30 protein-coding genes and 1 tRNA gene (1 of these 31 cut by a window edge) are annotated in these 45,843 nt (G+C 73.5%); 23 read left to right on the top strand and 8 right to left on the bottom strand.

Annotation, left to right across the window (positions count from 1 at the left end; genetic code table 11):
• Window positions 1-405 precede the first annotated feature (405 nt).
• The 5 genes from VF202_04430 to VF202_04410 form a co-directional block, all read right to left on the bottom strand.
• On the bottom strand, window positions 406-1,086 hold the full coding sequence (locus VF202_04430; protein ID HEX7039340.1) for a hypothetical protein: 681 nt from the start codon (window positions 1,084-1,086) through the stop codon (window positions 406-408).
• Between the two features lie 87 nt (window positions 1,087-1,173).
• Window positions 1,174-1,464, bottom strand: coding sequence for a hypothetical protein (locus VF202_04425; GenBank protein HEX7039339.1), 291 nt, complete (start codon window positions 1,462-1,464; stop codon window positions 1,174-1,176).
• Window positions 1,461-1,802, bottom strand: coding sequence for a hypothetical protein (locus tag VF202_04420; protein ID HEX7039338.1), 342 nt, complete (start codon window positions 1,800-1,802; stop codon window positions 1,461-1,463). The genes VF202_04425 and VF202_04420 overlap by 4 nt, the downstream gene beginning before the upstream one ends.
• Window positions 1,803-1,832: 30 nt before the next feature.
• Window positions 1,833-3,455 carry a DUF3631 domain-containing protein gene (locus tag VF202_04415; protein HEX7039337.1) on the bottom strand — a complete coding sequence of 541 codons (1,623 nt, stop codon included), beginning with the start codon at window positions 3,453-3,455 and terminating at the stop codon, window positions 1,833-1,835.
• On the bottom strand, window positions 3,452-3,730 hold the full coding sequence (locus VF202_04410) for a hypothetical protein (protein HEX7039336.1): 279 nt from the start codon (window positions 3,728-3,730) through the stop codon (window positions 3,452-3,454). Before VF202_04410 ends, VF202_04415 begins: the two co-directional genes overlap by 4 nt.
• A gap of 1,889 nt (window positions 3,731-5,619) precedes the next feature.
• Here VF202_04410 and VF202_04405 point away from each other — a divergent pair.
• From VF202_04405 to VF202_04390, 4 genes are all read left to right on the top strand, one after another.
• Window positions 5,620-6,318 carry a DUF4328 domain-containing protein gene (locus tag VF202_04405; GenBank protein HEX7039335.1) on the top strand — a complete coding sequence of 233 codons (699 nt, stop codon included), beginning with the start codon at window positions 5,620-5,622 and terminating at the stop codon, window positions 6,316-6,318.
• Window positions 6,319-6,525: 207 nt separating this feature from the next.
• Window positions 6,526-7,347, top strand: coding sequence for an ankyrin repeat domain-containing protein (locus tag VF202_04400; GenBank protein HEX7039334.1), 822 nt, complete (start codon window positions 6,526-6,528; stop codon window positions 7,345-7,347).
• 187 nt (window positions 7,348-7,534) lie between these two features.
• Window positions 7,535-8,113 (top strand): Hsp20/alpha crystallin family protein, encoded by a 579-nt coding sequence (locus VF202_04395; protein HEX7039333.1) that lies wholly within the window; start codon window positions 7,535-7,537, stop codon window positions 8,111-8,113.
• Window positions 8,114-8,219: 106 nt separating this feature from the next.
• Window positions 8,220-10,754: a GAF domain-containing protein gene (locus tag VF202_04390; protein ID HEX7039332.1), complete on the top strand. Its 2,535-nt coding sequence runs from the start codon at window positions 8,220-8,222 to the stop codon at window positions 10,752-10,754.
• A 58-nt stretch (window positions 10,755-10,812) separates the two neighbouring features.
• On the opposite strand, the gene VF202_04385 is transcribed toward VF202_04390, so the two are convergent.
• Window positions 10,813-11,904 (bottom strand): YbfB/YjiJ family MFS transporter, encoded by a 1,092-nt coding sequence (locus tag VF202_04385; GenBank protein HEX7039331.1) that lies wholly within the window; start codon window positions 11,902-11,904, stop codon window positions 10,813-10,815.
• A 65-nt stretch (window positions 11,905-11,969) separates the two neighbouring features.
• Here VF202_04385 and VF202_04380 point away from each other — a divergent pair, with 65 nt between their 5' ends.
• The 3 genes from VF202_04380 (at window position 11,970) to VF202_04370 (ending at window position 20,054) form a co-directional block, all read left to right on the top strand.
• A complete protein-coding gene (locus tag VF202_04380) occupies window positions 11,970-15,812 on the top strand; it encodes a tetratricopeptide repeat protein (GenBank protein ID HEX7039330.1) in 3,843 nt (1,280 codons plus the stop codon).
• Window positions 15,813-15,937: 125 nt separating this feature from the next.
• On the top strand, window positions 15,938-17,824 hold the full coding sequence (locus tag VF202_04375; GenBank protein HEX7039329.1) for a S8 family serine peptidase: 1,887 nt from the start codon (window positions 15,938-15,940) through the stop codon (window positions 17,822-17,824).
• Window positions 17,825-17,831: 7 nt separating this feature from the next.
• Window positions 17,832-20,054: a SulP family inorganic anion transporter gene (locus VF202_04370; GenBank protein ID HEX7039328.1), complete on the top strand. Its 2,223-nt coding sequence runs from the start codon at window positions 17,832-17,834 to the stop codon at window positions 20,052-20,054.
• Between the two features lie 155 nt (window positions 20,055-20,209).
• Here VF202_04370 and VF202_04365 read toward each other — a convergent pair whose 3' ends face one another.
• Entirely contained in the window at window positions 20,210-22,027 is a 1,818-nt protein-coding gene (locus VF202_04365) for an ABC transporter ATP-binding protein (protein ID HEX7039327.1), read from the bottom strand.
• A complete protein-coding gene (locus VF202_04360) occupies window positions 22,027-23,928 on the bottom strand; it encodes an ABC transporter ATP-binding protein (GenBank protein HEX7039326.1) in 1,902 nt (633 codons plus the stop codon). The genes VF202_04365 and VF202_04360 overlap by 1 nt, the downstream gene beginning before the upstream one ends.
• 67 nt (window positions 23,929-23,995) lie before the next feature.
• Here VF202_04360 and VF202_04355 point away from each other — a divergent pair, with 67 nt between their 5' ends.
• The 16 genes from VF202_04355 to VF202_04280 all read left to right on the top strand — a co-directional run.
• Window positions 23,996-25,213 (top strand): ROK family transcriptional regulator, encoded by a 1,218-nt coding sequence (locus tag VF202_04355; GenBank protein ID HEX7039325.1) that lies wholly within the window; start codon window positions 23,996-23,998, stop codon window positions 25,211-25,213.
• A 21-nt stretch (window positions 25,214-25,234) separates the two neighbouring features.
• A complete protein-coding gene (locus tag VF202_04350; GenBank protein HEX7039324.1) occupies window positions 25,235-26,572 on the top strand; it encodes an extracellular solute-binding protein in 1,338 nt (445 codons plus the stop codon).
• 69 nt (window positions 26,573-26,641) lie between these two features.
• Entirely contained in the window at window positions 26,642-27,580 is a 939-nt protein-coding gene (locus VF202_04345; protein ID HEX7039323.1) for a sugar ABC transporter permease, read from the top strand.
• The gene (locus tag VF202_04340; protein HEX7039322.1) at window positions 27,580-28,683 is read left to right on the top strand and encodes a carbohydrate ABC transporter permease; all 1,104 of its coding nucleotides are present in this window, start codon (window positions 27,580-27,582) and stop codon (window positions 28,681-28,683) included. The genes VF202_04345 and VF202_04340 overlap by 1 nt, the downstream gene beginning before the upstream one ends.
• Complete coding sequence (locus VF202_04335; GenBank protein HEX7039321.1) at window positions 28,680-30,032, top strand: glycoside hydrolase family 2 TIM barrel-domain containing protein; 1,353 nt, start codon at window positions 28,680-28,682, stop codon at window positions 30,030-30,032. The genes VF202_04340 and VF202_04335 overlap by 4 nt, the downstream gene beginning before the upstream one ends.
• 37 nt (window positions 30,033-30,069) lie before the next feature.
• A complete protein-coding gene (locus VF202_04330) occupies window positions 30,070-31,431 on the top strand; it encodes a GH1 family beta-glucosidase (GenBank protein HEX7039320.1) in 1,362 nt (453 codons plus the stop codon).
• 110 nt (window positions 31,432-31,541) lie between these two features.
• On the top strand, window positions 31,542-32,738 hold the full coding sequence (locus VF202_04325) for a trypsin-like peptidase domain-containing protein (protein ID HEX7039319.1): 1,197 nt from the start codon (window positions 31,542-31,544) through the stop codon (window positions 32,736-32,738).
• A gap of 68 nt (window positions 32,739-32,806) precedes the next feature.
• Window positions 32,807-32,883 (top strand) — tRNA-Arg (locus VF202_04320).
• 146 nt (window positions 32,884-33,029) lie between these two features.
• Entirely contained in the window at window positions 33,030-36,113 is a 3,084-nt protein-coding gene (locus tag VF202_04315; protein HEX7039318.1) for a tetratricopeptide repeat protein, read from the top strand.
• 416 nt (window positions 36,114-36,529) lie between these two features.
• Window positions 36,530-38,719, top strand: coding sequence for a hypothetical protein (locus VF202_04310; GenBank protein ID HEX7039317.1), 2,190 nt, complete (start codon window positions 36,530-36,532; stop codon window positions 38,717-38,719).
• Between the two features lie 111 nt (window positions 38,720-38,830).
• Window positions 38,831-40,003, top strand: a complete 1,173-nt coding sequence (locus tag VF202_04305) for an ABC transporter substrate-binding protein (GenBank protein HEX7039316.1) — start codon at window positions 38,831-38,833, stop codon at window positions 40,001-40,003.
• A 131-nt stretch (window positions 40,004-40,134) separates the two neighbouring features.
• Window positions 40,135-41,250, top strand: coding sequence for a peptide chain release factor 1 (prfA, locus tag VF202_04300; GenBank protein ID HEX7039315.1), 1,116 nt, complete (start codon window positions 40,135-40,137; stop codon window positions 41,248-41,250).
• A complete protein-coding gene (locus tag VF202_04295) occupies window positions 41,237-41,710 on the top strand; it encodes an NUDIX hydrolase (protein HEX7039314.1) in 474 nt (157 codons plus the stop codon). Before prfA ends, VF202_04295 begins: the two co-directional genes overlap by 14 nt.
• Before the next feature lie 154 nt (window positions 41,711-41,864).
• Window positions 41,865-44,135 (top strand): NADP-dependent isocitrate dehydrogenase, encoded by a 2,271-nt coding sequence (locus VF202_04290; protein HEX7039313.1) that lies wholly within the window; start codon window positions 41,865-41,867, stop codon window positions 44,133-44,135.
• Window positions 44,136-44,165: 30 nt separating this feature from the next.
• Window positions 44,166-45,401, top strand: coding sequence for a gephyrin-like molybdotransferase Glp (gene glp / locus VF202_04285; protein HEX7039312.1), 1,236 nt, complete (start codon window positions 44,166-44,168; stop codon window positions 45,399-45,401).
• On the top strand, window positions 45,392-45,843 hold the 5' portion of the coding sequence (locus VF202_04280; protein ID HEX7039311.1) for a DNA-3-methyladenine glycosylase. It continues 217 nt past the right edge of the window; only the first 452 of its 669 coding nucleotides appear in the window; it begins with the start codon at window positions 45,392-45,394; its stop codon lies off the right edge, out of view. The genes glp and VF202_04280 overlap by 10 nt, the downstream gene beginning before the upstream one ends.

Genomic DNA, 45,843 nt, shown 5'->3' with positions numbered 1-45,843 from the left:
GCCCCACCCGACGTAGCCGCTTGGCATGAACTTCCACCCGGGCGGCCATGCCGCATCGCTCATGCCGCCCTCCGCTCGCCTGAGGCTCGGTCAAGCGCACGCGCGAGAGCGTCGTCCAGAGCGGCAATCGCACCGCCGTTGCGTCTCCGTTGCTCCGTCCTCTGGGCTTCCGCGGCGGCCGTGCCGTTGGGAACGACGTACCGCCACGCCCGCGGGTTCGGCGGGCTCTCGCGCAGCTCCCGCATGGAGAGCGACCGGCCAGGATGCGCGTTGCAGGTGAAACCCTGCGGGGTTCGGCCGTCGCCTTCCCACACCTCGAGGGCGCGGCCCTCCGCCCGGGCGATGCCGCGGACCCTAGCGATGCGAGCTCCGACGGTGGTCGGGGAGTACCAATCCTGCCGCACGCTAGAGGCCCCTGTCGGCAAGCGCGAAGTGGCGGGCGTGACTGGCGATCTGCGCGGCCTGCTTCAGGTGCTTGAGGGCCTTAGCCGTTCGCGCCTGGGCCGCCTGGTCGGGCGGTAAGACGCGCTCGAGGAGCTCGACCCTGTACTGGTCCCAAAGCATGCCGGTCGCTGCGCTGCCGCCTCGGCTCTGCAGGTACAGCTTCGGCCAGTTCGTGAACATGAGCAGGTGCGTGACGGCGGGATCGGTGTTCGACTCGACCATCTGCCGCATGACGTCCGCGGCGCGGTCGCCGGCTGAGTCGAGCAGCATGCGAGCGTCACTGCGGGCGTTCGCTAGGCGGGCTTCCGAGATGGCCGGGTCGGGGTCGAGAGCGGGCGGCGTGATCTGCGCTCGCGCCTCGACTTCCGCGACGCGGCGCTCGACGGCGGCGGCCCTAGCCTCGAGGCTCTGCCTGAGCTGGTCGCGGAGGGGCGCTAGACGCTCTTCCTTGCCTACGTCGCTCAGGCGCTTGTCCGACTTGATCTCGGAGATGCTGGAGTCGAACGACTCGAGGTCGTGGAAGAGCTGGTCGGCTTCCTTGCGTATGGCCTCGGCGGTTCGTTGCTCTTCCGGTGCGTCGGCCGTGAACGCCTCTAGGGCTTGGCCCACGCCAGCTAGGAGGAGCTTGTCGCTAGTCGTCATGCGAGCATCGTCCGCCGCGGGAGTACGGCCGCGCCACGCGAAAGCGCGGCTACCACAGCAACTGCAGTAACCGCGCTTCCGTAGGGCTCAGTTCTCGTCGGCGTCCATACCGAGCTCCAGCTCGACGACTCCTCGCCAGTTGAGGCGCTCGGGCGGTATGCCTTCCGCGACGGCGAACGTGATCGCGTCGTTCGGGTCAACCCAGCGATGGCCGGCGAAGCCGCGCTGTTGGCTTGGAAGGATGCCGCTGTCGAGCCAGTAGCGGATGACGCTCGGCTTCTCGTCCAGTAGGAGGCTCAGGTGCCGAAGACGGAGGCGGCGGGGAATCTGCTCCGCGACGTCGGCGGGTAGGGGGTGGGCGGTTCCTTGCTCGCTCACGCGGCCACCTCGGACCCTAGGACGGCGACCGCGGGCGCGGCGGCGCATAGGACGGCCGCACCGGACTCGGACGTTGTAAGGACCACGGGAGAGGTCACGCCGGGCGGCAGGAGGTCGGTGGTGATCTTCACGGCCGCCTCGATCGCTCGGGAGTGCACGGCCGGCCAGAGGCGGCGCGGGACGGCCAGGCGGCAGACGAGCGGACCCGTATGGCCGGCTTTGCGCTGTCGGTGCCTCTCGGCGTACTCGGCGCGTTTCTCGAGCTTGCGGCGGGTCTTGAGGTCGTCTTCCTCGGCTTGGAGGAAGAGTTCGAGGAGGGGGTCGTGACCGTCAAGCATCACGACCCCTCACAGGCTGCTTCGGCGTGGTCATGCTGGCACCTCGAGAGCGGCTCCGGCCGCCTGCGAGTAAGCAGAGACTGATGCTGTGAGCTTCCCGGCTGACGTCAGGTCCTCAAGCGCCAGGGTCGTCGCGACCGCAATCGCGTGAGGTTCGGTGCTTGCCGCTTCGGACCATGCGGCTGGCACTTTCACCCGCTCGGCTGCGAGGGTTTGAAGGTTGGCTAGAGCGAGCTCGTGAGCGGTGGCGGGGTCAAGGTCCGTCAGGTCGAGGGCGACAAGGCGAGCGCGTCCGGTCAGTTGTGGCGCCGTTTCTCGCTCCGCTCCCCGCAAGTCAGGAACCTGTGGAACCTCCGGAATCAAGCCGGTGGGGGCGGCCGATTCCAGGTTCTGGTCGCTCTCGCGCTCCGGAACCTGGGGAACCCTGTTCAAACTGGCGAGTTCCGAAGGTTCCGGCGCATGGCTCGATGTGGAACCCGCATGTGGAACCCCGCTGTTGCGTTGCCCGTGGGCACTTATGGCCTTGACCGCCACGGGTTCCGCAGGTTCCGCTTGTGCGGGAGAGGGTGGGAGAGGCGCGTACCTCTCCCATGCGTCCCACAGGTCTTCCCGCCGGTAGCCTTGAAGGCTTCTTCCGCCTACCTTCACCTTCGTAGACGTCACGCCGTATGGGCGGAGCATCCTGGCGAGAGTGCGCGGCTGAATGGTCTTGCCGTAGAGATCGCCCCACGGTGCTTCCTCGAGGGCTACGAGGCCGTTGATCACGTCCGTTGTGGTCATAGCGGTTGTCTCGCCGAAGACTGTCCGCAGGTCGACGAGGAGGCGCACGCCAAGACTGACGTCCCGCTCCGCGGCGACCTTGAGCATCTCAACGCATGCGTCTCTGGCCGACTGAGGCCAGTGCCCTCCCGCGGCGTCGGCTATAGCGATCAGCGGCTCCCAGATCTCGGCTGGCCGGTCGACCACCCCCTCGGGTAGCTCCGGCCATGCCATGCCGACCTCGTCGGCAACGATGGCAGCCCAGGCCGCGAGGTCGGAGGCGATGGGCGCAGCCTGTGGTTCGTTCAGGCGGGAGCGGAAGGGCTCTACCTTCTCACTAGGCAAGCGCTTCCGCATTCGGACGATGTGGGAGCGCGTCATGATCGTGTCGGGAAGCTCGCCCAGCCCGGCGAGGGCGGCTGGCGCGTACACGTCGAAGTTCTGAATCTCATGCTTAGGGCCCACGCACCTTGGGATCGTCGCTCCGCGTCGATAGCCGACGTTCAGGAGTGCGCGGAGGTCTTCGTTGGCGTCCGAGTCCTTGCTGCGCTTCGTGAACACAGCGTCGACCTCATCGAAGAGAAGCGTGCGAGGCTCAGCCGCGAGACTTCGGAAGATGGCGGCCGCCGACGCGCCGAAGACGAACATTGCCTTCGCCACTAGGAGAGCCAGAACCTCCAGAACCCTGCTCTTACCGCTACCGGGCTCGGGGCTGAGAAGTGCGAGGCGCGGAGCGGAGTGAACGCGGGTAGCCATGTGAGTCATGGCTACCCAGAGGGTCACGCTGATCAGCGCAGCTTGGCTCGGGAACGCGACGAAACGGGCGATGAAGTCGCGCACGGCGTCGAGCACCGCAGCTCCGTCGAGCTCGAGGTGGTCCTGTTCGCCGGTCATCGCCGCGCCTCGAGTCGGCGCGGGCGCGCTGCCCCGGCGCGTAGCCCGCGCGTGATGACCGTGAGGGCTTCGCGGTCGGTGAATGGGTGACTGCGACCAGGGTGCGAGGCCGCTTGCATCGCGGCGTCAAGGAGAGCGAACTTGGCGAGGCCCTCGTCCAGCGCTCCCGCGCCGACAAGCTGCCCGATGCTGAAGGAAGCGGCTGTAAGGGCGCTGTTCAAGCCCGTCACGGTGCCGGCGACCTTCTCGCATTCGCCCTTGAGCGCGGCCTTCACGTAAGCGGATGTGTCGCCTGGCGAGAGGGGGAGGGGTCTAGGCTGCTTCGGTGGTTGCGCGGCCTCCTCAAGAGCCGGCCAAGCCGCATAGACCTCTTTCAGTGTGTAGGGGCGGTGCTGCGAGGCGTGAATCAGCTTAACGCGGCGCGGCCCGCGCTTCAGGTGCAAGTAGCCGGGGAGCCGCAGCACTCGGTTGAGACCCCGCGCCCCCGGGTCGCCCCCAAGCGTGGAACAGAGAGCCTCAAGGAGCCGGTTGTGGGTTCCGGCGTCCTGAGGCAGCCCGCCTACTCGCCAGATCACCTGCCGGTGGTCAGGCCCAGACGTTTCGACCACAGCGTGAGGCTCTAACGCGAATCCCGCAGGCGTCTCTACGCCGTCGAAGTCTTGCCACAAGTGGAAAACGCGAGCGACATTCTCGATCGTGCGCCGCGGCTGGCTGAAGTCCGAGAGGGCGTAGAAGACTCCATGCCCATGTTCGTTGAGGAGGGAGAGCGCTCTTCCTGCCGTCAGCCGAGAGCTCTGGAACTGTTGAGGGTATCCCCTGGCGCCCGGAGCTTCGGGAAAGGTCTGGTAGAGGTCTGCCGGTCGGTTTGGACGGACGGCTTGGAGGAGTTCTAAGGCTTCCGGCTCGAGGCAGCCGCGGGGCCCGCCTCTTGATCCTGCGTCAAGTCGGCGGCCAGCAGCCCCGTCTGGGGCGCGGCTGCTGGCGTTAGTGGGGTCAGAGAGGGGACGCGTCACGCGGTGCCCCCTGGAGGTGCGTGTACCACTCGCTCCGGGTGATTGCCTGGTCGCAGACTTCGCACCAGGTACCTCGGACAACGTTGGACTCGTCCCTGATTTCGTGATGCAGGTCGGCGTCGAGGCAGGGCCAAGGGCAGACTTTCGGCTTCGCTACACTGTCCGTGTCTGTCCGCGCCCGCCGCCCATCGGCGGGCTTATTCATGCCGCTTCTGGCTCCGCGTAGTCGCCGCCAGCTTCTAGCCAGCGCTCGAGCTTCTCAAGATCGAACAAGATTCGCTGACCGACGCGGACTACGCCTGGAAGGCGCTTATCCCTTGCCCGGTCATAGATGGTGCTTCTCGGCAGCCCGAGTAGCTTGGAGACGTCCGAAACGCTTGCAAACCGCCGCTGGCTGTGTAGAGTCATGGGTGACTCTCCTTTCGAGTCGGACCGGCCGCGGCTCTCTCTTGGCGGGGATGTGCCGTCGTCGGTCCTTTGATTGTTGAAGCTGCTTCTGCACGATGCGGATAGCACCGTCCGTCGCGCTCCGTTAAGTAAGGTAGCACCCCGTACGGGGCAAGAATGGCCTGGCTTGGGTCGAGGTCACTGCCACTAATCAAGTTCTCATGCGCAATGCTGCCTGTAGCGCCCCAAGGCGTTCTGTGGCGTCCCAACGCGTCCTGTGGCGTATTTCGGTCTCGGGCCACATTAAGGAATGATGAAGAGCACGGAGGGTCACTGCTCGTGATTAGTGGGTCAGTCGTTGTGTCGTGCTGCCCGTAAGGGGCTCCAAGACAGGCTAGAAGGCGTACTTGCGGACCGCCTGAAATGCGGTCCAGCCATAACGAAGTCGACTTAGCGCACTCGGCCAGATGGCCGGTCGCTGCCTGGGGGTCAAGGGGCCGTGGGTTCAAATCCGGCCACCCCGACCAGAGGAAGCCCGTCTGCGACGGGCTTCTCTTCTTGCCTACCGACGCCTCGCTCTGCCCCGGGCGGCTCGCCTACGGCTCCGCCGCCTGGTCGGGAGAGGCGACGGTGGCGGGCCCCGACCCGCTGCCGTGGACGACCCGCCGCGTGTGGGAAACCCGTAAGACCTCCCCCGGTATCATCCGCTAGCTCGTGAAGACCAGGCGTCCCATCCGGGACGCGCGCCTCGGGGGGTAGTGGAGATGTCCGCCACCGTACGCACTCGCCCGCGCGGCTTCGGCCTCGTCGCGAACCTAGCCATCCTGCTGCTGATCCTCTTCACCTTCATCACCGTGGTGAACGTGGTCGCCGGCTTCGGCGAGCTGTCCCTGCTGCTGCGCGTCAGGGCCGGTGCGCCGGTCTCGTCCGCCGAGGCCAGCGGCGTCGACGGCACGCGCTCCGCCCTCGCCGGCATCCAGACGCTCGCGTTCCTCCTCTGCGTGCCGGCGGTGGCCGCCTGGGCCTACCTGGCCAAGGTCGGCGCGAGGGCGATCGGCGCGACCGACATGGCGTTCTCGCCGTTCGCGGCCGTGGCCTGGTTCTTCGTGCCCGTCGCCTACCTGTGGCTGCCGTTCCGGGCGATGTCGGAGACCTGGCGCGCCAGCCAGGACCCCGCCGACTGGCGCGCCCAGCCCGTGCCGACCCTCCTGAAGGCCTGGTGGGCGTGCTGGCTGGGCTACCTGGCCACCGGTCGCGCCGTCGGGCTGCTCCTCCGGGACCCGGTCAGGGTCGACGACTACGTCTGGGGCAACCTGCTCGCCCAGGCCAACGACGTCCTCGCCGCCGCGGCGGCGGTGCTGCTCGTGCTCGTGATCACCGGCCTCACGAACCGCCAGGACGCCTGGCACGACGCGCTGCAGGGCAGCGACGTCGCGCCGGTACGCACGGCGGCCGCCGCCTGAGCGAGGCACGCGGCGGGCGCGAGCGGAAGGGGCGAGCCCCGGGGTGCGCGAGCGCGAAACTTCACACGATGTGGTCCGAGAACGTCCCGTCCGGGCCGGACCTTACGTCGGCGACGGGAAGAACGCCCCGTTCCCACCGGCACGTTCTTCGTGAAGATGTGATGAGACCATACTGAGCGCCGACGCCCACGAGGTTAGCCTGCCGCCGTGCGCAAGGCCCTCGCGACCCTCATCCTCGCGCTGCTCGCCTCCGCCGGGGCGATGTCGGGCGAGGAGTTCCTGCGCCTGGTCAAGACCGGCGACGTGACCGCGGTCCACGACGCCCTCCAGAGCGACCAGCGCCTCGTCTGGTACGCCGACGAGTACGGGCAGACCGCCCTCATGTACGCGATCGAGCACGCGCCGCACCTGGTGCCCACCCTCCTCCTGGCGGGCGCCGACCCGAACCACGTGACCGCGGCCAACTGGACGCCTCTCGCCTACGCGATCCGCGCCGACCGCCCCGACCTCGTCTCCGCCCTGCTGTGGGCCGGCGCCGACCCCTGGCGCTACCGCCCCGCCACCGAGGTCATCTGGCGGCAGATGGCCGAGCACCCTGACGACGAGGTCACTGGCCTGCTGCAGCACCATCTCGTCAGGCCCCGCGAGCCCCAGCCCGGGGCCCTGGGCTGGACCTACGTGAGCGACGTCGCGGAGCGGCGCTGCCGCGCCGAGACCCACGTCGTGCAGGACGTCGACCTGCTCACGCCCCTGCACCCGGACATGGTCTTCACCTACGTGACCGGCGAGCTGCCGCCCGGCGTCGCCCAGGCCGAGGGCGTGCGGCGCGTGGCCGGCTCGCTCGGCGCCAGCGAGGTCGCCGTCGTCGAGACCCCCGAGGCGGTCGCCGCCACCTGGCCGACCGGCCAGGCGATCTACACGGCGGCGGCGTTCCGCGGCAGCACCGTCTACTGCCTCTACGTGCACCAGGCGCCCCGGGTCCTGCACGCGGTCCTCGACGAGCCGCTGGAGCGCGCGCAGACGGAGTGAGGCCGGCCGCAGCGCCCGGCTCGCCGGCGCCGGGGCCCCGGACGAGCGAGGCGCGCGAAGGACCCGGCCGGCCGCGCGCCGTTCGGCGGCGGCGCGCACCCTCGACCCTCCTCCGGGTTCGTCCCGGCAGACACAGGCTCCTCTAAGAGCCCGGCGCTATACCGGTGTCGACGGAGGGAGGCGCCGGATGGCAAGAGGCGACGTTAGCGACAGGGGCAAGGCTGGCAGCGGTTCCAGCGAGGGGCGCTCCGCCAGGGGCGGCTCGAGGGGCGAGCTGGCGCGTCGGCACGCTCCGATGCCGGGCATGCGGGGCGCCTACGCCAGGGACCCCTTCACGCTCATGCGCTCGATGGTCGAGGACATGAACAGGATGATGGGCGACCTCTGGCCCGGGCCGGGGCTCCTGGCGGGCCGCCGCGGCTGGGCGGGCCTCGCCGGGACGTGGCTGCCGGAGGTCGAGGTGCGGCGCACGGCCGACGGCCTGCAGGTCACCGCGGACCTCCCGGGCCTGCGGCGGGAGGACATCGACATCGAGCTGCTCGACGGCGCGCTGCGCATCTCCGGGGAACGCGGCATGGAGCACGAGGAGGAGCAGGAGGGCGTGCTCCGCAGCGAGCGGCGCTACGGGCGCTTCGAGCGCGTGATCCCGCTCCCCGAGGGCGTCGACGAGGAGGCGGTGACGGCCCGCTTCGCCGACGGCGTGCTGGAGGTGACGGTCCCGCTGCCCAAGGAGGCGATGAAGGCCCGCAAGATCGAGGTGCGCTGAGAGGCGGCCCGGGAGGGCGCCGGCTAGGTAGACCCATCCGGTATACCGCCGGGCGACTGACGCACAGCGCACCGCTGTGGCCGCCCGCCGTCCCGTACCCTGTGGCGTGGAGACCCGAGGGCTGGGGGCCGTCGCTCCCGTGCCGTGGCGACGGGCGTGGGAGTGGGAGGTCGACCTGGGCCGCGTGAAGGCTCCCGGCGACCTCGCGCACCGCGACGTCTTCGGCCCCGCGGAGGACCACGGGGCCTGGTCCCGCGAGCCCGCCCGCGACCACGTACTGGAGGACGACCGCGCCGCCTTCGACGCCGCCGTGGACGCCGCCCTGTCCGGCGAGCCGCTGGTCCTCGACGTGCGCGTGCTGTGGCACGACCGCGCGACCCGCTGGCTCTCGGTCCGCGGACGCTTGGCCCGCGACGGCGCCGGCCGGCCGGCCCGCGGGTGGGGCGTCACCGTCGACGTCACCGAGGAGCAGCGCGACCGCCAGCTCCTCGCGGTGCAGGCCGAGATGCTCGAGCTCGCCTCCCGCGAGCGCCCCTTGGACGACTGCCTGGCCGTGCTGTGCGCCGCCGTGACCAGGCTGAGCCCCGGTACCACGGCCAGCGTGCGCCTGGAGGGCGCGGGCGAGGCCGAGCACGGGCCGCGCCGGAACTGCCACGGCGAGCCGATCGTCGCGTCGGACGGCTCGCTTCTCGGGGAGGTCCACTTCTGCTTCCCCGAGGAGCGCGAGGCGGCCCCCTGGGAGAGGCGGCTCGTCGCGACGGCCGCCAGGCTGGCGGCGGTGGTCGTCGAGAGGGACGCGGCCCGGCGGATGGCCGAGCAGGAGCGGCCCGGCCACGAGTTCCTGCTCGAGCTCAGCGACGCCTTCCGCGTGCTCGAGGACGAGGAGGAGGTCGGCCGGCTCGCCACGCGCCTCCTGTGCGAGCGGCTCGGCGCCGGCATGGCGTTCGTCGGCGAGTTCGACGAGGCCAGCGACGCGTACACCCTCGGTCCCGGCCACGCCGTGCAGGGCGCGATGGTCCCCGCGGGTACCTTCAGGCCCTCGGCGTTCGCCGAGCTAATGAACCCCCTAGAGGACGGCCCCCACGTCGTCGACGACGTCGCCGCGCGCGAGGCGCTGCCCGAGGCCCGCCGACGCGGGCTGCTCGCCGTCGGCATCGCCTCGTTCATCACGGTCCCTCTCCATCGGGGACCCCGCAACCCCATCTGGTGCCTGAGCGTGGCCGCGCCGCAGCCACGCCGGTGGCAGGACGGCGAGGTCATGCTGGTGACCGAGGTCGCCGAGCGCACCTGGTCCGCGATGCAGCGCGCGCGTGCGACGGCGGCGCTGCGGGAGTCGCGGCAGGAGCTGATGGGCGAGCTGGCCGACGCCAGGCGCCTGCAGGAGGCGTCGCTGCGGCTGATCGAGGAGGACGACATCCAGTCGCTCTACGGCCAGCTCCTCGACGCCGCCGTCTCCGTCATGGGGGCGCGCTTCGGCAGCATCCAGATGCTCGACTCCGAGCGTCAGCAGCTCAAGCTCCTCGCCTCGCGCGGCTTCACGCCCGAGGCCCGCGTGCACTTCAGCGTCGTCGCCGCCAACGCCGGCACCTCCTGCGCCGCCGCGTTGGCCTCGGGGAGGCGCGTGGTGGTCCCCGACATGGAGACCTCGTCGCTCATGGCTGGCACCCGCGACCTCGAGGTCTCGCTCGCCTGCGGCATGCGGAGCGGGCAGTCGACCCCGCTGCTCTCGCGCGACGGCTACGTCGTCGGCATGATCTCGACGTACTGGGACAGGCCGCACGAGCCGTCCGAGCGCAAGCTCCGGCTGCTCGACGTGCTGGCGCGTCAGGCGGCCGACCTCATCGAGCGCCGCGCCGCGCAGGAGGAGCTCGCCAGGGTGAACCTGAGCCTCGAGAGGGCGAACCGCAAGCTCGAGCGGATGAACCAGGAGCTGGAGCGGCAGGTGAGCCAGCGCACCGAGGAGCTGAGGCGCAGCCAGCTTCGCTTCCAGCAGGCGTTCGAGGTCAGCCCGGTCGCCGCCTTCATCACGGCCGAGGGCGAGGGCCGGGTCCTCGACGTGAACAGGGCCTTCACGCGCCTCACCGGCTACGGGCCGGAGCTCGCCGTCGGCAAGACGACGCGGGAGCTCGGCCTCTGGGCCTCGCGTCCCGACCGCGAGCTCATGGAGGCCACCGTGGCCGCCGGCGCCCGCTTCGAGGGCGTCGAGGTCAGGCTGCGCTGCCAGGACGGCGCGCTGCGCGACGTGCTGGCCTCCGGCGACAGGGTCAGGCTCGACGACGGCTACGGCTGGCTCCAGCTCTTCCTCGACGTGTCGGAGCAGAAGCGCTCCCAGGAGGAGCTGATGCGGGCGATCAAGGAGGTCATGACCGACACGACCTGGTTCAGCCGGCGCCTCGTCGAGCGCCTGGCGCTGGTCCAGGGGCGGCCGGAGGACCACACCAGCGTCGAGCTCCTCAGCGAGCGCGAGCGTCAGGTGCTCGCCCGCATCTCGCAGGGCATGACGAACGACGAGATCGCCGCCGAGCTCGCGATCACGCCGCGTACGGTCCGCAACCACCTCGCGAACATCTACGCGAAGATCGACGTCCACTCGCGCGCGGAGGCCGTGGTATGGGCGCGCGAGCGCGGCATCACGACCTGAGCGCGGGCGCGCCGCGAGGCCCGCGCCGCCCGGCGGACCGGCGCCGGTCGGCGCGCCATCACGACCTAACGGGCGCCCGCAGCGGCACGAACGACAGCAGCAGCGACGCCGCCAGCAGCGCCGTGGCCGACCACAGCGCCGCGCCGACGCCGCCGAGGGCGTCGCCGACGACACCGCTCAGCGCCGGTCCGAGGGCCTGTCCCGTGGCGAAGGCGGCCGTCGAGAGGCCCATGGCCCGCGCCCACTCCCCCGCCGGCAGGCGCTCGCGGAACAGCGTCGTCAGGGCCGTGATCACCCCGAGGAAGCTCACGCCGAAGAGCAGCGCCGACGCGTACGGCGCGGCCGCCAGCAGCGGCGCGAGGCTGCTGACGGCGAGGACCAGCAGCACGAGGCGCAGCCCCGGCGCGCCGCCCAGCCTGTCGATCACCGGCCCCCAGGCGACGCCGGTCAGGGCCGCCCCGACGCCGAGGACGACCCAGAACTGCGCCAACGGCGCCCGCAGGCCGCTGGTGACGAACGTCATGTAGCCGATGTAGCCGGCGCCGTAGAGCGCGTAGGCGGCGAGCGCCGGCGCGAGACCGCCCAGGCCTCCGCCCTCCTCGGGCCGGCGCGGCGGCGGCTCCCGCAGGCGCGGCGCCGCCGGCAGCGCGACCAGCGCCATGGCCAGCGCCGCCAGGCCGAGCAGGCCCCAGGAGGTCCGCCAGCCGTCACCGAAGGGGAGCGCCAGCGTCGAGAGCACCAGGCCGGCGCCCATGCCGCCGAAGTAGAGGCCCATGGCCGTGGCGCGCGCCCCGCTGGACAGCAGCAGCGCCGCGCCGCCCACGAACACGAGGGCGCCGAGCACGCCCTGGGCCAGCCTCAGGGCCAGGAGGAGCCAGTAGGGCGGTCCGAGCCACAGCGCCAGGACGGTCGCGGCCTGCAGGAACAGGCTGGCGTAGACGCCGCGCCGGTAGCCGACACGGCCGAGCACGGCGTGACTGGCCACGGCGCCCAGCAGGTAGCCGCCGGTGTTGGCGCTGCCCACCAGCCCCGCCTGGGCCAGCGTGAGGCCGAGGTCGGCCTGCATGAGGGGCAGGACGAGGCCGTAGCCGAAGCGGCCGATGCCGATCGCGGAGCCGGGAGCGAAGCCGAGGAGGACGCCTAGCAGCACCAGCAGATGTTCGCACGAGGGCGCGGCGGGAGCGAAGCCCCGCGGATGTACTATGCCCGGGAGTCGTGAACACAGGGGCTGCCAGCCGCGCTTCGGTGGCCGAGGCCCTCGGCGCGTACGTGCCCGAGGACCGCCGGGGACCGGGGTCCGACCCGGGACCGCGGGGGCGCGGACGGGGCGCCGTGCTGTTCGCCGACGTCTCCGGCTTCACGGCCCTCACCGCCCGGCTCGTCGCCGCCCTCGGCCGGCGGCGCGGCGCCGAGGAGGTCGCACGCCACCTCAACCGCCTCTACGACGCGCTCGTCGCGGAGGTGACGCGCGGCGGCGGCAGCGTGATCGGCTTCAGCGGCGACGCGGTCCTGGCCTACTTCCCCGGCGACGACGGCCGCTCGGCGGCCCGCGCCGCGGGCTGCATGCAGACCGCGATGGAGCCGTTCGCGGACGTCGTCGTCGAGGGGCTGGCGGGCGAGCGCGTCAGCCTCAGCCTGCGGGTCGCCGTCACGGCGGGGCCCGTGAGCCGCTACGTGGTCGGCGACCCGGCGGTGCAGCTCATCGACGTCGTGGCGGGCGAGACCGTGAACAGGCTCGAGCGCCTCAGCGCCGCGGCGGGGCAGGGCGAGGTCGTGGTCGGCCCCAACGTCATGAGGTCCCTGGACCCGCGCGTGCGGGCCGAGCGGCGGGACACCGGCGACGGCCACGGCGGCTTCCGCCTCGCCCTGCCCCTGCCGGTCGGCGAGCGCGCCGAAGAGCCGGCGGGCGCTCCCGCGGCGCCCCTCGACGAGGCGCGCCTCGCCCCCTGGGTGCTGCCCACCGTCAGGCGGCGCCTCGCGGAGGGCCAGGGCGAGTTCCTCACCGAGCTGAGGCCGGTCGCGGCGCTGTTCATGCGCTTCGCCGGCATCGACTTCGACGGCGACCCCGAGGCCGGCGACAAGCTCGACGAGCTCGTGCGGTGGGTGCAGGCGGAGGTCGGGCGCCTCGGCGGGGCGGTAGTGCAGCTCACCACCGGCGACAAGGGCACCTACCTCTACGCGGCCTTCGGCGCCCCCGTCTCGTTCGGCGACGACGCCCACCGCTGCGCCGCCGCCGGTCTGCGGCTCCGTCGCGCGGCCGGGCGCTTCCCCTACCTCGCGGCCGTCAGCGTCGGCCTCGGCTACGGCACGGCCCGCACCGGCGCCTACGGCGGGCGGTCGCGCCGCACCTACGGCGCCCTGGGACCGGAGACGAACATGGCGGCCCGCATGATGACGCTGGCCCCGTCGGGCGCGGCCTACGCCAGCCCGGCCTTCGCGCGCGCCTGCTCCGACGCCTTCCAGCTCCGCCAGGTGGCGACCGTGCCCGTGAAGGGCGCTGCCGAGCCCGTGCCGGTCTGGGAGCTCATCGCCGCCGAGGGGCGCACGACCGTGATCGTGCCGTCGACGGCGGGTCGCCAGCCCGTCGTCGGCCGCGGGGCCGAGCTGGCCGTGCTCGTCGAGGCCGTGATGAGCGCCCGCTTCGGCCGCGGCCAGGCCGTGCAGCTCACCGCCGAGGCGGGCATGGGCAAGTCGCACCTCGTGGCGGCCGCCCTCCAGGCCGCCGGCGCCCGCGACCTCGAGGTGCTCTCCGGCGCCTCGCAGCCCTTCGCCGGCGAGGCACCTTACCGCGTCTGGTCGACGGTGTTCGCGGACCTCCTGGGCCTGGACCGCGACGCCCCGGCCGCCGCGCGGGCGGCGGCCGTCGCCGGCGCCGTGGCCAGGGTCGACCCGGAGCTGGCGCCGCGCGCGCCGCTGCTCGCGCCCGTGCTCGACCTCGTGATCGAGGAGAACGACCTCGTCGCGTCCCTCGGGCCCGAGCTGCGCCCGGCGTCGCGGCTCGAGCTCCTCGTGTCGCTGCTGAACGCCCACGCGCGGCGCCTGGCCGGCCTCGGGCGCACGCTCGTCGTCGTGCTCGAGGACCTGCACGCCGCCGACGCGCTGTCCGGCGAGCTGCTCGAGGCGTGGGCCCGGCACCTGCCCGACGTGCCGGCCGCCCTCGTCACGGCGGCGCGCCCCACGTCGGGCGCGTCGCGCTCGCGCGCGTCGGTGCTGCCCGGCGCCGCCCAGGTGCTGCTCGGCCCCTTGAGCGCGGGCGAGGCCGAGGAGCTGGCGCGGGCCCGGCTGGAGTCGCGGGGCGCGGGCTGGGTCGGCGACGCCCTGCTCGCCCGCCTGCTCGAGCGCGCCGAGGGGAACCCGCTCTTCGTCTGCGCCCTCGTGGACGAGCTCGTCGAGAACGCCGGCGACATCGGCCGGTCGGGGGACGCGGCGCTGCCCCAGACGCTGCACGCCCTCGCCCTGGCGCGCCTCGACCGCCTCGGCGAGCAGGAGCAGGCGAGCCTCAAGGTCGCCAGCGTGATAGGCCGCGAGTTCCCGGTGCCGTGGCTGCAGGCGTGCCGCCCCGAGCGGCCGGCCCCGTCCGTGGCGGCCGACGTCGCCGCCGCGTCGCGCGCCGGCGTGGCCGTGCCGGTCAGCGAGGAGCCCCCCGCCTACCGCTTCGACCACGCGATCACGCACGAGGCCGCCTACGAGAGCCTGCCCCACAGCCTCAAGCTCGAGCTGCACGGGCGCGTGGCGCGTCACGTCGAGGAGCGCGTGGCCAGCCCCGCCGACCCGCACCTCGACGAGCTCGCCTTCCACTACGACAGGTCGGACGCGATCGCGAAGCGCCGCGAGTACCTGTGGAAGGCCGGGATGGCGGCGAAGGCGAACTACGCCACCGAGGCCGCCACCGGGTACCTCGAGCGCCTGCTGACGGTCGTGAGCGGGCCGGAGGCGCTGCCGGCGCTGCTGGCGATGGGCGAGGTGGAGGCGTTCGCCGGGGACCACGCCGGCGCCGACGCGCGGCTGCGTCAGGCGCTGGCGGTCGCCGTGGCCGCCGGGGACGAGCTGGCCGAGACGACGGCGCGGCGCCTACTCGGCGAGCTCTACGAGCGCCAGGGGGACCACACCGGCGCGAGGAGCTGGCTCGAGGAGGCCGTGCGCGCCGCGCGCCGGCTCGGCGCCCGCGAGGAGCTGGTCAAGGCGCTGCTGGCGCTGGGAGGCAACGTGCTGTGGCACCTCGGCGCTTACGCCGAGGCCACGGCGATGCTCAGGGAGGCGCTGTCGGTGGCGGCCGAGCTCGGCGACGACCCGGCGCGCGCCAGGGCGCTGCACGGCCTGGCGAGCGTCGCGCTCTACCGCGGCCAGAAGGAGGAGGCCGAGCGCCTCTTCACCTCCAGCCTCGAGGTCAGGCGCGCGGCGAACGACGAGCTCGGGCTGGCGAACGCCCTCAACAACCTCGCGATCATCGCGGCCGACGACGGGCGCGACGCCGAGGCCGAGGAGCTGCTCCGCGACAGCCTGGCGATAAGGCGGCGCCTGGGGGACGTGGCCGGCACGGCCGTGGCCCTGAACAACCTCGGCTTCATGGCCGCGCAGCGCGGCGACCTGCAGGAGGCCGAGAGCCTCTACGAGCAGAGCCTGGCCTCGCGCACGAGCCTCGGCGACAGGCTGGGGATGGCGGTAAGCCTCAACAACCTCGGCGACCTCGCCAGGCGGCGCGGCGACCCCGCGGCCGCGCGCTCCCTCTACCAGCGCAGCCTCGACCACGCCCACGCCATCGACAACCGGCGCGAGGCGGCGACGGCGCTCGTCGGCCTCGCGGCCGTGAGCCCCGACCCCGCCGAGGCGCTCAGGCTGTGCGCCTGCGCCGAGGCCCTGCTGGCCTCGATAGGCGCCGCGCCCGACCAGGACGTGAGGCGCACGCTCGACGAGGTGAAGGCGTCGGCCGTGGCCGCCGCCGGTGACGAGGCGTGGGCGGCGGCGGAGAGGGAGGCCGGGTCGCTGGCCTTCGCCGGCATCGTCGCGCTGGCCCTGGGACAGCGGGCCATAACAGGCGACGCGGGCCTGGCGCTGTGAGCGCTGCGGCGGGGAACGCGCCGCGCGAAACTATCATCGCAGCCTGCCCGACGGCTTCAGCGCTCGCTCCCTGAGGCGGGCGCCGCTGGGCCCGCCGCGCGGGCCGCCGTCGGGGGAGGTCTGGGATGTCGGATAGCAGGAGCGGAACGCGCGCCACCGCGCGCCTCGTGGTCGTGGCGGTGGCCGTCATGCTGGCGTCGACCGCCTGCCAGACCGCGACGGTCGACCCGGCGGCCGAGCGCCTCAAGGAGGCCATCGAGGAGGGCGTGGACCTCGCGGGCTTCAAGCCCGACGAGTCGCTGCGCGCCCGCTTCCTGCCCCCCGTGGGCGCGGCCAACCCCAGGGGCGAGTTCGTCGTGGGCATGCCCCTCGAGGTCGCCGCGTTCGCCCTGGCGCCCGGCGACGGGGAGGCCGTGGGCGAGCCCCTCGGCCCCGTGCTCGGCACCGCGTTGGGCGGCGTAACGTTCGCCGGCGACACCTACACGCTCACCTGGCCCGTGCTCGACCCGAACGTCGCCGAGCGCGTGCGCCTCGAGATACGCATGCCCGGCTCGGGCGGTTCTCCCGTCTGCGGCGAGGCGGCCGGCGAGTGCCTCGGCTTCCTCGACGTGCGGATCGTCGAGCGGGGCGGGCCCGGCCGCGGCGGCGGCGACAGCGAGCCGCTGATCACGGTCCCCTCCGGAGGCTCGTTCACGGTGAGGTTCAAGGTCCTGGTCCCCGAGTCGATCGAGGGCCTGGCGGAGCTGTCCGGCCAGGGCGGCCTCGACGTCGAGCACGGCAACTGCCCGGCCAGCGAGGTGTCGCTGCCCGGCCAGGGGCTGCAGGCCGTCGGCGCGGGCCTCCAGGCCGTGGGCGCCGGCCTCCAGGCCGTCGGCGCCGGCGGGCTGTTCGTGGCCAGCGTCGGCGCGCTGGAGAGCGAGGCACTCAGCGTCCAGGACGTCGTCGACGCCTTCCAGGGCCTCGGCGCGGCGGAGCACGACGTCATGCTCGTCGTCCTCGACGACTTCGGCGGCGTCTACGACCTCCCCTTCGCTCTCACCGACCGCGACCTCGCGGCCCTGAGCGACGAGGCGCTGGCGGCGCTCGCCGCTGACGGCAGGATCAGCCACGGCGCGATCGTGCTCCACGAGGTGGTCGCGCTGCTCACCGCCGCGCTCGGCGACGGCGTCGCGGGGACCGAGGCGAGCCTGGGCGGCGCGCCCTACGTGGAGTTCTCCTCCTACGGCGAGGGGCCGCGGGTACGCGTGCAGGCCGTCGACGCGCGCTCGGCCGCTGGGGACATCGACACCGACGAGGCCGCCCGCGCCCTCGAGGACGCGCTGACGACGGCGCGGGGGCTCGGCTTCCAGCGGGTCGTCGTGAACATGAGCTTCGGCGTGGTGCCCTGCGGCGTCCTCGAGGACTTCGCTCGGTCGGAGGAGGTCACGTTCGACGAGTACGTGGCGGCCCTGCTGGGGCTCAACGGCGTCTCGGGCGCGACCGCCGACGAGCTCGCCGAGGAGCTGCACCTGCCCGTGGAGCTGGCCTCAGACCCCTTCTTCGCCGCCCTCGCCTGCCCGCCCACGGGCGGCGCGACCTGCGGCACGGGTCTCGACTCCGTCGTGTTCGTCGCGGCCTCTGGCAACTACGGCCAGGGCTTCCCGCTCTTCCCCGCCGCCCTCGCCGGCGTCGTGAGCGTCGGCTCGCAGGGGGTGGACGGCGGTGCCCTGGTGGCCACGGCGTCGGACTTCTCGAACGCCGCCGCGGTGCTCGCGCCCGGCGACCTCGTCGTGGTCCGCACGCAGGGCCGGCTCGGCCTGGCGCTGGCGGGCACCTCCTTCGCCGCACCGGTCGTCGCGTCGTTCGCGGCCCTCGACCAGCAGGCGCAGCAGCCGGTGTGCGCGGGCGGCGACCCCGCCGACCCCGTGGGCTCCCCCGCCGCGCTGGCCGTCCAGGACCTGGACGAGCTGCCGCTGCTGCCGGGGTTCGCGGCGGGCGGTGACAGCGCGCTAGTGAGCCTCTGCGGAGGCTGAGCCTGAGGTGACGAGCGACCTGTCGCACGCGCCCGCGGGTCCGCGGGCCGTGCGAGCGCGGGCGGCGGGCCTGCTCACCGACCTCGGCGCGGCGGTGGTCGTCGCGGCCGTAGCCTTCACGATCTCGGTGTCGGTGGGCACGCTGGTCTTCGGCGCCGCCGGTCCCGAGCACACGGCCGCCGGCGTCGGCCTGGCGCTGGCCAGCGGCTTCGTGGTCATGACGGCCGTGGCCCTCCTGGGCTCGCTGCCCGGGGCCGTCGCCTCCACGCAGGACACGCCGGCCGCGATCGTCGCCGCCGCGGCCGCCGCCGTCGGCGCCGGCGGCGCGCTGGCCGGCGCGCCCGCGGCGAGCTTCGCCACCGTGGCCGCGCTCTCCGGGCTCACGACGCTCGCCACGGGCCTCGCCTTCATCACCGTCGGCTGGCTGCGCCTGGGGGCGCTGGTGCGCTTCCTCCCCTACCCGGTGATGGGGGGCTTCCTCGCCGGCACCGGCTGGCTGCTGCTCCTCGGCGGCGTCAGCGTGATGACCGGCCGGCACGTGGACCTCGCCCACCTCGGCACCGCCTTCGGGCCCGGCTGGTGGTACAGGGTCGCCCCCGGCCTGGCGCTGGCCGTCCTCCTCCTGGTGCTGATGCGGCGCGTGCGCTCGCCCGTGGCCTTCCCCCTCGTCGTGGCCTCGGCGGTCGGGGCCTTCTACCTGGTCCTGGCCGTCTCCGGCGCCGACCTGGCGACCTGGCGCGCGTCCGGCCTGCTGCTCGAGGGCACCGGCGGGCGCGGCCTGCTGCTGCCCTTCCGGCCGTCGATGCTGGCCGACGTCGACTGGCCGCTGCTGGCCTCCCAGCTCCCGGCCCTGGCCGCGGTGCCCGTGCTGGCGCTCGTGGCCACGCTGCTCAACGTCACGGCCGCCGAGCTGCAGGCCGGCGGGCGCGTCGACCTCGACAGGCAGCTGCGGGCGGCGGGCTTCGGCAACCTCGTGGCCGGCTCGTTCGGCGGGCTGGTCGGTTACCACGTGATCTCGCTGACCGAGCTGAACCGCCGCGCCGGGCGCGGCACGCGCGCGTCGGTGCTGATCGCCGCGGCGCTGGTGCTGGCGGCCCTCCTCTTCGGCGGCACCGCCGTGGGGTACCTGCCCCGGGCGGTGATCGGCGCCGTGGTGTCGTACCTCGGCCTGGAGTTCCTCTACGACTGGCTCGTCACCGAGCGGCGGCGCCTGGCGACCCTGGAGTACGCGATCGTCCTCGCGATCCTCCTCGTCATCGCCCTGGTGGGGTTCCTGCAGGGCGTCGCCCTCGGCCTAGTGCTGACCGTGCTGCTGTTCGTAGTCAGCTACGGGCGCATCGACCCCGTCAGGTACGCCGCCGGCGGCGCCGAGCTGAGGAGCCGCGTGCGCCGCTCGCCCGCCGAGGAGGCGGCCCTGGCCGCCGCCGCTGACGGCCTGCTCGTGCTGCAGCTCCAGGGCTTCCTGTTCTTCGGCACCACCTCGCGCGTCCTGGAGCGGGTGGAGGCCGCGTGGCGCGAGCGCCGCGTCGACACGGTCGTCCTCGACCTCGGTCGGGTCACGGGCATCGACGCCAGCGGCCTGATGGCGCTGCGGACGCTCCACCGGCGCGCCGAGGCGCAGGGCTGCCGACTCTGGCTGGCCGAGGCGCCCGCGTCCGTCGCCGCGGCGATCGACCGCGCCGGCGGCGACGCCGCCGGGTTGCGGCGGTTCCCGACCGTGGACGCGGCTCTGGAGGAGCGCGAGGCTGGGGTGCTGGCGGCCGCCGCTCTGCCCGCGGCGGACGACGCCGGCGGCCCCGAGGCCGCGCTCGCCGACCTGCTGGCCGGCTCCGGCCTGGAGACCGTCGCGCTGGAGCCGTACCTGCAGCGCGTCGAGCTGGCGGCGGGCCAGCGCCTGTTCGCGCAGGGCGACGAGGCCGGCGCGCTCTACCTCGTCGCGTCGGGGCGCCTCTCGACCCTGCGGTCGCTGGGCGGCGCCGAGCCGGAGCGCCTCGAGACGATGGGCCAGGGACACGCCGTGGGCGAGGTCGGGCTTCTCACCGGCGCCGGACGCGGCGCGACCGTGCGCGCCGACGAGCCCTCGGTCGTCTACCGCCTGACGCGGGACGCCCTCGAGCGCATGGGGCGCGAGGACCCGCGCGCCGCCGCCGCGGTCTACGCCTGGCTGGCGCGGCGCATGGCCGGGCGCATCGGGCACCTCGTCGCGACCGTCGAGGCGCTGCGCCGCTGAGGCGTCCACGTCGCCCGCGGGAGGCGGGCCAAGCGCGGCGGCTGCCGCGGCTCGGCTCCGGGCCGCGCGGCGAGGGCGCGGGCGGCCCACCCGCGAGCGCACGTACCCGTACCACAGGGCGCGGGCGGCCCTTCCGGCGAGCGCGCCGAGCGGGACTAGGGCGCCGCCAGTGGGTCGTAGTCCGGGGACTGATGCCGGAAGTACGTCTGGTAGAGCTCGGCGTAGTGGCCGCCGCGCGCCATCAGCGCGTCGTGCGTGCCCTCCTCGATGACCTCGCCCTCGCGCAGCACGAGGATGCGGTCGGCGCCCTTGATCGTGGACAGGCGGTGGGCGATGACGATCGAGGTGCGGTCCGAGAGCACGACCTCGAGCCCCTCCTGGATCTGCGCCTCGGTGAGCGGGTCGACGCTGGCCGTGGCCTCATCGAGGATCAGGATGCTCGGGTCCTGCAGCAGGACGCGGGCCATCGCGATGAGCTGCCGCTGGCCCATCGAGACGGCGCGGCCGCCCTCGCCGACGTCGGTGTCGAGCCCGTTGGGCAGGGCCTCGAGCCAGTCGCCGCCGCCGATGCGGCGCGCGGCGCGCACGACCTCGTCGTCGCTCGCCTCGGGCCTGGCGTAGCGGACGTTGTCGCGCACCGTGCCGGAGAACAGGAAGGGCGTCTGCTGGACGATGCCGAGCTGCCTCCTGTAGGCGGCGAGGTCGAGCTCGCGGACGTCGACGCCGTCGACGAGGATGCTCCCGCCCTGGAACTCGTAGAAGCGCGCGATGAGCTTGCCGATCGACGACTTGCCCGCGCCGGTGTGGCCGACGAGCGCGACGGTCTCCCCGGCCTCGATGACGAGGTCGAAGCCCTCGAGCACGGGCTCGTGCTCCTTGTAGCGGAAGTCCACGCCGCGGAACTCGATGCGCCCCGCCAGGCGGCCGGGGTCGCGCGCGCCCACCTGGCGCACGCGCGGCTCGGCGTCGATGAGGGCGAAGACGCGCTCGCTGGCCGAGAGCCCGAGCTGGAACTGGCTCCAGAACGAGGCGATGCTGGTGAGCGGGAACCAGATCAGCGCCAGCGCCTCGACGAACAGGAACCACTGGCCGGGCGTGATCGCGCCGCCCAGGACCCTGGTGCCGCCGAAGTAGACGATCAGCGCGGTGCCGATGCCGGAGATCACGCCGAGCACCGGGAAGATCGCCGAGAACGTGAGGCCCTGCAGCAGGTTGAGGCGGTAGGACTGGCGGTTGACGCCGCCGAAGCGCTCGTAGACCGCCTGCTCCTGCCGGAACGCCTTGGCGACCGCGATGCCCGTCAGCGACTCCTGCACGTTCGCGTTGACCTCGGCGAGCACGCGCCTGGCCTGCTGGGTCACGCGCCTGGCGATGCGCCTGAAGGCCAGCGCCACGGCCACGACGACGGGCGCTATGGCGAACGCCAGCAGCGCCAGCCGGCCGTCGACGTAGACGAGCACCCCGAAGAGGATCCCCACCTGCAGCACCTGGCTGACGAGGTTCAGCGTCAGCGTGACGACCTGCGAGAAGTCCTGGGTGTCGGAGGTCACGCGGCTCACCACGCGGCCGGTGGAGAACTCGTCGTAGAACGAGAGGTCGCGCGCCATGACGGCGTCGAAGGCGTCGCGCCGCAGCTTGAGCACCACGTCGCCCACGGCCCGGGCCGAGAGCCACTGCCGCACGTAGTTGAAGGACCACGAGAGCACCGCGGCGCCGAGGAACGCCGCGATCAGCCCGCCCGCGCGGGACCACAGCTCGCCGGAGGCCACGCCGCCCTCGAGCCTGTCGATCGCGACCGAGACGATGACCGGCAGCAGCGCGTCGAGCGCCGCGACGAAGAACACGGCCAGGCCGGCGACGAGCATCGCCCAGAGGTAGGGCCTGAAGTAGGAGGCGATGCGCCCGAGGAGCTGCCTGTCGCTGTACTCGCGGTCGTACGCCTCGGCCGCGAGGCCGTCCATGATGAAGCCCATCAGTCGTACCTCGCGAAGATCCGGCGGTAGAGGTGGTCGCGGCGCATGAGCTCCTCGTGCGTGCCCTGGTCGACGAGGCGGCCGCCGTGCACGACGAGCACGAGGTCGGCCTTCCTGATCTGCGAGAGCCTGTGGGTGATCATCAGCGTGGTGCGGCCGCCCTTGACCCTGTTGATCGCCCGCTGGATCTGGTCCTCGGTGGCGCTGTCGACGGCGGAGGTCGAGTCGTCGAGGACGAGGATGCGGGGGTCCGTGAGGAGGGCCCTGGCGATCGCCAGGCGCTGGCGCTGGCCGCCCGAGAGCGTGACGCCGCGCTCGCCGATGACGGTCTCGTAGCCGTCGTGCAGGGCCGTGATGAAGTCGTGCGCCTGCGCGGCCTTGGCCGCCGCGACGACGTTCTCGCGCGTGGCCACCGTGCCCAGGCCGAAGCCGATGTTCTCCGCGATCGACCTGGAGAAGAGGAAGACGTCCTGCTCGATCACCGAGACCTGCGACCTGAGGGCGTCGAGGTCCCACTCGCGGACGTCGACGCCGTCGACGAGGATGCTGCCAGACGAGACGTCGTAGATGCGGTTCACGAGCTTCGTGATCGTGCTCTTGCCCGAGCCCGTCTGGCCCACGATCGCCACGGTCTGGCCCGGCTCGACGCGGAAGCTCACGCCGGTGAGGGCCTCCTTGCCCTCGTCGGACCCCTCGTAGGCGAACGAGACGTCCCTGAACTCGATCGCGCCGCGGATCTTGCCGGCGTAGCCGGACTCGTTGCGGTCCATGTCGACCTCGGCGTTGATCAGCTCGAGGATGCGCTTCGCGCCGGCCAGGCCCATCTGGACCAGCGAGAACGTGAAGATCGAGATGAACGCGGGGAAGCGCAGGGCGCCCATCAGCCCCATGTAGGCGACGAGCTCGCCCGTGGTGATCTGTCCGGCGCCGAGGAGCGTGACGCCGTGGGCGAAGGCGCCGGCGATGGCCACGCCGATCAGCAGCAGCGGCAGGTAGCGGGCCTGCACGAGGCCCTGGCGGACGTAGAGGTCCCGGACCGTGCGGGCGTTGCGCTCGAACTTCTCCTTCTCCTGCGGCTCCTGCACCGTGGACTTCACGACCTCGATGCCCGTGATCGTCTCGTTCAGGCCGGCGTTGAGCACACCGAAGCGTCCGCGCAGCTCGCCCACGACGGGGTTGAGCTGGCGCATGTACGACCTCAGGGCGAAGCCGAACGCGGCGACGAAGCAGAGGGGCGCGACCAGCAGCCGCGGGTCGATCGTCGCTATGAACACGAGCGGCACGACGAGGCTCAGGCCCGACTCGGTGATCAGCGAGACGCCGGGGTTCATCATCGGGTTGAGCTGCCTGACGTCGTTCGCGGCCCTGGCCATGAGGTCGCCGACCCGCTGCCTGTTGTGGAACGTCTGGCTCTTGCCCAGCAGGGCCTGGTAGAGCTCGTCGCGCGCGTCGCGCTCGAGGCGCTGTCCCAGCGTCTCGATCGAGAACGCCTGGCCGATGTCGGTCAGCGCCCGCAGCGCCACGACGCCGAGGATCGCCAGCGACGCCCGCGCCAGGGCCTCGGCGCCGGCGCCGCCCAGCACGACGTCGAAGGCCCGACCGGTCAGGCGGGGCACCGCCGAGAACAGCACAGAGTTCCCCACCGCCCCGACGACGAAGACGCCGAGGAGGTGCCAGTAGCGCAGCAGGTGCGACACGACCCAGCGCAGGGGCGAGCGCCTGTCGTAGCGGTACGCGCCGGCGACGGCGAACTCCCCGGGGCCCGTGCGGTCGAACGTCGTGCTGGCCAGCGCCACCCCTGACCTCCAGAGCGCCAAGCCTATAACGGCGGCCGCGCCCCCGGCGCGCACGTGCCCGACCAGGCCCTCGAGGCCGACGAGCGCGCGGTTGACATTTCGCAATCAATTTGATGAAATAAACCATCCTTCTCATCCGCCGCGGCCGTCGCCGGCTCGGACGGAGGCTCTGGTGCTCAAAGGCACGAACCTGGAGCACGCGCGGGTCCACAACCTGCGCACCGTGCTCGAGACCTTGAGGCTGCACGGCCCGCTGTCGCGCGCCGACGTCGCGAAGCGGTCCGGCCTCACCCCGCAGACCGTGAGCAACCTGGTCGGCGAGCTGATCGCCCGCGGCCTGGTGCGCGAGAGCGGCCAGCGCCAGGGCGCGCGCGGGCGCTCCCCCACCCTGCTCTCGGTGCGCGAGGGCGGCGCCTACAGCATCGGCCTCGACCTCGACCGCGGCCACCTCACCGGCCTGCTGATCGACCTGTCAGGCGAGGTGCGCGCTCGCGTGCACGTCGAGCGCGGCTTCCCCAGCCCCGACGAGGCCGTCGACCTGGTCGTCGCGGCCGTGGAGGAGCTCGCCGACGAGGTCGACCCGCGCCGCCTGTGGGGCGTCGGCATCGGCTTCCCAGGGCCCCTCCGCATCTCGGACGGCGCCGTGGACAACGTCATCAACCCGGAGGGCTTCCCCGGCTGGGAGAGCGTCTCGGTGCGGGCGCTGCTGTCCAAGCGCCTCTCGCCTCCCGTCTTCCTCGAGAACAACGCCACGGCGGCGGCCCTCGGCGAGGGCTACTACGGCGTCGGCGCCGGCCTCTCCTCGTACTTCTACTGCTTCCTCGGCGTCGGCCTGGGCGGCGCGATCGTCGTCGGCGGCCGGGCCGTGCGCGGCTGGCAGGGCAACGCCGGCGAGCTCGGCTACCTGCCCGCGCAGCCGGGGGCCTCCGCCGACCACCTCGGGCGCCGCTTCGACATGTTCCGCCTCTACCAGCGCCTCGCCGACGCCGGCGTCGAGGCGGCCAGCTACGGCGACCTCGCCAGGCTCCTCGAGCGTGGCGAGCCGCTGGTCCTCGAGTGGCTCGACCGGGCCGCGGACGGCCTCGCGCCCGCGCTCGTCGCCGCCGAGTACCTCCTCGACCCCGAGGCCGTGGTCGTGGGCGGCGCCTGGGAGAGGCCTCTCGTCGACGCTCTCGTCGCCCGTCTCGAGGCCCGCCTGCCGCGCCTCCGCTCGCCCCTCATACCCTCGAGCGCCAGGCTGCTCACCGCCGACCTGGGCGCCGACGCCGTCGCCCGCGGCGTGGCCACGCTCCCGCTCCAGGAGCTCTTGGCGCCGTTCCCCACCTCGACCCCCGAGGCCGGGGGGAGGCGCTCCCACCCCTACGAACACCCGCTGGTGGCGGTCAGGTGACCGCCGGGAAGGACGTGTGAGATGGGCAGGAGACTGGCAGCAGTACTGACGGCGTTGCTGGCGGGGGCGGCCCTGGCCCAGCCGGTGACCATCACCTGGTTCGTCGGCCTCGGCGCCGGCGCGCAGCCCGAGCAGAAGGCCGCGCAGGACGCGATCGTGGAACGCTTCAACGCCACCCACGACGACATCCAGCTCGAGATCGTCTACGTCACGAACGAGGTCTCGGTCACCACCCTATCGACGCTCATCGCCACCGGCGAGGCGCCCGACATCGTGGGTCCTGTGGGCGGCGCCGGCTCGGCCGCCTTCGCCGGGAACTTCCTCGACCTCGAGCCCCTGATCGAGGCGGACGGTTACGACCTGAGCCAGTTCCCCGAGGCGGCCGTGGACAACCAGCGCACCGCCGACGGGCTCATCGGCATACCGTTCGCGAGCTTCCCCGCCTTCCTCTACTACCGGCCGGCGCTGTTCGACGAGGCCGGGCTCGAGTACCCGCCCAGCGAGATCGGCGCGCCGTACCACCTGGACGGGCAGGAGGTCCCGTGGGACGTCGACACGCTGACCGAGGTGGCCAGGCGCCTCACCGTCGACGCCAACGGCTACGACGCCACCCAGCCGGAGTTCGACCCCTCGCAGACCGTGCAGTGGGGCTTCACGAACCAGTGGGCCGGCGCCGGCGCCGCGCGCCAGAACGTCACGCTGTTCGGCCCCGGCCTGATGGTCGACGAGCAGGGCAACGCCCAGATGCCGGAGAACTGGCGCGAGGGCTGGCGCTGGTACTACGACGCGATCTGGACGTACCACTTCATGCCGTCGGCCGACGAGGACGGCTCCGACCTGCTGGCGGCCGGCAACGCGTTCGAGTCCGGCAACGTGGCCATGGCGCAGTCGCACCTCTGGTACACCTGCTGCCTCACCGGCACCGAGTGGAACATCGCGGCGCTGCCCTCGTACGACGGCACCGTCACGGCCAGGCTCCACGCCGACACCTTCAGGATCATGAAGCAGACGGAGCACCCGGAGGAGGCGTTCGAGGTCCTCAAGTACCTGACCGGCGAGGCGTCGCTGGACCTCCTCGCCGTCTACGGCGGCATGCCCACGCGACCCGGCGACCAGGCGGCGTTCTTCGCCGGCCTCGACGAGCGCTTCCCGCAGGGCGTCGACTGGTCGGTCGCGCAGGCGCACGTGGCCTACGCCGACGTGCCGAGCCACGAGACCCCCATGCCGAACCACAACAAGGCCAACGACAGGCTCGACCAGTTCAAGTCCCTGCTCGACAGCCAGCCGGGGCTGGACGTCGACGCCGAGATAGATAAGCTCGTGGCAGACCTGCAGGTCATCTTCGACGAGGTCCGCTAGCCGCGGGACGCCGGCGGCCGGCCGCGGGCCCCCTGGTTCGCGGCCGGCCGCCGAGGAGGGATGGCGACCATGAGCACGTACCCCGCGCGGGCCCGCGGCAGGCTCTCGCCGCGGGCGCGCGAGCAGCGCCTCTGGGGGTGGGTCTTCCTCTCGCCGTGGGTGATCGGGTTCCTGGCGTTCACGGTCCTGCCGATCCTGGCCTCGCTCGTCTTCTCGTTCACCGACTTCAAGCTCACCGCCCCCGAGGACGTCTCCTTCGTGGGGCTGGACAACTACCGCCAGCTCTTCGTCGACCCGCTCGTGAAGGTGTCGCTGGGCGTGACGCTGAGGTTCGCGCTGATCTCGCTGCCCATCGCCATCGTCCTGCCCGTGCTGCTGGCCTCGCTGCTCGACAGCAAGTGGCTGGCGGGCAAGCCGCTGTTCCGCACGCTCTTCTACATGCCCTACGTCGTGCCCGTGGTCTCGGCGATCTTCATCTGGCAGGGCGTCCTCAACGCGCAGACCGGCTGGCTCAACAGGCTGCTCAGGCTCGTCGGCGTGCCGGGCCCCAACTGGCTCGACGACGTCAACTGGATCTACCCCGCGCTCGTGATCATCGGCCTGTGGGGCCTCGGCAACGCGTTCCTCATCACCCTGGCGAGCATGCAGGCGGTGCCGACGGCGTACTACGAGGCCGCGCTCGTCGACGGCGCCGGCCCCTTCGCGCGCTTCCGGCACATCACGCTCCCGCTGATCTCGCCGGTGATCTTCTACAACCTCGTCCTGGCCGTGATCGGCCTGATGCGGTACTTCGAGGTGCCGTTCATCCTCTCGAACGGCACGGGCCGGCCGGGCAGCTCGACGATGTTCTTCAACATCCACTTCTACAAGACGAGCTTCGTGTTCTTCGACATGGGCTACGGCTCGGCGCTGGCCTGGCTGCTCTTCGCGATCACGATGGCCTTCACGGGCCTGCTGTTCTACAGCGCCAGGTACTGGGTCTTCTACGCGGCCGAGGAGCGGAGCTGATGGCCGTCACCCGGAGCGCCGGCGCCTACCCGACGCTGGCCGGCTCCTACGCCAACACCGCCCCGCACTACCGCCGCGCCCTCAGGCGCATGGGCCTCACGGCCACGGTGACGCTCTTCGCCACGATGCTGCTCACCGCCTACCTGATGCCCTTCGCCTACATGGTCGTGACGTCGTTCAAGGACCGCGACCAGATCGTGGCCAGCGCCACCGGCCCCGTGCTGCCCGTCGACCCGAAGACCGTCGAGGTGGGCGGCAAGCAGGTGCCCGTTTACCGCGTGCCGCTCGAGGACGGGGTCAGGGAGCTCGCCCTCGTGCGGCCCGGCCGCCGCGAGAGCGTCTTCGTCGACCCGGACGACCCCACCGGCGCCGAGGTCACCTGGGAGGGCTCGTGGCGGACGCTCACGCCCGTCTACGTGTGGGCGCCGCGCACCGGCAACTTCGCCGAGGTGTGGAACGGCATCGCCTTCCCGCGCCTGCTGTTCAACACCGCGTTCATCGCGTTCACCGGCATGATCGGCACGCTCGTCTCGTGCGTGATGGTCGCCTACGCCTTCGCGCGCTTCCCGCTCCCCTTCAAGGGCGCGCTGTTCATGGTGCTGATCGCGACGATCATCCTGCCGAAGCAGGTGCTGCTCGTGCCCACCTACGCCTTCTTCGACGCGATCGGCTGGACCGGTACCTGGCTGCCCCTGATCGTGCCCCACTTCTTCGCGAACGCCTTCAACGTGTTCCTGCTCAGGCAGTACTTCATGCAGCTCCCCAGGGAGCTCGACGAGGCGGCGCAGATCGACGGCGCCGGGCCGCTCAGGGTGCTCACTTCGGTGATCGTCCCGCAGTCGTACCCGGTGATCATCGCCGTGGCGCTCTTCCACATCGTCTTCGCCTGGAACGACTACTTCGAGCCTCTCCTCTACACGCTGGGGCGCCCCGAGCTCCAGCCGATCTCGGTGGGGATCCAGCAGTTCAACTTCATCTACTCCCAGCAGCCGCACCTGATCCAGGCCACCGCGCTGCTCGGCATGGTCGTGCCCGTGGCGCTGTTCTTCTTCTCGCAGCGCTTCTTCATGCGCGGCATCGTGATCACGGGCGTGGAGAAGTGAGCGAGGGTCCGCCGGGAGGCGGCGAGCCGCAGGGGCCGCACGGCGCGGCCCCGCCGCCGGCGCCGCCCGGGGCGTCCGCGGCCGGCGGTCCGCGGGCGGCGGGCGCGTCGGACGGGGCACCGTTCGCGCTCGGCGTGAACTACTGGCCGCGGCGCAAGGCGATGCGTTGGTGGCGCGACTTCGACGCCGCCGAGGTCGAGGACGAGCTCGCGCTGATCGCCTCGCTGGGACTGAGCCTGGTCAGGGTCTTCCTCCTGTGGGAGGACTGGCAGCCGCGCCCCGACGCCGTCTCCGGCGCCTGCCTGGCGCACCTGGAGCGCGTGTGCGACGCCGCCGAGAGGCACGGCCTCGGGCTCGTCGTCACGTTCTTCACCGGCCACATGAGCGGACCGAACTGGGCGCCTCCCTGGGCGCTGGTGCCGCCGGAGCGGGGCGCGCGCAGCGGCGGGCGCCCGCCGCGTCAGGTCGTCAGCGGCGGCGGGCCCGTGAGCGCCGGCTACCGCGACCCCTACGACGACCCCGTGATGCGCGCGGCGCAGGAGAGGCTGCTCACGGAGGTCGTCACCGACCTCAGGGGCCACGCCGCGCCGCGGTTGTGGAGCCTCGGCAACGAGCCCGACCTCTTCGCCTGGCCGGCCCGCCCCGGCGCCGGGCGCGCCTGGGTGCGCGACATGGCCGCGCTCGTCAGGCGCCTCGACCCCGCCAGGCCCGTCACGTGCGGGCTCCACGTCGCCAGCCTCCTCGAGGACAACGGCCTGCGCGCCGACGAGGTCTTCGCCGAGGCGGACGTGGCCGTCATGCACGCCTACCCGATGTACCTGTCCTGGGCGCGCCATCCCCTCGACCCCGACCTCGTGCCGTTCGCCTGCGCCCTCACCTCCGCGCTATGCGGCAAGCCCGTGCTGGCCGAGGAGTGGGGCGGGTGCACGGCGCCGCCCGGCGAGCCCTCGCAGACGTGGCGCTGGACCTGCTGCGGCGAGGAGCGCGAGCAGTTCATGGCCGCGGAGGAGGACCTGGCCGGGTACGTGGCCGCGGTGCTGCCGAGGCTCGTGGCGTCCGGGGCCACGGGAGCCCTGCTGTGGTGCTTCGCCGACTACAGCGAGGACCTGTACGGCTCTCCCCCGCTCGACCAGTTCCGCCACGAGCGGCACTTCGGCCTCGTGCGCCCCGACGGCTCCCTCAAGCCCCACGCCGCGGCGGTCAAGGAGTTCACCGGCGGGGCGCCGCGCGCCAGGCAGGTCGACTGGACCTGGCTGCTCGACGTGGCGGCAGACGAGTACTACCGGGCGCCGGCGGACAACGCCCTGCGCCTCTACGAGACCTACCTTCAGCGCCTCGCCGGCGCGTGAGCGTCGGCGGGCTCCCGGCTCCCGAGGAGGGGAAGAGTTGCACGACGATCGCGGTTTCGCATGGGGCGCGGCCAGCTCGGCCTTCCAGGTCGAGGGCGCCGCCGACGTGGACGGCCGGTCGCCGTCGATCTGGGACGTCTTCTGCGCCACGCCCGGCAAGATCGACGACGGCTCGAACGCCGCGGTGGCCTGCGACGGCTACCGCCGCTGGGAGGAGGACCTCGACCTCCTCGTCGCTCTCGGCCTCAACGCCTACCGCTTCTCCGTCGCCTGGCCCCGCGTCGTGCCCGGCGGGCGCGGCCGCGTCAACCAGCCGGGCCTCGACCACTACGACAGGTTCGTCGACGGCCTCCTGACCAGGGGCCTGCGGCCGTTCCTGACCCTCTACCACTGGGACCTCCCGCAGGTCCTGCAGGAGAGAGGCGGCTGGACGAACCGCGACACCGCCTACGCCTTCGCCGACTACGCCCAGGCCGTGGCGGAGCGCCTGGGCGACAGGGTCGAGGCGTACGCGACCCTGAACGAGCCGTGGTGCAGCGCGTTCCTCGCGCACCAGCTGGGCGAGCACGCGCCGGGCGAGACGAGCCCAGAGCGGGCCCAGGCCGCCGTGCACCACCTGCTGCTGGGGCACGGTCTGGCGCTCGAGCGCCTCCGCGCCGCGGCGCCCGCGTCGAAGCACGGCATCGTCCTGAACTTCACGCCCGCGTACCCCGCCGACCCCGACGACCCGGAGCACCGCGAGGCGGCGCGGCGGCACGACGTGGCCAACCACCAGGTCTTCCTCCAGCCCCTGCTCGCGGGCTCCTACCCAGCCGAGGCCGCCGCGCAGCCCGGCTCGGCCGCCACGCACGCGCGCGACGGCGACCTGGCGGCGATCTCCGGCCGACTCGACTACCTGGGCGTCAACTACTACACGCGCGCGCTGGTTCGTCCCGCGCCCGGGTCGCCCTGGCCCCACGTGGCCGGCGTGCCGGCGCGAGGGCGGCCCCACACCGACATGGGCTGGGAGGTCTACCCGCAGGGTCTCGAGGACGTGCTGAAGCGCGTCTGGGGCGAGTCGCGGCTGCCGCTCTACGTCACCGAGAACGGCGCCGGCCTCGCCGAGCCGGCGTCGCTCGACGGCGCGGAGGCCCTGGAGGACGAGCGCCGCTGGGAGTACATCGCCGCCCACCTGGCGGCGATCGAGAGGGCGCGGGCCGCCGGCGTCGACGTCAGGGGCTACTTCGCGTGGAGCCTCCTCGACAACTTTGAGTGGGCGCGCGGCTACACCTACCGCTTCGGCCTGGTCCACGTGGACTTCGCCACCCAGCGGCGGACGCCCAAGGCCAGCGCCCACAGGTACGCCGCGCACGTGGCCGCGGCGGGCGTGCGCTCGCCCCCATCGCCCCCGACGCGCTAGTATCGGTGCGCAGACCAGAGCCAGCTCGCCGGACAAAGCAGCGCGTGGTTCCTCCGGCGCGTCCCGCGTGTCAGAACTCGGTCAGGCTCCCGGAGGTACCGTCCATGCGTATGCCACGCGCACTGATCGCCACCCTGGTGCTCGCCGGCGCCGCGCTGGCCGGCGCCCAGGGCCTGCCGCGCGACGTCAGGCTCAACATCGTGCAGGCCGTCGTCCAGATCATCCCGTACGACGAGGAGGCCGGCACCACCGTCGGCTGGTCGGGCTCGGGGACGATCATCAGCCCCAGCGGCTACGTCCTCACCAACTACCACGTCGTGGGCGACCTCTCGCTGCGGCGCTACTACGAGTGGCACGCGATCCTCGTCACCGACCCGGCGTTCACGGACCAGCCGCCCGAGCACTACTTCTGGGCGCGGTACGTGGCCGGCGACCCCACCTACGACCTCGCGGTCCTGAAGATCGTGGAGTGGTACGACGAGGAGCCCATCGGCGACGACGTCGTGTTCCCCTACGTGCTCGTCGGCGACTCGAACCAGCTCATCCCCGGCGACAGCATCACGATCGTGGGGTACCCCGGCATCTCGGGCTCGACGATCACGTTCACGGCCGGCCTGATGTCCGGCTGGGTGGGCGAGGACTTCGAGTCGGGCGGCAAGCAGTGGATCAAGACAGACGCGAAGATCGCCCACGGCAACTCCGGCGGCGGCGCCTTCGACGTCAACGGCTACCTCATCGGCGTCCCCACCGCGGGACGCACGGTCCAGTACGAGGAGCTCGACGTCGAGGAGCAGGCGTACGTCAGGCCGATAAGCCTGGCCTGGGCCCTCCTCGGCCCGCACGTGCCCGACGTCGCCCGCGCGCCCGTCGGCAACGCGAACGCCGGAGTCCCGCCCGCCCCTGGCTCGCCCGCCACGCCGGTGGCCGAACCGCCCCCAGCCTCCGTGCCGGACGGCGTCTGCAACTTCTGCATCGTCGGCGCCGTGCCGCTGGGCGGCACCGTCTCCGGCACGATCTCCGGTCAGGGCCAGGAGGCGATCAACTACCACACGTACACCGTGTTCGTCCCCGAGGGCACGCCGAGCCTGACGATCGAGCTCACGGCCGACTTCGACGTCGACTTCGCCATCAAGTACGGCTCGGAGATCCAGGACTGGGCGGACGACGGCGACTGGGCCTACCGCGACATCACCACCGCCAACGGCGGCACCTACCAGGTGACGGCGCCCACGCCCGGCACCTGGTACATCGACGTGATCTACGCCTACCCGAGCGGGGTCGCTGGGTACTCGCTCTCGGCGCGCTGACGCTGGTACTATGGGCCCGCTCCTCGGGGGCGGGCCCTGCGGCCACGGGGCCGCCCGCGGCCTCGCGTGCGCCCGTAGCTCAGCTGGACAGAGCAGGGGACTCCTAAGCCCAAGGTCACAGGTTCGAATCCTGTCGGGCGCACCAAAGCTCCAGCCTCACGGAACCGCCTGCGAGGGGAGCACCGCGGGAGTCGGACGCGCCTCCTCACGGTGCCGGGAGCCCCACCCGGAACGGGAAGCCGCCCCGCGTCGCCGGGGAGCCGTCCTCACGCGGCGCTAACCTACGGGCGCATGCTGCGGCAGCTCCTGCAGCCCGTCCTCCGCCGGCGTCGTGGCGTGGCCGTGGCCCTCTGGGGCGAGCCGGGCATCGGCAAGAGCCACGCGGCGGCGCGGCTCCTGGCGGAGCTGCCCTGCCGGAGCGCGAGCGTGGCCGCGACCGCGCCGCTGGCGGCGCTGGCGGGCCTGCTGCCCAGGCCGGGCCGGCTGGCCGGCTGGGCGTCGGCGACGCTCGCGAGGCTGCGGGCCGGCGCCCCCGTCGAGCCCGCCCGCGCGCTGGAGGCCGTGGCGGCCGCCCTCGTGGCGTCGTCCCCGTTCGTGCTGCACGTGGAGGACCTCCACGAGGCGGGAGACGAGCGCGCCGGGTTCCTCCGCGAGCTCGCCGCCACGGTCCGCCGGACGCCCGGCGTGGGCCTGCTGGCGACCAGCAGGACCGACCCCGGAGCGCCCTTCGAGCGCGTCAGGGCGGAGCCCCTGTCCCGGCACGAGGTCCGCGATCTCCTCGTCGCGGCCCTGGGCGCCGACCCGCCCGCCGAGGCGGCCGCCTGGATCGCCGACAGGTCGGGCGGCAACCCCCTCTTCGCCCTCGAGTACCTGCGCTACCTGGGCAGGCAGGGCCACCTCTGGAGCGACGGGCGGTCCTGGCACTGGCGCCGGCCCGGCCCCGACGCGCCGCCGCCGACGGTCGAGGCGCTGATCGAGCACTTCCTCGCCGGCGCGCTGGTCGGCGACGACATCGCCGCCGTCGCCGCCGCCAGGGCCCTGCTGCCCGCCGGGGCCGACGACGAGCTCGGGGCCCTGGCCGCGGGCCTCGAGCCGGCCGCCTGGCGGTCCGCCGACCGCGAGCTGGCGCGGCGCGGCGTGGTGGCGAACGGCGCGTTCGTCCACCCGCTGTACCGCGAGGCCGCGGCCAGGCTGGTCCCCGCCGCGCGGCGCCGCGAGGTCGCCCGGCGGGCGCTGGCCGCGCCCGACCTCGCGCCGGCCCACGTCGCCGCCCTCGTATCGGACGCGGAGCTGGAGGCGCGCGAGGCCGTGGACCTCCTCAGGCGCACCGCCGCGGCGGCGCGCGCCGGCGGCGACGACGCCACGGCCGGGCGGCTGCTGGCGTCGGCGAGCGAACGCGCGACGGGCGAGGAGAGCGGGGCGCTGGCGCTGGAGGCCGCGGGGCTGCTGGCGGGCAGGGACTACCCGCTGATGCTCGCGCTCGCCGAGAGGGCGGCCCGGCTCCTCGAGGACCCCACCGAGGCCCTGCTGCTGCAGGCGGCGGGGCTCTCGGTGCGAGGCGACCACGGGGCGATGAGGCGCGTGCTCGCCGGTCTGCCCGCCGAGGCCAAGCGCGGGGCCGCCTGGCTCGAGCGCCAGGTGCGCCTCCTCCATCAGGCCGGTCTGCGCGAGGAGCTGATCTCCGCCTGGGAGGCCTCGCCGCACCGGGACGAGTGCGGCGGCGGCACCGTCCACTTCGTCGGCTGGGCCTACCTGCACGCCGGACGCCCGCGCGTCGCGGCCGCGCTCGTCGACCAGTGGCTGGCCAGACCCACCACCGACGAGGAGGGCGCCGCCGACCTCAAGGAGCTGAGGGCGAGCATCGCCTTCTACCTAGGCGACCACGCGGCGGCGGAGACGACCTTCACCGAGCTGCTCGAGCGGGCCGCCGCCCGCGGCGGCGTGACGCCGCCCAACGTCGCCAACCTCCTGCGCAACCGCGCCGTCGCCCGCATGCAGCAGGCGCGCGTCGCCGAAAGCCTCCAGGACCTCCAGGCGGCGCTCCGCGTCTACGAGGAGGTGGGCCACGGCCTCCACTACGCCGGCACGCTCGTGATGATGAGCTACGCCTACCAGGACATGGGGGCCTACGAGCGCGCCGAGGAGGTGCTGACGGAGGCCCTCGAGGTCGTCCAGCGCGCGGGCGACGCGCGGTTCGTGAACGGCGTGGCGGCGCAGCTCGCCGACCTCTACCTCGAGTGGCCCGGCTGGGCGCACCCCGCGCTCGCGCTGAGGTACGCCGCCCAGGCCGCGGAGACGGCGCCGCCTGAGGGCCTGGAGAGCGTCACCGCCGCCTACCTCCTCTCGCGCGCCCGCACCGCCACGGGCCGCGCCGCCGAGGGGCTCGAGCTGGCCGAGCGGGCCCTGGCCATGTCGCGCGCGGCCGAGCTCGCCGAGGCCGAGCTGGCGTCACGCTTCGCGCTGGGGCTCGCGCTGGAGGCGCTCGGGCGCCCGGCGGAGGCCAGGGAGGCGTTCGAGACGGCCAGCGCGCGAGCCGCCCGGCTGGGCCTGCCCCTGCACGCGCACCGCTACGGCCTCGAGGTCGACCGCCTGGCCGGCGACAGGGAGAGCGCGGCGCGGCGCGAGAGCTGGTTCGCCGAACGCGGCCTCGGGCACGGGGTGAACCTGGTCAGGCGCTACTTCCCGCCGCCGGACGAGGGCGCGGGCGCCCGCCCGCAGCAGGGTGCCGCGTCCCTGCGCCTCGAGGTCCTGGGCCCCATGCGCCTGCGCCGGGCCGACGGCACCGCGCCCGTGAGGGGCGCCAGGCGCCGGGCCCTGCTGCTCGCGCTGGTCGAGGCGCGGCTCGCCGGCCAGACCGAGGCGGGGCGGCTTGCGCTCGTGGAGGCGCTGTACCCGCACGGCGACGAGCCTAGGGCGATGGCCAGCCTCAAGCAGCTCGTCAGCGACCTCCGGCGGGACCTGGGTGCGTCGGCGATCGTCACCACGGCCGCCGGCTACGCGCTCGGCGACGTGGCCACCGACGTCGAGGAGTTCCTGGCGACGGGCGACACGTCCCTGTGGCGCGGCGAGCTCGGCGAGGGCGCCGACTGGCAGGTGCGCGAGAGCGTGCTGCGGCGGCTCCAGGTCGCGCTGGCCGCGGCCGCCGAGGCCCGTCTGGGCTCCGACCCGGCCGAGGCGGCCAGGTCCGCGGGGCTGCTGCGTCGGCTCGACCCCTACGACGCGGGGACCCTGCGCCTGCACCTCCGCGCGCTGGCCGCCGCCGGCCTCCGCAGGACCCTCGCCGAGGAGTACGAGCGCGCCCGCTCGCTCTTCGCCGAGGTCGGCGAGGCGCTGCCGGCGGGACCGGCGGAGCTCCTCGAGCCGGCCACCGAGTAGGGACCCGCCGGGCCGTGCCGCCCCGCGCCGCCGCGCCCGGAAGCTGACCGGAACCTCACCGACCCTCCCCCACCCTGGCGGCGAGGAGGCGGTATGAGGACGAGCTCGGCAGCATCAACTCGGTCGGCGCTCGCGGCGGTGCCGGGATGGCGCGGGGGCGGCGCCCCCGACCCGGCCGCCGGCGACCCCCCGCTGGGCCGGGGACGGGGCTCCGCAGAGGCGCGGTACCACCTCTGCCCGCGTTGCGGTCGCGCCACGCCCGAGGCGGCGCTCGAGGCGTACTGCCCCAACGACGGGACCAGGCTCCTCGCGTCATGCCCCGCCTGTGACGCGCCCATCACGTCGCCCTTCGGCCGCTACTGCACGAGGTGCGGCCACGACCTGCGGGCCGACGGGGACCTCGGGGAGGGATGAGGATGCGCGGACCCGAGCGCGGGAGGCGCACCGTCCGCCTGTGGCTGACGGCGCTCGTCGCGGGGACGGTCCTGGCCGCCTGCAGCGTCGCGCCGGCCGACACGCGCCGCCCCGCCATCATCCCCGACACGACGAAGGTCGCCGACGCGGCCACCAGGGACGCCCTCGCGAGCTACGACCCGGCCAGCGGCGAGCTGCGCTTCGCGTCCGGCACCCAGGTCCTCGACGGGCTGCGGGTGGGCGACGTGCTGGTGAGCCAGCCCTCGGCGCACGCGCCGGCCGGGTACCTGCGCAAGGTCGAGTCGATCGGCCGCGATGGCGGCGAGGTCGTCCTCGTGACGTCGCAGGCCAACCTCACCGACGCGATCACCCAGGGCGAGATCGTCGCGTCGGGAGACCTCGAGCCGGAGGACGTGACCGCCACCGCGGCGCACCTGCCCGGCGTCACGGCCGGCGTGCGCGGCGACGCCTCGACCCGGCCGGGGGTGGGCACGGGCGACGGCTACAGCTTCCACGTGGGCTTCGACGAGGTCGCCCTCGACATCGGCCAGGGCGACGTGCAGGTCGAGGTCGTCCTCGACGGCGATCTCTACTTCAACGCCGGGTGGAGCATAGACCTCGGCATCGAGCCCTGCCTCGCGGTGCCGCCCGTGTGCGTCGACCGCTTCGAGGCCAAGGTGGGCGTCGAGGAGCGGCTCCGGGTCTCGCTATCCGGCGAGGCGAAGGCGCAGCTCACGAAAGAGGTCAGCGTGGCGACCTACCACTTCCGGCCGCTGGTCTTCTTCATCGGTCCGGTGCCGGTGGTCGTGGTCCCGAGCATCGAGGTGTTCGTGGGCGCCGAGGGCGCCGTGAGCCTCCGCTTCAGCTACGGGCTCACCGAGACCGCGAGCGCGGTGGTGGGCGCGCGCTGGACCGACGACGGCGGCTGGCAGGACATCACGGGCTTCGGCGTGGACCTCGCCGAGCAGGACTCCTTCGACGTGAGCGCGACGATGGACGCCCAGGCCTACGCCCGCGCCGTGGCCAGCCTGAAGTTCTACGACGCGGCCGGCCCCGCGCTCGGCCTCCGGCTCGGCGTGGAGTTCGACGCCGAGGTGCCCCGGGACCCGATCCTGGTGGTGCGCGGGAAGATCGCGGGGTACGTCGCGTTCGTCGTCGACCTGCCGGTCCTCGGCACGCTCGACGAGCACAGGAAGACGCTGTTCGACGAGACCTACCAGCTGACGACCTCGCCGAACCAGCCGCCCCGGTTCTCGGGCGTCAAGACCGACACGATCCACGCCGACGTCGGCAGCCCCGTCGTGCTCGGCCCGCGGAACGGGGGACTCCAGGGCTACTTCGACGTCATGGACCCCGAGGGCGGCACGCTGCGGCTGGCCGCCGTGTCGAGCCTGGACGGGCCGATCCCCCTCACCTACACGTTCACGACGCCGGGCACGCGGACCGTGACCGTCACCGCCACCGACCCGCACGGCGCCGCGGCGAGCGCGACGCTCACGGTGGAGGCGGCGAGCCCGCCGCCGATCATCACGACTTCGTACTCGGGCCAGCCGCTCGTCGACGTGCCCTACGCGATCTCCGCGAACGCCTACGACCCCGTGGGAGGCGACCTGTTCTGCTCGGCCCTGACCTGGTCCGTGGCGCCGCCCGACACGCTGACCGGAGGCGGCTGCCAGGCCAGGGTGACCTTCATGGTCGAGGGCCAGCGCACCGTGGAGGTCACGGCCACGAACCCGTACGGCAGCTCCAGCACCGAGACGCTCACCTTCGACGTGGGGCCGGAGCCGGAGAACAAGCCGCCCCTCATCACGTCGTTCCACATCGTCGCCGCCGAGGGGCCGAGGAGCTACCCGACGGGGCCGGGCGACATCTACGCCTGCATCACGGGCTACCTGTGCGAGGTGCCGGAGGGGGCCGTGCTCTGGAACGGTCAGGCGCGGTACGTGGAGGACTACGTCCTGCCGCTCTACCTCAGCGTCGCGGCCACCGACGACAGGGGCGCCCCGCTCACGGTCACCTGGTCGTGCACGGCGGGGACGAGCTCGGCGACCGTCACGGACGACGGCGACGGCACCTTCTCCTGCAGCCCCTACTTCCCCGGGCAGACCATCGTCGTCAAGGTGGTCGTGAGCGACGGCGACTCGGCGTCGTCGATGCAGCGGAGCTTCTTCATGCGCCCGCGGGTCAACTGAGGCCGGGCCGGGCTCGCTGGCCGGCCACCGTCTCCGGGGACGCGGTAACGTCGGTGCACCGCGGCCCCCGCTCTCACTGCGCTCACCGGGTCCGCGGTTAGAAGGGACACCGTGCCGGTCCTGCTCGCCCTCGCCGCCGCGCTCCTCCTGCCCTGGTCGACGGCGCAGGGCGCCGCCCCCGCGGTGAAGGTCGGCGTGATCGTCTCGCGCACCGGCGAGGCGCGGACCGCGGGGGCAGCGCAGTCGCTGGCGGCGACGGGCTGGGCCGACTTCGCCCGGGCCGGCCGCGGCCTCGTGACCGCGACGAGCGTCGAGGTCGTCGACGACGCCGGCTCCCCGACGCGGGCCGCGGAGCTGGCGCGCGACCTCGCCGACGACGGCGCCTGGGCCCTCGTCTGCTGCACGACGCCGGCGGCGACCGCGGCGGTCAGGGACGTCGCGGAGGAGCTGGGGCTGCTGCTCCTCGCCCTCAGCGACCCCGCGCCGCTCGAGCTCGCGACCAGGGGGCCCAGCTACTGGACGTTCGGGCTCTGGCCCAGCGAGGCCGACGCCCTGGCGGCCGTCGTCGCCGACGCCCTGGCGGAGGGACGCGGCACCTTCGCTCTCATGACGACCGCCGACGGGTACGGCGAGGCCGTCGCGTCCACGCTGGGCTCGCTCCTCGGCTACGCCGGCATGCGCCTCGTGCACGAGGAGCGCTTCGCGACGGGCACCGACGAGCTCAGGCCAGAGGCCCTCGTCGTCGCCACGAACCAGCCCGGCGCCGTGGCCGTGTGGGCGCCCGGTCCCGACACCGCGGTGGCCGTCGCCGCGCTGCGGGCGCGGGGCTACGAGGGCCTCGTCTACGCGCGCTCGGCCCTCGTGGCGCCGGGGGGACCGCGCCTAACCGCCGCCACCTACGAGGACGTGCGCTTCGCGGTGCCTCCCGCCTACGTCGCCGACGACCTGCCCGCCTCGCACGCCTGCAGCGCCGAGGTCGCCGGCGTCGCGGAGCGCGTCGCGCAGCTCTACGGCGGCGTCGCGGACCTGCCCGCCGCCGCCGGCGTGGTCGACGCCCTCGACCTGATCGCGGCCGCGCTAGAGCAGCTCTACGTGCTCCAGGTCCCGCTGGACAGCCCCCTGCCCGTGCTGCGTCAGGCGCTGCGCGACGCGGCGGTCGGCCTGCCGCCGCGTTGCGGGGGATCGGGCGCGCTCGACCTGCAGGAGGGCCGGCCCAGCGCCGTCGTGCCCGGCAGCCTGGTCGCGGCTGAGGTCGGACCGCGCGGCGACCTGCGCCTGCCCTGAGGCCCGGGGCCCGGGCCGCGCCGTCCCGTCACGGGGGCCCGGACCCGCTGCCAGACGACCAGAAGCCCGCCGCCGTGGGGCCGCCACCCCCGCTGCCGGGCCGCCGGGGACCGGGCAGTACAATCCGGTCAATGAGACGAGAGCTCGAGAACCTCACCCAGGAGCTCGACGAGCTGGAGCGCAGCCTGTCGGACCCGGCGCTGCTGTCGGACCCGCGGCGCTACAGGCAGGCCGCCAAGCGGCACGCCGAGCTCAAGGAGATCGTCGACCTCGGGAGGCGACGCGAGGCGCTCAGGCGCCAGGCCGACGACGCTCGCAGCCTGCTGTCCGACCCGGACCTGGCCGAGGAGGCCAGGGCCGAGCTGGCCGCGCTCACCGCCAGGCTCGAGGAGGTCGACGCCGAGCTGGAGCGGCTCCTCCTGCCCAAGGACCCCTACGACGAGAAGAGCGTGATCGTCGAGCTGCGCGCCGCCGCCGGCGGCGACGAGGCGTCGCTGTTCGTCCGCGAGGTACTGGAGATGTACCTGCGCTACGCGGCCAGCCTCGGCTACCGCACGGAGGTCGTCGACTCGACGCCCACCGAGGTCGGCGGCCTGGCGAAGGTCTCCTTCGAGGTCGTGGGCGAGGGTGCGTACAGCCACTTCAAGTACGAGTCGGGAGTCCACCGCGTGCAGCGCGTGCCCGCCACCGAGTCGCAGGGGCGCATCCACACCAGCACGATCACCGTGGCGGTCATGCCGGAGGCCGACGAGGTCGACGTCCAGCTCTCCCCCGCCGACTACCGCGTCGACGTGTTCCGCTCCAGCGGACCCGGCGGCCAGTCCGTGAACACCACGGACTCGGCGGTGCGCATCACCTACAAGCCGGGCACCGACGAGGAGATCGTCGTCACCTGCCAGGAGGGCAAGTCGCAGATCAAGAACAAGGAGAAGGCGCTGCAGGTGCTGCGCGCCAGGCTCCTGGAGCGCGAGCGCCTCCGCGCGCAGGACGAGGCGCGGCAGGCGCGGCTCGTCCAGATCGGCACCGGTGAGCGCAGCGAGCGCGTGCGCACCTACAACTTCCCGCAGTCGCGCGTGACCGACCACCGCATCGGGTTCACGACCAACGACCTCGCCGGCGTGCTGTCCGGCGACCTGCACGAGCTGACCGCCGCCCTCCAGGCCGAGGAGCAGGCGCGCGCCCTGGCAGGCATGGCCGTGAGCGCCGGCGAGGCCCGCGCGCTGGCGGGACCCGGTGGCGCGGCGTGAGTTCGTCGTTGCCGCGGCCATACTCCTGGACGCTCAGGGACGCGTCCTGCTCGTAGGCAACGACTGGCAAGGCCACGGACGGGTCCGCTACACCCTCCCGGGAGGCGTCGTCGAGCGCGGGGAGTCGACCCTCGACGCCCTCAGGAGGGAGGTGCTCGAGGAGACCGGGCTCGAGATCACGGGCGTCGAGCACCTGGCGTACGCCGTGCACGTCGAGGACAGGCGGCGCAACGACCGCGCCGTGTCCTTCGCGTTCAAGGCCCGCTACAGCGGGCTCCTGAACCCGCGCGACCCCGACGGCTTCATCGTCGAGGCCCGGTTCTTCCCGCTCGAAGAGGTCAGGGCACGCGTGCCCATACCGCCGCTGCGCGACCCGCTCGTCACCTACCTCAGGGACGGCGTCGCCGGGCGCTTCTACTCGTACGCCGGCTGGGACGGCAGGGGCGCGCGGCAGGTGTGAGCTCGTCGGCACCGGCCGCCGCCCTGGCGGCCGCGCGGGACGGACCACGACGCCCCGCGCCGCCCCGGGCGCCATCGCACCCCACGGCGGCCACCGGCCGCAGTAGCCGCGACGCCGACTGGTATCCTCCCCCTCGACCGCGGAGGCGATAGCGATGACCACGCAGGACAGGCCGACGATCCACTGGACCAAGGTCGACGAGGCGCCCGCCCTGGCGACCTACTCCCTGCTGCCGATAGTGCGGGCGTACGCGGCGGCCGCCGGCATCGCCGTGGAGACGAAGGACATCTCCCTCGCCGGACGCATCCTGGCCCGGTTCCCCGAGCACCTGCGCGAGGACCAGCGCGTCCCGGACGACCTCGCCTTCCTCGGCGAGCTGGCCAGGACGCCGCGGGCGAACATCATCAAGCTCCCGAACATCAGCGCCTCGGTGCCGCAGCTCAAGGCCGCCGTGCGCGAACTGCAGGAGAAGGGCTTCGCCGTCCCCGACTACCCCGACGAGCCCGCCACCGACGCCGAGCGCGAGGCCCGCGCGCGCTACGACAGGGTCAAGGGCAGCGCCGTGAACCCCGTCCTGCGCGAGGGCAACTCGGACCGCCGCGCGCCGCCGTCGGTGAAGGCGTACGCGCGCGCGCACCCGCACGCGATGGGCGCCTGGAGCCCCGACTCGCGCTCGCACGTGTCTACGATGGCCGCCGGCGACTTCCGCTCGACCGAGGTCTCGACCACCGTGGCCCCGGACCAGGCCGGCGACGCGCGCATCGAGCACGTGAGCGAGGGCGGCGAGGTCACGGTCCTCAACGGACGCGTGCCGCTCGAGGCCGGCGAGGTCGTCGACGCCGCCGTGATGAGCAGGGAGGCCCTGCGCGCGTTCCTGGCCGAGCAGGTCGAGGACGCCAGGCGCCGGGGCGTCCTCTTCTCCGTCCACCTCAAGGCGACGATGATGAAGGTCTCCGACCCGGTGATCTTCGGGCACGCCGTCGAGGTCTTCTTCGCCGACGTCTTCGCCAAGCACGCGCAGGCGTTCGCCCGCATCGGGGTCGACCCGAACGAGGGCCTCGGGGCGCTCTACGCCCGCCTCGGCGACCTGCCGGAGGACGAGAGGGCGGCCGTCGAGGACGACCTGCGCGCGGCCCTCCGGCGCGGGCCCGACCTCGCGATGGTCGACTCGGACAGGGGCATCACGAACCTGCACGTCCCCAGCGACGTGATCATCGACGCCTCGATGCCGGCGGCGATACGGAACTCGGGCCGCATGTGGGGCCCCGACGGGCAGGCGCGCGACACGAAGTTCGTGATCCCGGACAGCACCTACGCCGGCATCTACCAGGTCGTCATCGACGACTGCAAGGCGCACGGCGCGTTCGACCCCCGGACGATGGGCTCGGTCCCCAACGTCGGGCTGATGGCGCAGAAGGCCGAGGAGTACGGCTCGCACGACAAGACCTTCGTGGTCGAGCGCCAAGGCACCGTCCGCGTGGTCGCGGCGAACGGGGAGACGCTGCTCGAGCGGCCCGTGGCGCCGGGCGACATCTACCGCACCTCGACCGTGAAGGACGCGCCCGTGCGCGACTGGGTCGGGCTGGCCGTCGCGCGCGCGAGGGCGACGGGCGCGCCGGCCGTGTTCTGGCTCGACCGCGAGCGGCCGCACGACGCCCAGGTCATCGCGAAGGTCGAGAGGTACCTGCGGGAGCACGACCTCTCCGGCCTCGACGTCCGCATCATGGCGCCGGTGGACGCGATGCGCTTCTCCCTCGAGCGCATCAGGCGGGGCCTCGACACGATCTCCGTGACGGGCAACGTGCTGCGCGACTACCTGACCGACCTCTTCCCGATCATGGAGCTGGGCACCAGCGCGAAGATGCTCTCGGTGGTCCCGCTCATGAACGGCGGCGGGCTCTTCGAGACCGGCGCCGGCGGCTCAGCGCCGAAGCACGTGCAGCAGTTCCTGGCGGAGAACCACCTGCGCTGGGACTCGCTCGGCGAGTTCCTGGCGCTGGCCGCCTCGCTCGAGCACCTCGCCGCCCGGATGGGCGAACCGCGGGCCCAAGTGCTGGCCGACGCCCTCGACAGGGCCACGGCGCGCTTCCTGGAGAGCGGCAGGTCGCCGTCGCGGAAGGTGGGCGAGATCGACACGCGCGGCAGCCACTTCTACCTGGCGCTCTACTGGGCGCAGGAGCTGGCCGGCCAGGCCGAGGACGCCGCCCTGGCCGCGCGCTTCGCGGGCCTGGCCGCGGCGCTGACGGAGGGCGAGGCGCGCATCGACGCCGAGCTGCTGGCCGTGCAGGGCCGGCCCGTCGACCTGGGAGGCTACTACCTGCCGGACGACGCCAAGGCCGCGGCGGCGATGCGCCCTAGCGCCACCTTCAACGCGGCCCTGGCGGCGTTCGCCGCGGCCGCCGAGGGTTCCCGCGCGGCGACCTAGCCGCGCGCCTCGCTGCTAGCATCGTCGTCCGTGACCGAGCACGACGTCTCCCCCGACCGCGCCTTCGAGCTGCTGTGGTCCGCCGGCGCCGCGGCCATGACGGGCAGCGAGCGCCTGCCCGCGGGCGAGGCCCTCGGACGCGTGGTGCGCGAGGGGCTGGCCAGCCTCGTCGACCGCCCGCCCGCCGACGACTCGGCCCTCGACGGCTACGCCTGCCACGTCGCGGACAGCGGAGGCGCCTCGGCGGATAGACCGGTCCGTCTAAGGGTGGTGGGCCGCTCGCACGCGGGCGCGCCGCACCGCGGCGCGCTGGGGAGGGGCGAGGCCGTCCACGTCGCCACGGGCGGCCTCGTGCCGCCCGGCGCGCACGGCGAGGTCGGGGTCGTCGGCGTCGAGCACGCCAGCGAGGAGGGGGGCTACGTCTCCCTCACGCGCCCGGCCAGCACGTCGGCGGTGCGAGCCCGGGCGCGCGACCTCCGCGCCGGCGAGGTCTACCTGCGGCCCGGCGACGAGCTCGGACCCGTCCAGGTGGGCCTCGTCGCGGGCATGGGGCACACCGAGGTCGAGGTGGCCCTGAGGCCGCGCGTGGCCGTGATCTCCACGGGCGACGAGCTGGTGCGGCCCGGCCGGCCCCTCGCGCCCGGTCAGGTGTACGAGTCGAACCTGCCCACCCTGGTGTCGGCGGCGCGCGCCTGCGGCTACGAGGTCGCGCGGGCGGGGCGCGTGCCCGACGACCCTGACGCGCTCGCCCAGCTCCTCGACGAGCTCGCCGCGGACCGCGTCGACCTGGCCCTGACGATCGGCGGGATCTCGCAGGGCGAGCGCGAGCCCGTGAAGGGCGTCCTGGAGGCCCACGGCGCGGCGGTGTTCCGGCGCGTCACGGCCAGGCCGGGCGGCCCCCTGACGTTCTTCCGCTACCGCGGGCTGCCGGTGCTGGCCCTGCCCGGCAACCCCGTCTCGAGCCTGGTGTGCTTCCACCTCTTCGCGCGCGCCTACCTCGACGCGGCGCTCGGCCGCACCGCCCCGCCCCCCTACCGCGCGCGTCTGCGGGCGCGGGCCACGCACGACCTGAGGCCGGACGCCAAGACCATGTTCCACCGGGCCTTCCTGCGCGTCGACGAGCGCGGCGCCGAGGTCAGCCCGTTCCACGACCAGTCGTCGGCGGTGTCGCGCTCGCTCGTCGAGGGCGACTGCCTGGCCGTGGCGCCGCCCGGCGGCGTGCGCGCCGGCGAGGTCGTCGAGGTGATCCCGCTGCGGTGGCCGTGAGGGGAGCGCGCGCGCTCGCCGCGCCCGACGCGGTCCTGGACCCCGGCTTCTACGAGCGACCGGCCGACGTCGTGGCGCCCGCGCTGCTGGGCAAGCTGCTCGTCGTGCGCGACGAGGCCGCCGGCGGGTTCAGGGCCGGGCGCGTCGTCGAGACCGAGGCCTACGTGGGGCAGGACGACCTGGCGTGCCACGCCTCGAAGGGGCTCACGAGCCGCACGGCCACGCTCTTCGGACCGGGCGGCCACGCGTACGTCTACCTGATCTACGGCATGTACGACATGTTCAACGTCGTGTGCCAGCCTGCGGGCGTGCCGCACGCCGTCCTGGTGAGGGCGGTCGAGCCGCTGGTCCCCGGCGCGAGCGCCCCCGGGCTCGAGGGCCTGCCCCTCCTGCCTCCCGCCGCCGGCGGCAGGGGCGACGGTCCCGGGCGGCTGACCCGCGC

Source organism: Trueperaceae bacterium (assembly GCA_036381035.1).
GTDB lineage: Bacteria > Deinococcota > Deinococci > Deinococcales > Trueperaceae > DASRWD01.
This window is presented reverse-complemented; position numbering and strand designations above follow the sequence as displayed.

Bases quoted from the DNA above. Each gene is read 5' to 3' on its own strand.
- VF202_04345 (HEX7039323.1), top strand. From the start codon at position 26,642: ATGAGCACGTACCCCGCGCGGGCCCGCGGCAGGCTCTCGCCGCGGGCG.
- prfA (HEX7039315.1), top strand. From the start codon at position 40,135: ATGAGACGAGAGCTCGAGAACCTCACCCAGGAGCTCGACGAGCTGGAG.
- VF202_04375 (HEX7039329.1), top strand. From the start codon at position 15,938: ATGTCGGATAGCAGGAGCGGAACGCGCGCCACCGCGCGCCTCGTGGTC.
- VF202_04430 (HEX7039340.1), bottom strand. From the start codon at position 1,086: ATGACGACTAGCGACAAGCTCCTCCTAGCTGGCGTGGGCCAAGCCCTA.
- VF202_04310 (HEX7039317.1), top strand. From the start codon at position 36,530: ATGCGCGGACCCGAGCGCGGGAGGCGCACCGTCCGCCTGTGGCTGACG.
- VF202_04405 (HEX7039335.1), top strand. From the start codon at position 5,620: ATGTCCGCCACCGTACGCACTCGCCCGCGCGGCTTCGGCCTCGTCGCG.
- VF202_04315 (HEX7039318.1), top strand. From the start codon at position 33,030: ATGCTGCGGCAGCTCCTGCAGCCCGTCCTCCGCCGGCGTCGTGGCGTG.
- VF202_04415 (HEX7039337.1), bottom strand. From the start codon at position 3,455: ATGACCGGCGAACAGGACCACCTCGAGCTCGACGGAGCTGCGGTGCTC.
- VF202_04420 (HEX7039338.1), bottom strand. From the start codon at position 1,802: ATGCTTGACGGTCACGACCCCCTCCTCGAACTCTTCCTCCAAGCCGAG.
- VF202_04395 (HEX7039333.1), top strand. From the start codon at position 7,535: ATGGCAAGAGGCGACGTTAGCGACAGGGGCAAGGCTGGCAGCGGTTCC.
- VF202_04290 (HEX7039313.1), top strand. From the start codon at position 41,865: ATGACCACGCAGGACAGGCCGACGATCCACTGGACCAAGGTCGACGAG.
- VF202_04325 (HEX7039319.1), top strand. From the start codon at position 31,542: ATGCCACGCGCACTGATCGCCACCCTGGTGCTCGCCGGCGCCGCGCTG.
- VF202_04350 (HEX7039324.1), top strand. From the start codon at position 25,235: ATGGGCAGGAGACTGGCAGCAGTACTGACGGCGTTGCTGGCGGGGGCG.
- VF202_04365 (HEX7039327.1), bottom strand. From the start codon at position 22,027: ATGGGCTTCATCATGGACGGCCTCGCGGCCGAGGCGTACGACCGCGAG.
- VF202_04340 (HEX7039322.1), top strand. From the start codon at position 27,580: ATGGCCGTCACCCGGAGCGCCGGCGCCTACCCGACGCTGGCCGGCTCC.